Source organism: Achromobacter colocynthidis (assembly GCF_057334535.1).
On the sequence record NZ_JBHFIZ010000037.1, the window covers coordinates 534836 to 584237 of the forward strand.

Consider the following 49402-nt stretch of genomic DNA (forward strand, 5'->3'; position numbering starts at 1 on the left):
CCCCGCGGCGTGGCCTTGGCCTCCCGCCGCGCACGCGACACCGAATCGCGAAGGTTGCGCAGCAATTCCCGCATGGTGGCTTCCAGCAGGCCGTCCTTGTCGCCGAAGTAATGGCTAATGATGCCGGTGGACAACTTCGCGGCGCGGGCAATGTGGGCGATGGAGCTTTCCGCCAGGCCGACCTGGTCGATGGATTCAAGCGTGGCTTGTATGAGTTGATTGCAGCGGATGGGCTGCATTCCGACTTTTGGCATGGTGCGCGCGGTTCCTGGGCTGGCGAGGGCGGGGAGCGAAAGGGGCGAAAGAACCGCCCCTGGGGTTGCCCCCGCCGAGTGCGGTCGAGTCTAATTTATATTGATTGATCATTCAATATAAAAACAGTAAGGTGCCGCAGACACCAGCAGGCAAGCAGCGGAAGGCAAATACAGAAGCACCACGGCAGTATCACCACACGGGGAGACAGCGGTGCAGCAAGATCGGAAAACCACGGCGCTGGCATCGGGGGCCGCGCCGCCCTGGCGCGCCTGGCTGGCGCACACCAACCCCATCGTTTTCCTCTGTGCGTCCGGCGCCGTGCTGCTTATCGGCGCCCTGCTCATCGTGCGGCCCGGCGCGTCGCAAGCCTGGCTTGAAGCCGCCCAGTTATTGGTGGCGGCGCATTTCGGCTGGTATTACATGCTGGCCATGGCGGTCAGCGTGGGCTTTGCGCTGTGGTTGGCACTATCGCGCCATGGCGCGCTGCGCCTGGGCGATGACGACGAGTCGCCGGAATTCACTTACCTGTCCTGGGTATCGATGCTGTTCTCATCCGGCATCGGCATTGCGCTGGTGTACTACGGCGTCTACGAGCCGCTGGACCACTTCCTGATGCCGCCCACCGGCGCGGGCGGCACCCAGGAAGCCGCGCGCAATGCCTTGACCCTGACCTTTCTGCACTGGGGCATCCACGGCTGGACGCTATACGCCCTGACCGCCACCGCACTCGCCTACTTCGCGTATCGCCACAAGCAGCCCCTGGCGCTGCGCTCGCCCTTGCAGGGGCTATCCGGCAAGCCGCTGCCCAAAGGCGTGGGCCACGCGGTCGACGGTTTTGGCGTGCTGGCCACCATCGTGTCCATGGTGACCAACCTGGGGCTGGGCGCGTTGCTGCTGCATGCGGGGCTGACGTATCTGTGGGGCGGGCCGAACACGGCCGCTGTCCAGGTGCCCCTCGTGATCATCATGATGGTGGTGGCCACGGGCGCGGCGGCGCTGGGCATCAAGCGCGGCATCGCCATCCTGTCCAACGTCAATACCGGCCTGATGTGCCTGTTGCTGCTGTTCGTTTTCCTGGCCGGCCCCACCCGCCTGCTGCTGGACGGCCTAGTGCAGAACCTGGGCGATTACCTGAACGCATTCCTGGGAAAAAGCTTCGACCTGTACCTGTACGACCGCAAAGCCGTGCGCTGGACCAGTTCGTGGACCATCTTCTATTGGGCGTGGTGGATAGGCTGGGCGCCCTTCGTCGGCATGTTCATCGCCCGCATTTCGCGTGGCCGCCGGATCCGCGAACTGATCTTCGGCGTGATGCTGGTGCCCTTGGGCTTCACGCTGGCCTGGCTGTCCATCTTTGGCAATACCGCCATCAACCTGGTGCTGAACGACGGCGCGGCCGGCCTGGGCCGGATGGCCATGGCGGACCCGCCAATGGCGTTCTACACGTTGATGGAATACCTGCCGATGACCCAGCTTGTGGCCGGCGTGGGCGTGGTGATGTCATTCATGCTGTTCCTGACCCCGGTCGATTCCGGCACGCTGATGATCGCCAACCTGTCGGCCCGCAACGCGGACGCGGGCCACGACGCGCCCATCTGGTTGCGAGTCTTCTGGGCGGCGCTGACAACGATGTTGGGGGTCGGGCTGTTGCTGGCAGGCAATTTCAATGCAATGCAGACCGCGGTGGTGCTGTGCGGCCTGCCTTTTTCCGTGATCTTGCTGTGCTACATGGTCAGCTTGTACAAGGCGCTGGTTCGAGACAACCCCGAACCCAGCCGCCTGCCCGCCACGCGTTGATGTTCAGGGTTGGTTGACCACCAGACGCACCATGATGCGGCGGCCCGGCTCTTGGCGCTGAAGCACAAGCATCTGCGGGCCCAGGGTGTCATAGCGCGACAGGTTTGCCCGCCAGCCGCCTTGCTCGAACGTCGTGGGCCGGCCAAGCTCATCGCGGGCGACGTCCGATGCTTCCGGTTCAGCCGGCAGCCTGCCGCGCAGCCAGTCACGCAAGCCAGACACGGGCATGCTGCTGCCCAACGCTTCTTCGGCCAGGGCGTCGGGGTTGTCCGCCTGCAGGCGGGTGCCGTCGGCCTTGGTCAAGCTGGCCGCGCCGGGGCGCCCTTCCACGCGCGCTTCGGTTGAGCCCAGCGGGTTGGTCAGGTCCAGCACATAGCGCTGGCCGTCGTCCGACCAGGAAAAGCCGCCCTGCACGGCATTCTGCTTGCCGCCTTCCTCGTTGACCGTAATGGCAAAACGGCCGATGCGTGAAAATGCGTCGGCGCTGGCGCCTTCAATGGGTTTGGGCGTGGTGGTGCAGGCGGCAAGCGCCGCCGCCAGCATTGTCACCAACGCCAGGCGCAGCCAGCCGGAGGAACCGGCCAAGCTTCGCATCGCAAACATCGTCACAGGTTGACTCCCAAGCGCTTGACCACGTCCTGCACGGTCTTGTTCTTGGGGTCTTTCATCAGCGCGGCGCGCAGCAGTTCCGTTGCCTGATCGCGCTTGCCCTGGCTCCACAGCACTTCGGCCAGGTGAGCGGCGATGTCGGCTTCCGGACGCACGCTGTAGGCGCGGCGCAGGTATTCCGCCGCGGACTCGGATTCGCCCATGCGGTACTTGACCCAACCCATGCTGTCCAGAATGAACGGATCGTTGGGCGACAGTTCAAGCGCCTGGGTGATCAGGTCCAGCGCTTCGGGCAGGCGCTTGTTGTGGTCAGCCAGCGTATAGCCCAACGCGTTGTAGGCGTGGGCATGGTCAGGGTCCAGCGCGATGACCTGGCGCAGCTTGCGTTCCAGCTCGTCCAGCCGGTTCTGGCGCTCGTACAGCATCGCCAGTTCGTACTTGATTTCAACGGTGTCGGGCAGGGCTTCGTCGGCGGCTTCCAGCGTGCTGATCGCCTGGGGCACGCGGTTGGCGTCGCGCAGGATCTGCGCCTTCGTCAACACGCCCAGCGTGCGTTCCTCTTCGTCTTGCGGGCCGGCCGCGTCAATCATGGCCAGCGCGTCGTCGACGCGGCCACTCTTGGCGCGCAGCGCCGCCTGGCGCATGCGCACGGAATAGCGCAGCGTCGGGTCGTCGATGCGACCCAGTTCGTTGATGGCTTCGTCGTAATTGCCCTGGTCTTCGGCAATGCGCGACAGCAGCACATGCGCATCGGCGGCGGCCGCGCCGGCGTCGGTCGCGCCCGGCACCGTGGCGCGCTGGCGCTGGTGCTGCACGTCCAGATATTGCTGAAGCAGGTTTTTGGCCTGCGGCAGTTGGCCGGCCTTGTAGGCCAGTTGCGCCTGCATGAAGAGCAGATCGAAGTCTTCCGGCGACCGGCGCGACATGGCTTGCAGTTCGGCCAACGCCCCGTTGTAGTCGCCGCTGTCGGCCAACTGGCCGGCCAGCATCAGACGAACCTTGCGGGCGCCGGGATTGCGGTTGATATAGGCACGGGCGTCGGCCTGGGCGCGCTGCGGGTCCACCCTGAACCCGTATTCCAGCACGCGCTGGGCGGCCGGTTCGGATTTGGGATCGGCGGCGAGCGCCGCGCGGGATTCTTGCGCGGCGCGTTCGTAATCGCCCGCGGCGGACGCCACGTCGGCCAAGGCCAGATGAGCGGCGGGCAGCTTGCGCACGCTGTCGCTCAAGGATTCGTCAAGAATGCGCAGCGCCAGGCGGCGGTCGTTCAGGCGGCTGAGCACGGCCAGCGCCTGGCCGATGGCGGCCGGCTTGTCGCGCGAAGCGTCGATGCGGTTGCGCAGCGCCTGGGCCAGGCCCTTGGTCTGCCCATTGGCGGCGGCAAGCGCCAGCTCGGTGGAACTGGCTTCGACATCGTTGGGAGACAGGCGCGCCCAGACTCGGGCCGCTTCCAGCGCGCCGGGCAGGTTGCCGCCCGCCAACTGGAATTCCAATCCGCGCCGCGCCAGGCGCGGGTCGCCGGTGTCGCGGGCCAAGCCCACCATGGTGGTCGCCGCTGTGCCGTACATGCCACGCTGGGCGGCGATCTCTGACGCGAGGACGCGATAGAAGATGTCGCCGGTCAGCGAAACGTAGGGCAGTTGGCCCGGCCGCAGACGGATCACTTCGGTTTCAGGCTGACGGTTCTGCGGGGCCATGCGTGGCCCGGTTGCATCTCGCGTCCGGCTGTCGGCCGCCTGGGCCGGCAGCGAAAAACCTGTTGCCAGCGCAAGCGCCAACACGGCGATCCCGATATTCATTTGTTTAAAAGACGACTTCACGCGGCCCGTCCGGTTGATGGCACAATCTTCGTACACGCAATTGATGATCTTACACTGGCTCATGCCGGAACTGCCTGAAGTCGAAACTACGCGCCGAGGAATCGACGCCGTCATCACCGGCCGGACGCTCAAGCGCCTGGTCATCCACGAACCCCGCATGCGCTGGCCGATTCCCTCGGACCTGCCGGCGCTGATCGGTGGCCGCGCCGTATTGGAATGCGCCCGCCGGGGCAAATATCTGCTGCTGCGGTTCGAGCACGGCACGCAGATTGTGCATCTAGGTATGTCGGGCTCATTGCGCAGCGTGGCGCCGGGGGAATTCCTGCGCAAGCACGATCATGTCGAATGGATTTTCGACGACGCCGTGCTGCGCCTGCATGACCCCAGGCGCTTCGGGGCGGTGCTGTGGCATGCCGATGCTGACGGCCCCATCGATGCTCACCCCTTGCTGGCCAAGCTGGGCATAGAACCCTTCGATCCGCGCTTTGACGGCGCCTGGCTGCATCGCCACTTCAAAAACCACGGCGCCGCCATCAAGCAGGTGCTGCTGGCGGGCATGGCGGTGGTGGGCGTGGGCAATATCTACGCATCCGAAAGCCTGTTCCGCGCGCGCATCAACCCCAAGACCCCCGCCAATAAACTGTCGCCGACGCGTTGCGAACGGCTGGCCGACATGGTGCGCGCCACCCTGGCCGACGCGCTGACTTCCGGCGGCAGCACGCTGCGGGACTATGTCGGCGCCACGGGCGAACCCGGGGCGTACTTCGAGATCCATGCCGCCGTCTATGAGCGCGAAGGCCTGCCGTGCCGGGTTTGCGAGACCCCCATCCGGCGCTTCGTCCAAGGGCAGCGTGCCACTTATTACTGCCCGAAATGCCAGCGGAACTAGGCGCAACATCCTGAAATTACTGGGGAAATCCCTGTAAAAGCGGCACCATTTGTTTATAGCGAACGTGTTGCACAAACACTAACGCCACGCTATATTCCTTCCACACACCTATTCCTATAACAGTGGAAGGAGCCTCCATGAGCAAGCAATTCGCCTCGCACGCCGATATGGACGACAAGGTCGTCTCGTTCGAAAAACTGTCCGACAACGCCTATGCCTACACGGCCGAAGGCGACCCCAACACGGGCGTGATCATCGGTGACGAGGCCGTCATGGTGATCGACACCCAAGCCACCCCGGTCATGGCGCAAGACGTCATCCGCCGCATCCGCGAAGTGACGGACAAGCCCATCAAGTACATCCTGCTGTCGCACTACCACGCCGTGCGCGTGTTTGGTGCTTCCGCCTACAACGCCCAGGAAATCCTGGCCAGCCGCGACACCTACGACCTGATCGTCGAGCGCGGCGAGCAGGACAAGGCCAGCGAAATCGGCCGCTTCCCCCGCCTGTTCCGCAACGCCGAATCGATTCCGCCGGGCCTGGTCTGGCCGACGATGACGTTCAAGGGCGAAATGACCGTCAACCTGGGCAACCTGGAAGTCAAGCTGCTGCAAGTGGGCCGTGGCCACACCAAGGGCGACACCATCGCCTGGCTACCCGAGCAGAAAATCCTGTTCGCGGGCGACCTGGTCGAATACCAGTCCACCCCGTACTGCGGCGACGCCTACTTCCGCGACTGGCCCAGCACGCTGGACGCGCTGTCGGGCTTTGAAGCCGAAAAGATGGTGCCCGGACGTGGCCCCGCCTTGAAAGACGCCACCGAAGTGCGCCAAGGCCTGGCCGGTACCCGCGCTTTCCTGACCGATCTGTACGGCGCCGTGAACCGCGGCGTGGCCGAAGGCAAGGACCTGAAGACGATCTACCGCGAGGTCTACGACTTCATGAAGCCGCGCTACAGCGACTGGGTCATCTTCGACCACTGCATGCCGTTTGACGTGTCGCGCGCCTTTGACGAGGCCTCGGGCCACACGCATCCGCGCATCTGGACCGACAAGCGCGATCTGGAAATGTGGGCGCAGCTGGAAGGCTGACCCCGCTGGGCCGCTGGGGCTACTGCCCTGCGGCCAAGTGACTGAATATGCAAGAACCGAACCGCGCGTCGCCAGACGGCGCGCGGCTTCGCACATAAAAACAAAATGACCCACACAGGAGACAGCCGTGGGAGACATCGACTTTCAGGCGATGGAGTTCGCCTATGAAAAACACGCCGACCAAAGCGCCCAGGGCGCGGCGCGGCATCAGGTCGTGGTGGTGGGCGCCGGCCCGGTCGGCCTGACCACCGCGCTGGACCTTGCCCGCCAAGGCGTGCGCGTGGTGGTGCTGGACGACGATTACCGCTTGTCCACCGGTTCACGCGCCATCTGCTTTTCCAAGCGCACACTGGAAATCTGGGACCGCCTGGGCGTCGGCCAACGCATGATCGACAAAGGCGTGTCGTGGAACGTGGGCAAGGTGTTCTTCCGTGAACAGGAAGTGTGGCGCTTTGACCTGCTGCCCGAACCCGGCCACCGCCGCCCCGCCTTCATCAACCTGCAGCAGTACTACGCCGAGGGCTATCTGTACGAGCAGGCGCGCCAGGAACCCAATATCGACCTGCGCTGGAAAAACAAGGTCGCGGGCGTGGCGCAGACCGATGCCGGCGTAGACCTCACCATCGAAACACCCGAAGGCCCCTACACGCTGCACGCCGACTGGCTCGTTGCCTGCGACGGCGCGCGCTCGCCGGTGCGCAAGCTGATCGGCCAGGAAAGCCATGGCCGCATATTCCGCGACCGCTTCCTGATTGCCGACGTGAAGATGAAGGCCGACTTCCCGACCGAGCGCTGGTTCTGGTTCGATCCGCCCTTTCATCCCAACCAGTCCGTGCTGCTGCATCGGCAGCCGGACAACGTCTGGCGCATCGACTTCCAGCTTGGCTGGAACGCCGACCCCGTCGAAGCCGTCAAGCCTGAAAATGTGCTGCCGCGCATCCGCGCGCTGCTGGGCCCCGACGCGCAGTTCGATCTGGAATGGGTCAGCGTCTACACCTTTGCGTGCGAGCGCATGGACAAGTTCCGCCACGGCCGCGTGGTGTTCGCGGGCGACTCCGCACACCGCGTATCGCCGTTTGGTGCGCGTGGCGCCAACAGCGGCGTGCAAGACGCCGAGAACCTGGCCTGGAAACTGAAGCTGGTGCTTGCGGGCCTGGCGCCCGAGACGCTGATCGACAGCTACAGCGCCGAGCGCGAGTACGCGGCCGACGAGAACATCCTGAATTCATCGCGGGCCACGGACTTCATCACGCCCAAGAGCGATATCAGCCGGAGCTTTCGCAACGCCGTATTGAACCTGGCCAAGACGCATGCGTTTGCACGGTCGCTGGTCAACAGCGGCCGCTTGTCGCTGCCGGCCACCTACATCGGGTCGCCGTTGAACACACCGGATGCCGACGCCTTTACCGGCCGCATGGCGCCCGGCGCGGTCGCGCTGGATGCGCCGGTGTCGGTGAATGGCGAAGACGACTGGTGGATGGCGCAACTGGACGGCAGCTTCGTGCTGGCCGTGTTCTGCGGCAACACCCTGCCCGACCGTGACACGCAGTCGGCCTTGCAGGCGCTGCGCATGGCCCCGGTGCCGGTCAAGGCGGTGCTGGTGGTCGATCCGCAATGCGATGTGGCGGGATTGTCGGCGGATCTGCCGGTGGTGGCCGACCGCGAAGGCTGCCTGGCCAAGCGCTACGACGCGCAGCCCGGCACCACCTACCTGATTCGCCCCGACCAGCACATCGCCGCGCGCTGGCGCGCCTTCAATGCCGACGCGGTTGCCGCCGCGGTCAAGCGGGCCACGGGCCACGCCTGATTCCAGAGGTCATCCCATCATGCTGATAACCGACACCAACCTGAGTTCGCCCGACGATTTCTACGAGGCGCTGATCGAAACCCATCGCGACCTGACGAACGAGCAAAGCCACGAGCTGAACGCCGCGCTGATCCTGCTGCTGGCCAACCATCTGGGCGACATGGCCCTGTTGCGCGAAGCATTGCAGCAAGCCCGAGAGTCAGTGGTGGGATGTAGGATGGGTGAAGCGCGATAAAAAATAAAGAAAAACGAAAACATCGAACGCGCGCAACCCATCAAGCAACGGTGAATTCCGGGAAGATTCAGCCATAACGCAAACGCTGCATGATGGGTTACGCGCGTTCCACATCGGGTTTCTTTTTACCGGTCCTTCGCGCTTCACCCATCCTACGACCACCAACATTTATCCCGCGACCATCAAGCATTCACCCCCCCACCCCAAACGTATTCACAATCAACCCGCGCAGCCATTGATTGCCGCTGTCCCGATCAACCCGGCGTTGCCAATACAGGTTCGTCTGTAGCGCGGGCACCCTCACCGGTGGCGTCATGAAACGCAAGCCGAACGGCGGGGCGGCGCTGGCGGCCAGCTTTTCCGGCACAGTGGCCAGCAGATCCGTTGCGCTCACGATATACGGCACGGCCGAAAAGTGCGGCACGCTGAAATGTTCCGCCAGCACCACCCCCGCGCGCTCCATTGACTGATTCACCTGCCCGTAGGGCGCGGCGCGCGACACGATCAAATGGCGCTCCGCGCGAAACGCCTTGATGCCCATGCCGGCATGCGCCGTGGGATGCGCCTGCCGGAACAAGGTTGCGTAGCCCTGGCGAAACAGCATGCGCTGCATCGTGCCCGCGCCCATCTCGTCGAACGCGCCGATCGCCAGGTCGACCCGGCCCGACTCCATCTCGCGCGGCAAGTCCGGCCCCTGCACCCGCACTGAATCAATCCGCACATGTGGCGCCACCTGCACGCACACTTCCATCAAGCGCGGCATGAAGTGGATTTCACCCACGTCCGTCATCGCCACGCGAAAGCGTCGGTTGCTGGTCGTGGCGTCGAACACGTCCTGGTCTTGCAACGCCTGCGTCAGCACGGTCAGCGCTTCGCTGACGGGGCCGGCCAGCCGCTGTGCCCGGGGCGTGGGCAGCATGCCCTGCCCCGTCCGCACGAATAGCTCATCGCCAAAGGCTTCGCGCAGACGACGCAGCGCGTTGCTGACGGCGGGTTGCGTCAGGTCCATGCGGCGCGCCACGGCCGACAGGTTGCGGTCTTCCAGCAAGTGCTGGAACAAGATCAGCAGATTCAAATCGACGTCGCGCAGTTCGGCCATTGCCGCCTCCTACTATTCACAAAATTTATAGTCTGTATTTTTGCATTCCCGTAGCCGTAGTAGTGTTTTTTTCCGACAATGACGCATCGCCGCTGTTTTTACAGACGGCCCCATACCGACCGCGCGGCCACGCACCGCGCCGCCACCCAGGAGGATTCCATGGAACTGCAATATCTGACCGGTTTCGGCAACGACTGTGCCACCGAGGCACTGCCCGGCGCCCTGCCCGTGGGCCGCAATTCGCCCCAGCAATGTCCGTATGGCCTGTATGCCGAACAGCTTTCCGGCACCGCCTTCACCGCCCCGCGTAACGAAAACCGCCGTTCGTGGCTGTACCGCATCCGCCCGGGCGCGCAGCACAAGCCGTTTGAAGCGTTTGACGGCGCTGCGGGCTGGGAAAGCACGTTCGGCCACGGCCCGGTCACGCCGAACCAACTGCGTTGGAACCCGCTGCCGATTCCCGCCGCCCCTACCGACTTCCTGGAAGGCGTGAAGACCTGGGGCGGCAATGGCGGCCCCGACGAACAGGGCGGCGTCGCCATCCACCTGTACGCCGCCAACCGCTCGATGCAGGGTCGCTACTTCTACAACGCTGACGGTGAACTGCTGCTGGTGCCGCAACAAGGCCGGCTGCGCCTGGCCACCGAACTGGGCTTGATTGATCTCGAGCCCTTGGAAATTGCCGTGATTCCGCGCGGCGTGCGCTTTCGCGTCGAACTGCTGGACGGCGAAGCGCGCGGCTACATGCTGGAGAACTTCGGCGCGGCGCTGCGCCTGCCCGAACTGGGTCCCATCGGATCAAACTGCCTGGCCAACGCCCGCGACTTCAAGACGCCGGTGGCCTGGTACGAAGACGTCGACGGCGACTTTGAATTGATCGCGAAGTTCACCGGCGGCTTCTGGCGCGCGTCCATCGACCATTCGCCGCTGGACGTCGTGGCCTGGCACGGCACGCACGCGCCCTACAAGTACGACCTGCGCCACTTCAACACCATCGGCTCGATCAGCTTCGACCATCCGGACCCGTCGATCTTCACCGTGCTGACCGCGCCTTCGGACACCCCGGGCACGGCCAACATGGACTTCGCGATTTTCCCGCCGCGCATCCTGGCCATGGAAGACACCTTCCGTCCGCCCTGGTTCCACCGCAACGTCGCCAGCGAATTCATGGGCCTGATCCAGGGCGTGTACGACGCCAAGGCCGATGGCTTCGCGCCCGGCGGCGCCAGCCTGCACAATTGCATGAGCGGCCACGGCCCCGACGCCGAGACGTTCGAAAAGGCCTCGCACGCCGACACGCACAGCGCCCACTACATCCGCGATACGATGGCGTTCATGTTTGAAACGCGCCGGGTGATCCGTCCGACCGCGCAGGCGCTGGCTTCCAAAGACCTGCAAGGCGATTACTACCGGTGCTGGCAGGGCATCGTGAAGCACTTCGATCCCAACAAGGCGTGACGGCGGTTCCTCGCTGACCCACGTTCACGGCGATGCGCGCAAACGCATCGCCGTTTGGCGTTCGACATTTGGCGTTCAATGTTTAGCGCACACAATTTGGCATTCCTGCGGCTAGCCGCCCCCAACACACACATTAACGAGACACGCAGCCATGACCACCTCGATAAACGAAACCCACGACCCGTCCTTGAAAAGCTGGATTGCCAGCGCCAACACCGGCACGTCGGACTTCCCGGTGCAAAACCTGCCCTACGGCGCTTTCCGCCGCAAAGGCTCGAACGAATCGTTTCGCCCCGGCGTGGCCATTGGTGACCAGATCCTGGACCTGGCCGCACTGGCGGCGGCTAAGCCGTTTGAAGGCCAGGCCGCCGAAGCCTTGGCCGCTTGCGCCAGCGACAGCCTGAATGCGTTGATGGCCTTGGGCCAGGCCCACTGGAGCGCCCTGCGCCTGGCCTTGTCGCGCGCGCTGCGCGAAGGCGCCGCGTTGCGCAACGTGGTCGAGCCGCTGCTGGTTGCGCAAGCCGACGCTGAGCACACCACGCCCGCGCGTATCGGCGACTACACCGACTTCTACATCTCGGTGCACCACGCCACCGCCATTGGCAAACAGTTCCGCCCGGACAACCCCCTGCTGCCGAACTACAAGTGGGTGCCCATCGGCTACCACGGCCGTGCGTCCAGCATCGGCGTGGACCAGAAGTTTCCGCGCCCCGTGGGCCAGACCCGTCCCGCCAACGAAGGCGACGCGCCGCAGTTCGGCCCGTGCGCCCGCTTGGATTACGAATTGGAACTGGGCATCTTCGTGGGCACCGGCAACGCCCAGGGCGATCGCATCAACCTGGCCGACGCCGACGGCCACGTGTTTGGCCTGTGCATCCTGAACGACTGGTCGGCACGCGACATCCAGGCCTGGGAATACCAGCCGCTGGGACCTTTCCTGTCGAAGAACTTTGCGTCGACGATCTCGCCGTGGATCGTGACCATGGAAGCGCTGGAGCCGTTCCGCACGCAGTACAACCGCGGCCCGTCCGAACCGCAGCCGATGCCGTACCTGGCGTCCGACGCGAACCGCGCCAAGGGCGCCTACGACGTGCAACTGGAAGTGCTGATGACCACCGCGCAGTCGCGCGATGCCAAGCAGCCGCCGGTGACCCTGTCGCGCAGCAACTTCCGCGACGCTTACTGGAACGTGGCGCAACTGATTGCGCACCACACGGTGAACGGCTGCAACCTGCAACCGGGCGACATGCTGGGCACGGGCACGCTGTCCGGCCCGCAGCCCTCGGAAGCGGGCTCCTTGCTGGAATTGAGCAATGGCGGCAAAACCCCGATTGATCTGCCCTGGGGCGAAAAGCGCACGTTCCTGCAAGATGGCGACCAGATCATCATGCGCGCCGCATGCGAGAAAGCGGGCTACCCGAAAATCGGTTTCGGCGAATCCTCCGGCGTAGTGCTACCCACCAAACTGTAGGATGGGTGAAGCGCGGCAAATCGTTGGAGGATGGGTGAAGCGCGCTAAATCGTAGGATGGGTGGAGCGCGGCAAGCCTGGGAGAAGAACCCCGGCATTCGCCGCGCGCAACCCATCATGACTGCGTAAAGGATAGATTTTTCGCTTGCCGGGGTGATGGGTTACGTGCGATCGGAAATGGAGTTCTTGGGTATAAGGTTCTCGCACTTCACCCATCCTACGTGACCACGACTTCATCACGGCGCTAGAAACCCATCACGGCAACCGATACTTTTCTTCCCGATACGCCCAGCTTGCCCACAGCGCATGCGCCAGCGCTTCTTCCGTCAACGCCGGGTCTGCCGGCTGCACGGGTGCATACGTTTCATTTTTCCCGACCGGCGCTGCTTCATATCGGAATTCGCGGGGTTCCTTCGCGGGTTCCAGCACCAGCAGCTTGTCGCCTTGCAAATACCCGAAGTTGTCCGCGTACTGCATCATCGCGCGGTTCGGGTCGCGTTGCGTCAGGTCGGCGCCCAGCATCGGGTTCACGTTATCCAGGCCGATCAGCGACAGCAGCGTCGGCGCCATGTCGATCTGGCTCACCAAGCGCTCGTCCTGTCGCGGGGTAATGCCAGCCCCCAGGAACAGCGCGGGGATCTGGAAGTGGCGCACCGGTACGGGTATGGACCCATACACACGCGAATCGTGATCCGCGATCACCAGGAACACGGTGTTGTTCCAGTAAGGCGCCTGCTTTGCCTTGTCGAAAAACTGCCCCAACGCCCAATCGGCGTAGCGCACCGTGTTGTCCACGGTGGCGGGGTCGCCCACCGGCTTGATGCGGCCTTCCGGGTATTCCCACGGCGAATGGTTCGACACGGAAAACGCCAGCGTGAAGACCGGCTTGTCGCCGTCGGCGCGCAGCAGGCGGTCAACCTGATTGAACATGTCTTCGTCGGACGCGCCCCATGAGCCTTCGAACACCGGGTTCACGAACTTGGGCCGGTCGATCACTTCGTCAAAGCCGTTGCCCAGGAAGAACGCGCGCATATTGTCGAAGTGCGACTCGCCGCCATACACGAAGCGCGAGTGGTAGCCATGCTTGCCCAGCACCTGCGCCAGGGTGAAAAAGCCGGTCTGCGAGCGCGGCAGCTTGACCACCGCGTCGGCCACGCTGGGCAGGAACCCCGCCGTCACCGCTTCAATACCGCGCACCGAGCGCGTGCCGGTGGCATAAGCGCGGTGGAACATCCAGCCGTCCTTCGACAAGCGGTCGATGTTCGGCGTGAGGTCGCGTCCACCCAAGCTGCCCACGTACTGCGCGCCCAGGCTTTCCTGCAGGATGATCACCACGTTCAACGGCTTGTCGCGCCGCACGGTGGCCTTCTGTTCGTGCAGGCTGGGGTAGCGCGCATCCAGCGGCGCGCCGGTCAGGCCCGCCTTTTCGCGGACGATGGCGTTCATGCGGTCCACCGGCATCTTCGGATACATCGCCGCTGACGAGCGCTCATCGCGCATGCGATAGGCCGCATCGAACACGCTGTACAGCGAGTTCAGCGCCAGCGCATTGACCATGGAGTCAGAACTGAAGGCCACCTTGGCCGGATTGATGGGGCGATGTTCCAGCGTGCCGCGCGCGCCCAGCACCACCAGCGCCAAGATCACGAAAGACGCAATCGGCCGTTTCCACCAGGCCATGAACTCATCACGCGACCGCGTCGGAAACAGTTTGAACGCCAGCCAGGCCGCCACCACCAGCACCACGAACGCGGCCAGCAGCACGCCCTTGTAGCCCTGCCACAGCATCGATCCCACTTCCTTGGGATTGAGCAGATAGATGAAGTACAGCCGGTTCGGCCGCGTGTCGTATTCGGCGATGAATTGCGGCGTGGACACTTCCAGCAGCACATACAGCATCCACCACATGCGGAACCACCACGCCGTGATGCGCGCGGCCAAGGGCCGATGCCCGAACCAGGGCGAGAACACCGCCGGCAGCGCGATCACCATGGACAAGAGGCAGACGTCGATGCGCAGCCCGCCCAGCAGCAGCGGCCACAAGCCGCCGGCCGCTTGCACGCGGTCCCACATCCAGAAAGCCAGCCCCAGCCGCGACAGCGTCAGCAGCACCAGGACGGCGAGGATGAATCGTAGTGTCAGGCGACGCATGCGGCGGCCCTCCGCAAGCGGTGAAGCGCGATTGCCGCTACTGATAAAAGAATGCCGCTGTCCATGCCAAGCAAAACCATGCCGCCTCGTCGTTCGAAAATGAAACCGGGCAAAGATTAACGCGGTTTCTCATTCGACGCGGCGCGATCGCAGTGACTCAAACGTTGTACGACATCGTATTTCAATAACACGCAAGCCAAGACGGCCGGTCGGGTTATTGCGCGCGGCGCAGCCGTTCGCGGCTGTTGCTCAGGTGCGTGCGCATGGCAGCGCGCGCGGCTTCGGCGTCCTGGCGCATGATCGCGTTGTAGATGTCTTCGTGTTCCAGATTCACGCGCGCCAGATAGGCCGCGCGATCTTCGTGCGCGAACTTGGCGGAATTGATGCGGGTACGCGGAATGATCGCCGACCCCAGGTGCGACATCAGGTCCGCGAAATAGCGGTTGTCGGTGGACTGCGCCACCAACAGATGAAACTGGAAGTCGGGCGTGATGGTGTCGCCGCCCACGTCCAATGCGCTTTTGAACAGGTCCAGCGCGCGTCGCATTTCCTGCAACTGCACCTCGCTGCGCCGAATGGCGGCCAAGCCCGCGGCCTCGCTTTCCAGGCAGATACGCAGCTCAAGCAGCACCAGCACGTCGCGCACCGTGGCGATGTCGGCGGGGTCCACGCGGAAGTCGACACTGCCGCTGGGTTCCAGCGCATAGGTGCCCACGCCGTGATGCGTTTCGACCAGGCCCGATGCCTGCAAGCGCGACAGCGCCTCGCGCACGACGGTTCGGCTGACGCCAAACTGACGCATGATCTCGGACTCGGTGGGTAGCTTGTCGCCAGGGCGGATTTCGCCGCTGCGGATGCGTTCGGAGATGCTCTCGACCAAGCCTTGAGCCAAGTTCCGGGGACGACGCTGCGGCAAGACGGGAGTAGCGACTGGAGCGTTCATCAGGGTTAATCCGAAAATGAGTACAAAAGCTTGACGCTGAAATTTGGGGCTAATTATACTTTGCGCACGTTGTACGACAACGTACCAGATACGTTCCCACTCCGCACCTTTCACCGAGCGTTGCGACATGAGCAGAACCGTCAACCCGCCGCCAGCGCCCCCCCGCTGCCAGCGTCTACTACTGACCGGCGCCGCCGGCGGCCTGGGACAAGTGCTGCGTCCCCGACTCAAAGCCCACGCCAACGTACTGCGTGTTTCCGACGTGGCGCCCTTGGCGCCCGCGGATGCAGGCGAAGAAGCCGTGCCATGCGATCTGGCCGACGCCGCCGCCGTGTCATCGCTGGTGCAGGGCGTGGACGCCATCGTGCACCTGGGCGGCGTGTCGGTCGAACGCCCATTCGAAGACATCCTGCCCGCCAACATACAGGGCGTCTACAACCTCTACGAGGCCGCCCGTGTGCATGGTGTGCGGCGCGTGGTGTTCGCCAGCTCCAACCACGTCATCGGCTTTTACGAACAGGGCCAGCAATTGGATGCCGACGTGCCATTGCGCCCCGACGGCTACTACGGCCTGTCCAAAGCCTACGGCGAACACCTGTCGCGCTTTTACTTCGACCGCTATGGCATCGAAACCGTGTGCCTGCGCATCGGCTCGTCGTTTCCGGAAGCGAAGGATCGCCGCATGCTGGTCACCTGGCTCAGCTATGACGATCTGACCGACCTGGTCACGCGCGCGCTGTTCACCCCCGACGTCGGGCACCTGATCGTCTATGGCGCGTCCGCCAACCGCGATAGCTGGTGGCGCGACGACGCCGCGAAGGTGCTGGGCTTTGTGCCCAAGGATTCTTCAGAGCGCTTTCGCGCGCAAGTGGAAGCGCAGCCGCCGCTGCCCGCCGATGACCCCGCCGCTCGTTACCAGGGTGGCGCGTTCGTCAAGGCAGGGCCCTTTCCCTTTCCCGCCAACACCTCCAAGTAGGCGCCGCCATGCCCACAACCGTCGAACGCGTTGGAGACATGTTGTGCGGCGTCGGAGAAAGCCCGGTATGGCGCGCCAGCGACCAGACGTTCACCTGGACCGACATCCCGAATAAAACGCTGTGGCGCTGGTCGCCCGCCAGTGGCGAATTCGCGCTCTGGTCACTGCCCCAAATGGCCGGCTGCATCGCCATGCGCGGCGCGGGCTGGTTGCTGGCGATGGAGGACGGCGTGTACGCATGCGACGCGCTGCTGCCTGACACGCCGTGCCAGCCTCGCCTGCTGGCCGGCGTCACGCACGCGGCTGCCGACATGCGCTTCAACGACGGCCGCTGCGACCGCCAAGGCCGCTTCCTGGCGGGCACCATGGTGAAGGACATGGGCCGGGCACAGGCGGCCGGCCGCCTGTATCGCTTTGATGCCGACGGCCTGGCGGTGCTGCTGGACGATCTGATCGTGCCCAACGGCCTGGCCTTCAGCCCGGATGGCAAGACGATGTACCTGTCCGATTCCCACCCGTCGCGCGCCATGGTCTGGGCGTTTGATTACGACGTGGACAGCGGCACACCGCACAATCGCCGCCCCTTCATCCCTGCCCTGCCCGCCGGCCGCCCCGATGGCGCTGCCGTTGACGCCGACGGCGGCTACTGGATCTGCGGCAACGACGCGGGCCGCGTCTATCGCTACACCCCCGATGGGCGGCTGGACCAGACCTACGTCGTTCCCGCCCGCAAGGTCGCCATGTGCGCCTTCGGCGGCGCGGGCATGGACACGCTTTTCATCACGTCGATACGCCCCGCCGACGCCGCCCCCGGCGCCTTGGACGGCGCGTTGTTTGTCCTGCGTCCCGGCGCGCGGGGCCTGGAGGAAACCGCCAGCGCCGGTTAGCACCCGACCGGGGTGGCATTGCCGCGCCCCACGCAACGTAGGTCTGTACACGAAGAGCTTCGAGGCCGTCCTGGCCCATAACGAAACGCCGTACTCCAACCGGAGGTAGACATGCTGCGCCCCACCCTGACCCGCGCCATTTTGGCGGCGGTTGCCTTGCTGACGCTGGTCCCCCTTGCCAACGCGGCCGAGCTGCGATCCGCCGACATCCATCCCGACGACTATCCCACCGTGCAAGCCGTGCGCCAGTTCGGCGAACTGGTCAAGCAACGCACCAACGGCCGCATCACCGTCAAGGTCTACGCCGGTGGCTCGCTGGGCAACGAAGACGATTCGATCGAACAGGTAAAACTGGGCGCCCTGGCCATGGCGCGCGTGTCCAGCGCCGCCATGCACAACATCTGCCAGACCACGCGGGTGCCGTCGCTGCCGTTCCTGTTCCGCTCGAAAGAACATCTGCACAAGGTGCTGGATAGCGAGATCGGCGACCAGATCCTGCGCTCTTGCGAGGCTGCCGGCTTTGTTGGCCTGGCCTGGTACGACAGCGGTTCCCGGTCCATGTACACGCGCAACAAGCCCGTCAAAGCGCTGGCCGACGCCAAGGGCATGAAGATTCGCGTGCAGCAGTCGGACCTGTCCGTCGCCATGGGCGAGGCCATGGGCGGCAACGCCACGCCCATGCCCATGGGCGAGGTCTATACGTCGTTGAAGACCGGGCTGGTGGACGCGGCCGAAAACAACTTCCCCAGCTACGAAAGCGCGCATCACTACGAAGTTGCCAAGTTCTACTCCATGACCGAGCACACCATGACGCCGGAGATCCTGATTTTCTCCAAGCGCCAATGGGACAAGCTTGCCCCCGAGGATCAAAAGATCCTGCGCGAGGCCGCACGCGAATCAGTGCCGTTCATGCGCAAGCTGTGGGACGAGCGTGAACAGAAGTCGCGCGCCGTGGTCGAGAAGGCGGGCTCGGAGATCGTGGCGGTGGACAAGGCGTCGTTCCAGGGCGCGATGAAGCCGGTGTACGACCGCTTCGTGACCACGCCCGAAATGAAAGACCTGGTCGCGAAGATCCAGGCTGTTCAGTGAGGGCGCCATGTTGGCCACATCCACGAATGACACCCACGTAAAGGGAGAAGGCCGGGCGCAAGCCCTGGCCGGCCCGCTGGACGCCTACACGCGCGGCTGCGCCATGCTGGCGCGGGCCTGCATGTGGACCAGCGTGTTCGGGCTGGTCTGCCTGATCATCGCGGTCAGCTTGCAGATCTTCGGCCGCCACGTGCTCAACAGCACGCCAACCTGGGCCGAAAGCCTGTCGTTGCTGCTGGTGCTGTACGTCACCATGCTGGGCGCGGCCGTGGGCGTGCGCGACGCGGGGCATATCGGCTTCGAGTCCCTGCTGGACGCGCTGCCGGCGCGCGGACAACGGCACCTGCGCATCGTCATCCACCTGCTGGTGCTGCTGTTCGGCGTGTTGATGGCCTGGAACTGCGGCGTGCTGGCGGAATCGGTGCACGCCTACAAGATTCCCAACCTGGGTATCTCGAACGCCTGGAAGTACATCCCCGCAACCCTGTCGGGCACCTTGATCGCGCTCTTTTCGCTGGAGCACATCATCGCCATCCTGCGCAACCATAGGGTGGTACCAGCATGGCGCTGACACTGCTTTCGTTTACGTTCATGGGCTTCCTGGTGATCGGCGTGCCGGTGGCCTTTGCCATCGGCTTGTCGTCCCTCACCGCGATCATGGTCGAGGACCTGCCGCTGGCGGTGGCGTTCCAGCAGATGACCTCGGGCATGAATGCGTTTTCGTTCCTGGCCATTCCCTTCTTCATCTTCACGGGCGAACTGATGCTGTATGGCGGCATCGCCGAGCGCATCGTGAATTTCGCGAAGTCGCTGGTGGGCCACGTGCGCGGCGGGTTGGGCATGTCCAACGTGGTGGCCTGCACGCTGTTCGGCGGTGTGTCCGGTTCGCCGGTGGCGGACGTGTCGGCCATGGGCTCGGTGATGATTCCGATGATGAAGCGCGAGGGCTATCACGCGGACTACGCCGTGAACGTCACCACGCACGCAGCGCTGGTGGGCGCGCTGATGCCGACCAGCCACAACATCATCATCTACACCTTGGCGGCGGGCGGCAAAGTGTCCATTGCCGCGTTGATCGCGGCCGGCGTGGTGCCGGCGCTGATCCTGACGCTGTGCAACCTGGCCGCCGCGTATTTCGTGGCGCGCAGCCGAGGCTATCCGGCGGGCACCTTCCCCGGTTGGCGCATCGTGGCGCGTTCGCTGGCGGCGGCCGCGCCGGGCCTGTTCGTGGTGGTGCTGATCATCACCGGGATTCTCAGCGGCGTGTTCACGGCAACGGAATCGGCGGCGGTGGCCGTGCTGTATGCACTGGCGCTGACGATATTCGTCTACCGCTCGCTGACCTGGGACCAGTTCGTGCGCGCCGCCAGCAAGGCGGTCAAGACGACGGGCGTGGTGTTGCTGCTGATCGGCATTTCGGCCACCTTCGGCTATCTGATCAGCTTCTACGGCGTGGCCGAGAAAACGGGCCAACTGATGGCCTCGATCTCGACCAGCCCGTGGGCCATCTTCCTGATGGTGAACATCATCCTGTTCGTGCTGGGCACCTTTCTGGACATGGCCGCCACCATCCTCATCTGCACGCCGATCTTCCTGCCGATCTGCATGCAGTATGGAATGGGCCCGGTGCAGTTCGGCATCGTGATTCTGCTGAACTGCGCGCTGGGATTGAACACGCCACCCGTGGGCACCACCCAGTTCGTGGGGTGCGCCATCGGCGGGGTATCGGTGGGGACGGTGATGCGCACGATATGGCCGTTCTACGGGGCGCTGCTGGCCGCGCTGGCGCTGGTGACTTACGTGCCGGCGTTTTCTCTGTGGCTGCCTGGCGTGCTGCTTAACTGAGCGGACGTCGACGGGGATGGGCCGTTCGCACCGGCCCGCCCCACGATGACCGGAATAAAACACAGTGCTGCAAGAAACCACAGCAACGTGGCAGACCACAGCGTCTGGCTCAGGAAATGCGCGCCTTGCAGGATGCGCACCACCGAAAACAGGACCCCAGCCGACATACCCACCGCCAGACCCCACCAGCGCCACGACGGCCGGTTCAGCGCCCAGCCGGCAAAGTAAAGCGTCAGCATCGAATAGCCCGCGCCCGCGTGCCCGCTCGGCAAGGCTCCCCCGGCTTGTGCGCGCACCCAGGTCCACCAGTGCTTCGGGTAGGGTGTATAGCCCCCCAGCGTGGCCAGGTCGTAAGGGCGCGGCAAGGTCGTGTAGTGCTTGATCTGATTCACCAACAACTGCCCGACAAGGCAGGTCGCTGCCAACGCCAATGCCGGCCCACGCCACCTGCGCCATGACGGCACACGGAAACTGGCCGCCACCACGCCCGCCGCGCCCAAGGCCACGCCGATGGGCAGCACCAGCACGAGGCGATGGCCCAGCAATTCCAGCAAGCGGTTCGCGCGCAAGGGAAAGTCGTCCAGCGCCGGGTTGAACAGCGCCTGCGCGATGCGCAGGTCCAGACCCGACGCATTGGCCCACCATGAGACGGCAGCCAACGCCACGGTCACGCCAATGAGTTGGCTGCATGAATACCAGGCAAGCGTGGGCGCGCGCGCCGCGGGCAACAAAGGGGATGGCATGGGAAACGTCGACGACGAGCGGTTCGGGAGCAAGCGCAGAGATTAGCCGGCCGAAGGTCGAAAATTCGTCAAATCCGCGTCGCCGCGTTTGGCTCCGCCGCGACGGAATAGGCGTCAAAGCGCAACAGGAACCGCGTCCCCCGCGACGCGGGTTCTTGAGAAGACTCCACCGTCAGCAGCCAGCCCTGCATGTCGCAAACGCGCTTGGCGATCGCCAGGCCCAGGCCGCGCGCCGCCTCGTGCTGTTCGGCAGCGCCCGAATCGCGCATGCGGCCGCTGTAGTAACGGCGGAACAGAAACGGCAGGTCGTCCGCCGCAATGCCCTTGCCGTCGTCGCGCAACTCAAGCACGCCGGGCGCGTGAAACTTCACGGTAAGCGTGGCCGGGGCGGCGTGCTCGACCGCATTGCGCACCAGGTTGCGCAGCACGGTCAAGAGCGCGTAGCGGTCCAGGGTCAGTACATGGCCCGGGCCGATCTGATTGTCGAAGCGCAGATCCGCCTGCCCGGCCTGGGCTTCATAGCCACGCCAGGCATCATCCATGCAGACGCCGATATCCACCGGCGCGGGGGGCAACAACTGGTCGCGCGCCATCGCGCGCGCGCTCTCCAGGCAAACGATCACATCGTCCACGTTGTCCACCACGCGCGTCAGGCGCTGGTGCTGGTCGGGCGTCAAGGATTGAGTCAGCAGCATCAATTCGCTGTCGGAACGGATGGCGGCCAGCGGTGTGCGGATTTCGTGGCTGAGGTTGCCCGCAAACTCGCGTTCACGCGCGATGGACCGATCCACCTGGTTCTGCACACGGTTGAAGGCTTCGATCAGGCGGCCGGCCTCGTCGTCGCGGATGACGGCCAGGTCAGGCGCCCCCGGAGCCCAGGTTGCCAGCCGGTCGGTCAAGTCCAGCAAGGGCCCCACCGCCACCGCCGCCACGCGCCGCGACAAGGCGTAGGCGCCCAACACGCAGATGGCGCCCACGCCCAGCACGATCAGGCCAAAGTCGTGGACCCGCTCTTCGTTATCGGTGGCGTCGTACAGCAAATACACCTTGCCGCGGCCCGTATCGGCCACCATGACGTGCCAGGTGTACGCGCCCGGCTCGATCAGGTGCAGGCCGTTGTCCAGCCCCAGGACCTCGTCGGGAATGCCGGCGGGACGTTGCCCGTCCACACTCATCCACGCGCGCATCGAGCCGCCCAGTTCGCGCACGCCCTGACGCGGCATGAACTCGTCGCTGGCGCGCGCGTGTTGCACCAGCCGATCCATTTCGGTGTTGAGGATGTCGTTGACCAGGTCATCTTCCATCTGGTCAAACGTCAGGTAAGCCAGCAGGGCCAGCGCGGTCACGAACAGCGCCACCGTTCCGGTCAGCGCCCACACGACCCGCTGGGTCAGGGTGCCACCCGCCGCGCGCGTCATGCGGCGGCCCCGTTAAGCGTCAGGCGCCAGCCGGTGCCGTGCAGGGTTTCAATGCCATCGAAACCGGCGTCGGCCAAGGCGCGGCGCAGCAGATGCACCTGGCTGCGCAGTGCGTCGGACGACGGCGGCTCGTTGCCCCACAGCAGCGATTCCAGTTCTTCGCGGGCCACGACTCGGCCCGGATCGCGCATCAGCGCGTCCATGATCAGGCTTGCCTTGCGCGTCAAGTGCACGGGCTGGCCGTTGACCAACACGCCACGGCTGCGCGTGTCGTATTGCAGCGGTCCGAACACACGCACCGCATCCACCGTTGCCCCCTTCGCGCGCTGAATCAGCGCCAGCAGCCGGGCCTCGACTTCGAGCAGGGCAAAGGGCTTGGTCAGGTAGTCGTCGGCACCATGCGAGAAGCCCGTGAGCTTGTCCTCCAGGCTGTCGCGCGCGGTCAGCATCAGCACCGGCACATCCGCACGCATGTCGTTGCGCAGCGCATGCAGCACGGCATTGCCATCCATGCCCGGCAAGCCGATGTCCAGGATCAAGGCATCGAAGCGCTGCGCCTTGACGCTCTCCAGCGCGGCGTGGCCGGTGTAAGCGACGTCGGGCAGGAACCCGCGAACTTCCAGGAAGGAATACAGGTTGCCGGCAATGATGTGATCGTCTTCGACAATCAGCACCCGGTAATTCGCACCCGCCGCGGGGCTGACTGCCATGGTTGACGCTCCGTGTGGATTGAACGCAAGTGCGACGCCAGCGCGCGCTACGCTTGCAGCACCTTGCCTGGGTTCATCAGCCCTTGAGGGTCCAGCGCGCGCTTGATCCGGCGCATCAGCGCCAATTCAACCGGGCTTTTGTAGCGCGGCAACTCGTCTCGCTTGAGCTGCCCCACCCCGTGCTCGGCACTGATGGAACCCTGGTGAGCATGCACGCTGTCATGCACCACGCCGTAGATCTCGCCTTGCAGCGCCAGCAGTTCGGCTTCGGTCTGGCCGGGCGCGTTGGCCACGTTGTAATGCAGGTTGCCATCGCCCAGGTGGCCGAAGATGACATGGCGCACGCCCGGAAAGCGCGCCTGCAACAAGGCATTGGTCTTGTGCACGAAGCCGGCGATGGACGAAATGGGAATGGACACGTCGTGCTTGACCGACTTGCCCAGCTCGGCTTCGGCCAGCGGAATGCTCTCGCGCAGATGCCACAGCGCCTTGCTCTGCGACACATTGGCGGCAATGGCGGCGTCATGGATCAGGCCAGCGTCGATGGCCTCGCCCAGCACGGCTTCGAAGCGGTCACGCGCGTGCGCCTCGCTTTCGCTATCGGACAGTTCCAGCAGCGCGAACCAGGGGGATTCGGCGGAGTCGCCCTCGAAAGGCAGGCGCTGTTGCGGGAACAGGCGCACCACCCCTTGCAGGCAGGCGTTGCTCATGAGTTCGAAGCCCGTCAGCGCCGCGCCGAAGCCGGCCCGTGCGCGCGACAGCACTTCCACGGCCTGGTCGATGGTGTCCAGCGTCAGCAACGCGGTGCAGGAAGCGACCGGACGGGGAAACAGTTTCAGGGTGGCGGCGGTGATGATGCCCAGCGTGCCTTCGCTGCCGATGTACAGGTCGCGCAGGTCGTAGCCGGTGTTGTCCTTGCGCAGGCCGCGCAGCCCGTCCCAGATCTCGCCTTCGGCCGTCACCACTTCCAGGCCCAGCGTCAGGTCGCGCGTGTTGCCGTAGCGCAGCACCTGCGTGCCGCCGGCATTGGTAGCCAGGTTGCCGCCAATGGTGCAACTGCCTTCGGCGGCCAGGCTCAAGGGGAACAGGCGGTTGGCGCCCGCGGCGGCTTCTTGCACCGCTTGCAGGATGCAGCCCGCTTCCACGGTGATGGTGTCGTTGTCGGTGTCCAGGTTGCGCACCGCGGTCAGGCGGGCCGTGGACAGCACCACGGCGCGGCCGGTGTCGTCGGGCGTGGCGCCACCGCACAGACCCGTGTTGCCGCCTTGCGGCACCACCGGCACGCCATGGTGCAGGCAGAGCTTCACGGCGTCGGCCACTTCCTGCGTGGAACCCGGCCGTATCACCGCCAGCGCCGCCCCACGGTAACGGCGGCGCCAGTCCAGCACATAAGACGCGGCGTCCTCGCCGGTCAGCACATGGGAAAAGCCCAGGAGGGACTGTAGATCGCTCAGCAATGTCATAGCCGCCGCACAGAAATGGCCTGGGACGCGCCCAGGCTGGGGATAGGGATGTGCGGGCTATTGTAGGGGCGGAATCGCGCGGGCTGAAAGCGCCGCGCTAGCCGACGGCCTGGTCGAGCCGGGTGCCGGTCAGGCCCGAGCAATACGCCCGGGAGGCGATGCGGTTCATCAGGAAAGCGCGGTCGATTCCAGCCGGGCCGGGCATTTCGGACAGCGCGCGGTAGGCACGGCGCAGAGCCTCGCCGCGCGTGGCGCCGTACACCAGCAACCGGGTGCAAGGCAGGCGGCGATCGACGCAGCCGTCGATACGCATTTCCAGGGCGTGCGCGCCCAGGGCGTCGGGGCTGGCCGCGATGGCGCCGGCATGCGGCTGCACGTCGGCGCTGATCACGCGGAATACGCCGCTGCGGTCGTCCAGGGAGAAGGCCACGGCCCCGGTACCTTGCCAGCCACGGTCGCGGGCGACCTCGGTGGCGACGCCACGCAAGGCGGCCTCGATGGAAGCCGGCAGATGCGGAGCGGGACATTCGGCGATCAGCACACGGGCCTCGCGCCAGACGCAGCGTTCCCACGCGCGGCCCGCGACCATTTCGCCCGTCTCGGATACGAACACATGGATATCAAGCCGGCGTTCCTGGCCAGCGCCCGGCCCGGCGTAGTCCGTGGGAGGACCGCGCCGGCTGGTGGCGCGCCCCGATGACATCACAGTGGAAACTTTGGCACCCATGGCCCCTCCTGTCATTCTGCTTGCAGCGCAAGCGTATCACCTTCGGATGACGAGCAAATTGTGTGCCATGCGCGCGCCCCCCGGAGCGGCCCCGTCCCCCCTTTCGATGCGCACCGGATCAAGGCGACATGCCACGTGCTACGCACCAATCCAGGGCGGGCGCCACCCCTAAGACGTCCTACTGCTCCCGTCGGATGAGGGCCATGCGCTAATGGGGGATAATTCACTTTTGATGCTTAACCCGGGCGGGTTTTGATATGCGGGTTTACCATTAGCCCCATCAAAACTGGCGCTGCAACTCCCTACTCAAGGAATCGTCGTGGGTAACAACAACACGCAATTTCCCGCTTCTGTCTTCAAGGCTTATGACATTCGCGGCACGGTGCCGGACCTGATCGACGCGACATTTGCGCGCGCCTTGGGCGTGGCACTGGCCGCCCGCGCGCGTGACGAAGGCGTGCAGACCCTGGTGGTGGGCCGTGACGGCCGCCTAAGCAGCGAAATGCTGTCCGACGCCTTGCAGGAAGGCATGCAGGAAGGCGGGGTAGACACGCTGGATGTGGGCATGGTGCCGACGCCGCTGGTGTACTTTGCCGCGAACATCATGCAGACCGGGTCCGGCGTGGCCATCACCGGCAGCCACAACCCGCCCAAGTACAACGGCTTCAAGATGATGATGGGCGGCCGCGCCCTGTATGGCGAAGACGTGCTGGCCTTGGGCGCCGCCATGAACGGCACGAGCCCGGCCCCGGCCGAACGCCCCGGCGTGCGCCGCCAACTGGACCTGGTCGCCGCCTATATCGCGCGCGTGGCTTCCGGCGTGAAGCTGGCCCGCCCCATGAAAATCGCGATCGACTGCGGCAACGGCGTGGCCGGCGCGGTGGCCCCGCAACTGTTCCGCGCGCTGGGCTGCGAAGTCACCGAACTGTTTTGCGAAGTGGACGGCACCTTCCCCAACCATCACCCCGACCCCGCCGAACCCAAGAACCTGCAAGACCTCATCAAGTGCGTGGCCGAGACCGACTGCGAACTGGGCCTGGCGTTCGACGGCGACGGCGACCGACTGGGCGTGGTCACGAAATCGGGCCAGATCATCTGGCCGGACCGCCAACTGGTGCTGTTCGCGCGCGATGTGCTGGACCGCAACCCCGGCGCCACCATCATCTACGACGTCAAGTGCAGCCGCCACGTGGGCCTGTCCGTGCAAGCCGCGGGCGGTGTGCCGCTGATGTGGAAAACCGGCCATTCGCTGGTCAAGGCCAAGCTGGCCGAAACCGGCGCGCCCCTGGCCGGCGAAATGAGCGGCCACATTTTCTTCAAGGAACGCTGGTACGGCTTTGACGATGGCCTGTACACCGGCGCGCGTTTGCTGGAAATCGTGTCGCGCGAAGCCGATGCCTGCGCGCCCCTGGAAGCCTTGCCGCAAGACGTTTCCACGCCCGAACTGAAACTGGAAATGGAAGAAGGCCAGCCGTTCACGCTGGTGAAGGCCTTGCAGGAACAGGGACAATTCGCCGACGCCAAGCGTGTCATCACCATCGACGGTGTGCGCGCCGAATACGCCGACGGCTTTGGCTTGGCCCGCCCGTCGAACACCACGCCCGTCGTGGTGCTGCGCTTTGAAGCCGAGAACGCCGAAGCCCTGCAACGCATCCAGGCCGACTTCCGCCGCGAATTGGGCAAGCTTGCGCCAGAAGCCAAACTGCCGTTCTGACCCGCTCATGTCGCTACCGAACAGCCCAGCCTGGCAAGCATTCACCACAGCGGCCAAAGCCGCGCCCCTGCGCGGCGAACAACTCAGGGTGATCACCGCCCCGGGCCTGCGCCTGGATCTAAGCACCCAGGCGCACTCGCCCGCCCTGCACGCGGCGTCTGAAGCGCTGCTGGCCCAGCAGCAGTTCGACGCCGCCCGCGCCACGCTGTTCGACGGCGGCCACGCCAACTGGACGGAAGGACGCGCCGCCTGGCACACCGCCTTGCGCGCGGCCGAGCCGCCCGCCGCGGTAGCCAACGCCGTGCAGGCCGAACGAGACCGCTTGCGCGAATTCGTGCGCGAGGCCGACCGCGCCGACCGCTACGGTTACGTCCTGCACCTGGGCATTGGCGGCAGCGATTGGGGGCCGCGCCTGGTGAACCGAGCGCTGCGCCATGGCGGCGCGCGGCGCGAGGTGCGCTTTGCGTCGAACGTGGATTCGCATTCCGTTGCCGACGCCATGAGCCGGCTGGATCCGCACGACACGCTGGTCATCGTCGCGTCCAAATCGTTCACCACGACCGAGCCGCTGGCCAATGCGGAAGTGGCCATGAACTGGCTGCGCGACGCCGGCGTGGCCGACCCCATCAAGCAGGTGGTGGCGATCACCGCCAACGTGGAAGCCGCGCTTAACCTGGGCATCTTGCCCGACCACATCTTCCAGATCTGGGACTGGGTTGGCGGCCGTTATTCGCTATGGTCCGCCATTGGCCTGCCCATCGCGCTGGCCTTGGGCAACGATGCATTCGATCAGTTGCTGGCGGGCGCCGCGGCCATGGACGAACATTTCCGCACCGCCCCAAACGCAGAGAACGCGCCGCTGCAACTGGCGCTGGCCGGCGTGGTCAACCGCAGCGTGCTGGGCTATGACTCGCTGGTGATTGCGCCTTACGACTCGCGGCTGGTTCACCTGGTGCCCTGGGCGCAGCAGTTGGAAATGGAATCACTGGGCAAAGTCGCCACTGAAGACGGCAGCCCCGTCGGCGTGCCGACCGGCCCCTCCGTCTGGGGCATGGCCGGCACCGACTGTCAGCACACGTTCTTTCAGTGGATGCACCAGGACGCCATGGGCGCGCCGGTGGACTTCATTCTTTGCGAGCAGCCCGACCACGCCTATGCGCGCCACCATGAGCTGCTGATTGCCAACTGCCTGGCGCAGCGTTCGGCGCTGCTGCGGGGCAAGTCCTTCGACGAGGCGCTGGCCGAAACCTCGGCCACGGAAAGCGATCCAGCGCGCGCGCGGCTGCTTGCGCAGCATCGGGTGCATCCGGGTGGCCGTCCGTCGTCGCTGATCGTGCTGCCGCGCCTGGAGGCCTATACCTTGGGCGCGCTGCTGGCCTTGTACGAACACAAAGTGTTCGCGCAAGGCGTTATCTGGGGCATCAACCCGTTTGACCAATGGGGCGTGGAATTCGGCAAGGCGCTGGCCAAGAACATCATGCGTGAGCTGGATGCGCCGCAGACCAGCCAGCAAGACCCGTCCACCCGTTTCTGGATCGACGCGATCGCGCGCGGGCGCTAGGCGGGCTCAATCAATCCTGAATCCAAACCCGCCGACCCCGCCGAATTCGCCGTATCAGCCGTATCAGCCGTATCTGCCGATCAAGCACCTAGGGCGTCGTAGAGTTCCACATGGACGCGGGCAACGCGCTTGATGTCGAATTCACTCTCGGCCAGCGCACGCCCCGCCGCGCCCATGCGTTGACGCAAGGCGGCGTCCTCGGCCAGGCGCGCAATGGCGTCCGCCAGCGACTGCGCGTCGCGCACTGGCACCAGCAGCCCGGTCTGGCCGGGTTCGATGGCGTCGCGGCAGCCCGGCACGTCGGTCGTTACCACGGCGCGCCCGCATGCCGCGGCCTCGATCAAGGATTTCGGCAAACCCTCGCGATACGAAGGCAGCACGGCGATATGGCTGGCCGCGTATAGCTCGGCAATGTCTGACCGTTCGCCCAAGGCCTGCACGGCGCCGTCGCGCTGCCAGGCGTCCACCTCTTGCTGCGTGGCCGACGCGGGGTTGCCCGCATCCAGCCCACCCACCAGTTGCATGGTCACCGGCACGCCGCGCGCGCGCAGCATGGCCGCCGCCTCAACGAATTCGCGCACGCCCTTGTCGCGCAACAGGCGCGCCACCATGGTCACCACGACGGGCGGCGCAGGCGGTTCGGGCGACGCGCGATAAGCATCCAGGTCCACCCCCGCGCCGCGAATCATGACGACCTGTTCATCGCGCACCGCACCCAGTGACTTGAGCAGGTCGCGGTCATTGGCGTTCTGGAAAATCACGCGGCTGTTCGGATGACCCAGCGCCACGCGGTACAGGCGCGCCACCACGGCGCGCACCAGCCGCATCTTCAGGGAATTGGACAGGAACACGAAGCCCAGGCCGGAAATCGCCGCCACCATGCCATGCACGCGGGCAATGCGCGCGGCAATGCCGCCGTACAGCACGGGCTTGATGGTGACCAGGTGCACCACGTCCGGACGCACGCGGCGAAACAGGCGTACCAGCGCCAGCAGCGTGCCCAATTCCTGCAAAGGATGCTTGCCGCTGCGCGTCATCGGAATGGCGTGATGGGTCATGCCCAGCGCCTGGATGTCGGCCACGGCGGGGCCATCCATCGTGGCCACATGCACGTCATAGCCCGCTTGCTGCGCGGCCAGCGCCACCGGCACGCGATGCGACATGAAGAACGTGGGGTTGTTGACGACGAACATCAGGCGACGGCTCATGCCTGGTCTCCGGCAATGCGGCGCCATACGGTGAGGTAATGCTGCACCATGCGCGCCAGATCAAAGTTTTCCAACACGCGCGCGCGGCCCGCCTCGCCCGCGCGTCCGTGGCCGCGCGCAGCCACGTCGCACAAGGCGGTCTCGATGCCGCGCGCCAGCGCCTCGGCTTGCTCGGGGGGCACGACGACGCCGGTGTCGGCAACGATGTAGGCGGCGTCGCCCACGTTCGTCACCACGCAGTAAACACCGCAGGCCATGGCCTCGGCCACCACGTTGGGAAAGCCCTCGGCGCAGCTGGACAGCACGTGCACGTCCAGGCCGTTCATCACGGCGGGCACGTCGTCGCTGGGGCCGGCAAGGATGAGGCGGTCGCGCAGGTTCAGCTTGTCGATCAGGGCGCCAAGCTCGGCGTTGTCGGCCGTCATGCCGCGCCCGACCAGCACGCAGCGCAAGCCGCCGTCGCGGCCATCGCGCACCAGCGCGGCCACGGCGCGCAGCAGGTTGGCGTGGTCTTTCAGCGGATCCCAACGCGCCACGCTGCCGATCACGGGCGCGTCTTCCGACAGCCCCCACTGCGCGCGCATGCGCGTGCGGGCTTGTGCGTCGGGCGCATAGCGCGACAGGTCGTAGCCGTTTGGAATCACCACCATGCGGTCGCGCCGGTAGCCGCGTTCGGCGTGCCGTTCGGCCGCATTCTGGGCGGCGCAGACAATGGCGCGCGGCACGCTGCCCGACAGCCATGCGCAAGCGCGCAAGACCAGGCGCGCCGACCGGCTGCTGCGTTCAAGATGCGCGCCCGAATTGCGGATGCCCCAGGCGACCGCGCGCACGCCGGCCATCCGCGCGGCCAGGCCGCCGATCAGGTCCGCGTGATACATCCAGGTCTGCACGACGTCTGGGCGCTGGGTGGCAATCAGCCGGCGTAACGCCAAAAAGCCGCTTGCGCTTACACGCCCGCGTTTCATGCCCAAGGCATGCACGGGTACGCCGGCGGCGCGCAGGCGCTCGCCATAGATACCTTCGTCAGTCAGCGACACAACCGTGTGCGACACGCCCGTTTCCGGGTACGTCGCCAAGCGCATCAACACGGATTCCGCGCCGCCCTGCCCCAGGCCGGTGATGACATGCAGCACGCGCAAGGCGGGGGTGCTCATCGCCCCTCCCGCACTGCGTCGAACAGTTCATCCCATTCGGACAGCACCGTATCCAGGGCGTAGCGCTGGCGCACGGCCGTAGCGGCGCGCGCGCCCAGTTGCCGACGCAGCATCAGGTCGCTCATGACGCGCTGCAGGGCGTCTTGCAAGGCACTGGCGTCGCCGGCGGGCACCAGCAAGGCGTCCTGGCCGTCGCGCGTCATTTCGCGAGGGCCGCTGGGGCAGTCGAAAGCCACGCAAGGCAGGCCCAGCGACATGGCTTCCAGCAAGACATTCGGAAAGCCTTCCACCAGCGAGCTCAGCACAAAAGCCTGGCCGCGCGCGAGTTCTTCCCACGGCGCTTCGGTGCGGCCCGGCAGGCTCACGCGCGATTGCAGGCCCAGCTTTTCAATCTGTGCCTCCAGCGGCGCGCGCTCGGGGCCTTCGCCCCAGATACGCAGGTTCCAGTCGGGGTGCGACGGCGCCAATTGCGCGAACACATTGATCAACAGATCGAACTGCTTGTCGGGCACCAGACGGCCCATCGCCAACAATTCACGCGGGCCATCGTCTTCCCGTTGAACCACGCGCGGCGCGTCGAGCAAGGGCGCGGGCAAGGGGTTGGGAATGACGGCCAGGCGCTTGATGCCCGGCACCTGACGCGAGAACGGGCCGGCGGTGTCTTCGGCTTGCACCGTCACCATGTCGGCGCGCGGATACAGCAAGCGGCGCAGCTTGCGCCACACCGTGCCGGTGGTGGTTTCGGCCACGGGGTTGGTGCGTTCGCAAACGATGAGCGGCACGCCCAGGCCCCGCGTGGCAAGGATGGCGGCCACGTTGACGTTGGTCAGGAAAGACACGACCACATCGGGCTTGGTGTCGCGGATGTGCTTGCGCAAAGCCATCAGGCGCTTGAACGCGGCCATGCCGCCCGATGCTCTGGTGCCGGCGATATCGGCCAGCCAGGCGAGGGTGACCTTGTCCGACACGGGATAAAAGCAGGTGCCCTTCGACGAATAGGTAGGCGTCAGCGTGACGGTGTCGCCGCGTTCGGCCCAGGCATTCACCAGCGTTGCGGCGACGCGTTCGGCGCCGCCCGCGTGCATGGAACTGACCAACATCAATATTTTCATGCGTTAACGACTCCCAATCGTTCCCCCTTGATCCGGTGCGGCACGATAGCGGTCCAGCCAGGCCTGCATCATCAGCACGCCCCACAGGTGACTGTCCCAGTTGCGATGGCCCGAGGTGTGTTCGCGCCATTTGCGCAGGATGGGCTCGGGTTCGAACCAGCCTTCCTGGCGCAGCCGGGCGGGGTCGAGCAGCGCATCGGCCCATTCGCGCAACGGCCCGCGCAGCCAGGCGGCCAGCGGTACGGCGAAGCCGCGCTTGGGGCGGTCCACCAGCGCCTGCGGCACATGGCGATGCAGCACCTGGCGCAGCAGCCATTTACCGGTGTTGCCGCGCACCTTGTACTGATGCGGCAGGCTCCAGGCGAATTCATAAACGCGATGGTCGATCAGCGGCACGCGCGTCTCCAGGCTCACCGCCATGGCGGCACGATCCACCTTGACCAGGATGTCATCGGGCAGATAGGTAATCGTGTCCAGCTTCATCATGGCTTCGAAGGTCGAGCCCTGCATGTCGCGCGCAAATTCCGACACGGGTTCCACGCCGCCCTTGACCACCTGCGTGGGGTCGGCCCAGTACGACACGAAGTGGCGATAGAAGTCGCCGCGTGTATCGGCGCGCAGCAGCTCGCCCAGCTTGCCGACCTTGCCGCGCCAGGCGCCGCGCCCGGGCAGGTGGGTGGTTGCGGAAAGCATCGCGCCAGCGGGCATGCGCAGCATCGCGGGCACGCGCTCGCACTGCTGCCACCAGTTATTCACGCGGAAGTAGCGCGAATAGCCGCCAAAGAGTTCATCGCCGCCGTCGCCCGACAGGGCTACGGTGACGTGCTGACGCGCCATCTTGGTGACGAGCGACGTGGGAATCTGCGACGAATCGGCGAACGGTTCGTCGTACATGTCGGCCAGCGACGGCACCACCGCCAGCGCGTCGTCCGCGGTGACGTAGAGCTCGGTGTGGTCGGTGCCCAGATGCGTGGCGACGGCCTTGGCGTGCTGCGCCTCGTCGTAGCCTTTCTCGTGGAAACCGATGGCGAAGGTGCGTACCGGCTTGGCGCTTTGCGCCTGCATCAACGCCACGATGGTGGACGAGTCAATCCCGCCCGACAGGAAGGCGCCCAGGCTGACGTCCGACAGCATCTGGCCGCCCACTGCCTTGGACAGCACGCTTTCCAGCGCCTGGGCAGCCTCGGCGTCGGACCCGAACGACAGCGGCGACCGGGCCGCGCTGTCGGCCGCTTCGCGCGCGGACCAATACACGCGCGGTTCCGGCATGCGGCGGCTGCGGGTGTCGTCGGCGGTGAACTCCACCCAGGTGCCCGGAGGCAGCTTGGCAATGCCCTGGTAGATGGATTGCGGCGCCGGAATATAGTTGTGGCGCATGAACGAGGCCAGCGCGTTGCGGTTCAGGTCGCGGCCGAATCCGGGGATGGGCATGAGGCCCTTCAACTCGGATGCAAACACCAGCTCGGCGCCCGAATAGCCGTAGTACAGCGGCTTTTCGCCCATGCGGTCGCGCGCCAGCATCAGCTTGCGCGACGCGCGATCCCACAGGGCAATGGCGAACATGCCGACCGCGGCCTGCAAGGTGGCCTCGATGCCCAGCGCGGTGAAGCCGGCCAGCAGCGTTTCGGTATCGGAATGGCCGCGCCAGGACGGCGCCAGGCCTGATTTCTCAAGCTGCTGGCGGATGTCCAGGTGGTTGTAGATCTCGCCGTTGAACACCATCACATAACGGCCGCAAGCGGACGTCATGGGTTGATGGCCAGCTTCGGTCAGGTCCAGGATGGCCAGGCGCACGTGCCCCAGCGCCACTTCGGCTTCCGGGTCTTCCCAGAAGCCGTTGCTGTCCGGCCCGCGATGGCGGATGCGACGGCAGCTTTCGGCCAGCACGCGCTCCTTGTTCCCGATGGGGCCCCAAATTCCGACTATTCCACACATGATGAGGTTCTCGTGGTCACCGTAGCAACGGCGCGCGCCGCGCGGACCCTAGTGGCCCGGCTTGCGCACGCCGTCAAAAAGTTCTTGCCATTGCTGCAACACGCGCGCGGCGGAAAAGCGGTCGCGCACATCGGTTGCCGCTTGCGCCATCCGCTGGCGCCTTGCGTCGTTTTCCATCACATCGGACAGCGCCTTGCACAAGGCCGGTACATCGCCATTGGGCCGCACCAGCACGCCGTCGATGCCGTCGCGCACGATCTCGCGCGGTCCGGTATCGCAATCGAACGAGACGGCGGCCAAGCCGCTGGCCATGGATTCAAGCAAGGTATTGGACAGCCCCTCAAAGCGCGAGGTCAGCACATACAAGTCGGCGCTGTCGTACCAGTCGCCCACATTGCCGGCGCGGCCGGGCATCAAGATACGCGAGGCCAGGCCGGCCTGGTCGACTTGTGCGTGCAGCGCGCCGCGTTCATGGCCTTCGCCCAGAATAACCAGATCCCAATCCGGATGCGATGGGGCCAGCGCGGCAAACGCCTGGATCAGCAGGTCAAACCCCTTGTCCGCGTGCAACCGGCCAACCGCCAGCAGGCGCTTGCGGCCATCGGACGTGGGCGGCGCCAACAAGGGCTCGGCGCGCGGCAAGGGCCAATGCACCGGGTTGGGGATGACAGCCAGGCGCGAGCCCGGCACGTGCTGTTCGATCCAGTCGGCCGTACCACGGGTCAGCGCGACGACTCGCGCGGCGCGCGGGTAGGTGATGCGGCGCAAGCGCTGCCACAGACCGGACAGCGTCTGCGACGGCGGATGCGTGTGCTCCGTGGCGATGACCCGGCACGGTATGCCCGCGCACGCCAGCACCGACAGCACCGACGCCGTGGTCATCATGCCCAGCACGATGTCGGGGCGGAATTCCTTGACCACGCGGCGCAGCGCCCGCACGCGCTGCACGTTGCTCCAGATGCCGCGCAAGCCGCCACCCTCGCCCGCCGTATGCAGGACTTCGCGGCGCACCTTGGGATGCAGCGCGTAGACGTCGCCGTCCGCGCTGGCCTGGGTCACCACCATGACCTCGCGGCCCATGCCGGCCCAGTGCGCGCTCAGGTCCGCGGCAACGCGCTCAGCGCCGCCGCCATGCAGCGAATGAATAAACAGCAGCACGCGCAATGCGCGGCCGGAGTCGGCGTCGGACATTCAATCGGCCTCTTTGGGTTCGGCCTTGCGCAGGGCCACCACCAGGTAGCACGCGAAGGACAGCACATACATGAGGCTGGTTGCCAGCATGATGCCGGCCGCGCCCATCTTGGGCGCCAGCACGGTGTTCAACACCGCTTTCAGCGCAAAGTTGGCCACGGCGATGGCGGCCATGATGCGGTAGCGGTTCTGGCTGGCCAGCAATTGCACCAGGATCAGCACGCCAAAATAGAAAGGCAGTTGCAACAGGCCCCAGCGCAGCACATGCGCGACGACTTCGGTGTTTTCAGCCGTGAAGGCGCCGCGCTCGAACAGCACGGCCACGCCCCACGGGGCCAGCACCCAGCCGATGGCGACGACCACGGCGCCCGCGCCCACCATCAGCACGGACCACTTCAGCGCCATGCTGCGCGCGCGGGCCGTATCGCCGCGCGCTTGCACATCGGCCAGCACGGGCAGCGCTGCGCGCCCGACCGACACCGCGCCGATGCCCAGCAGCAACGACAACAAACGGCTGGCATAACCCAGCGTGGCGTTGGCGTTGGCGCCCAGGTTGGCAGCGGCGTACTGGTCCAGCGGGCCGACAAAGCTCATCGCCACCTGGCCGATCAGCATGACGCCGGCCGCGCCCATCAGTTCGGGCCAGTGCGGCGACCGCAGCGTCAACCGTGGCGAGCCCCAGAACCCGCCATCGGCACGCGCGGCCAGCCAGGCAAGCCACACGGTCTGGATGGCATAGCCCACCAGCGTGCCCCACAGCAGCGGGCCCACGCCGTCGGCGCTGACGGCCAGCATGACCCAGGCCAATGTCGCCACGGCGGGCACGCTGTCCAGCAAGGTATTGACGTGGCGTTCATGCGCGCGCAGTCGCGCGGCGCTGATGCCGGCGATGAGCAGCAACGCCGACACCGGGGCGAAGGCGATGAGCAGGTCGCCCGTCATGCCGCGCACGCGCTCGGGCAAGCCCTTGCCCAAGGCGTCCACAACATACGGCCAGGCGAACCAGGTTGCGATGGCCAGCGCGATACCGGCCGCGGCCACCCAGCCTTGCAGTTCTTTGATGAATTGGTCGCGTTCGGCGTCGTCCGCGCGGCGCAGGCGCACCAGCACGGGAATCAAGACCACCGACAGCACGCCCACGATGGTGACCGGCAGCCAGGTGGCCATGGTCATCGTGAACTGGTAGGCATCCACGGCGTCGCTGACGCCGTAGCGGTACGCCACCGCCATCTCTTTGATGGCGCCGGCCGCCTTGCCCAGCAGCAGAAACACCGCCACCCGGAACGCGCCCTTGAAGATGCGCTGGTGGTCCGGGTGGATGTTGCCGAGTTTGCGGACGAGTGCTTTCAAATCAACGCAGGAATTGCGTGTACCAGGGCATGGCCACTTCCAGGCCTTGCAGCACGGTGTGCGAAGGCGCGTAGCCCAGCAGTCGACCCGCCTTGCTGACGTCAGCCTGGGAATGGCGCACGTCGCCGGCGCGGAAATCCGCGTAGACGGCTTGCTTGCCATAGTTCACGTTTTGGTTGCCCAGGGCCTTGACCAAAAAGCCGAACAGGTCGTTCAAGGTGCTGCGGCCGCTGACGGCCACGTTGTAGACCTGGTTGCGGGCTTCGGGCGGCGCCATGGCGGCCAGCAGGTTGGCCTGAACCGCGTTGTCCACAAAGCAGAAGGCGCGGCTCGTTTCGCCGTCGCCGTTGATGGTGACGTCTTCGCCCTTGATCATGGCGGCGGTCCACTTCGGGATCACGGCGGCGTAGGCGCCGTCCGGGTCCTGGCGCTTGCCGAACACGTTGAAGTAACGCAGGCCCACGGTTTCAAAGCCGTAGGAACGCGCGAACACGTCGGCGTACAGCTCGTTCACGTACTTGGTGACGGCGTAGGGCGACAGCGGCTTGCCGATGTTTTCTTCAACCTTGGGCAAGGCCGGGTGGTCGCCGTAGGTCGAGCTGGACGCGGCGTAGACAAAGGACTTCACGCCGGCGTCGCGCGCGGCGACCAGCATGTTCAGAAAGCCGCCGATGTTCACCTCGTTGGTGGTGATCGGGTCTTTCAGCGAACGCGGCACGGAACCCAGGGCGGCCTGGTGCAGGACGAAGTCCACGCCCTCGGCCGCGCGTTGGCAAGCGGCCAAGTCACGGATATCGCCTTCCACGAAGGTGAAGCGCGCCCATTGCTCGGCCGTGACCGAGTTGCGCACTTCATCCAGATTGCGTTGGTGGCCGGTGGCGAAGTTGTCCAGGCCGATGACGGTCTGGTCCAACTTCAACAAGGTTTCCAGCAGGTTCGAGCCGATAAAGCCGGCGCAGCCCGTTACCAGCCATTTACGCGGCGCGGCGGCCAGTTCCTGCTTGATGGTTTCATAGCGAGTCGTCATGGCGAAATCCTTACAGGCGCAGGTCGGATTCGGCGGGCGACAGCACGTACTTCAGGTCATACAGCACGTGTTGCGACTTGCCCAGCTTGCGGATGCCTTCGGCGCCCATGGCCTTGAATTGATTGTGCGCCACCGCCAGGATCACGGCGTCGTACTTGCCTTCTTCGAGCTTGGCCACCGGGGTCAGGCCGTATTCGTGCACGGCTTCGTCGGGATCGACCCACGGGTCGTAGACGTCCACATCGACGTTGTAGTCGCGCAGCTCGCTGACGATGTCAACGATGCGGGTGTTGCGCAGGTCGGGGCAGTTTTCCTTGAAGGCCAGGCCCATGACCAGCACGCGCGCGCCTTGCACATGGATACGCTGCTTGGTCATGCACTTGACCAATTGCGACACCACGTAGCCGCCCATCGAATCGTTCAGGCGACGACCGGCAAGGATGATCTCGGGGTGGTAGCCGATGGACTGCGCCTTGTGCGTCAGGTAGTACGGGTCCACACCGATGCAGTGGCCGCCGACCAGACCCGGGCGGAACGGCAGGAAGTTCCACTTGGTGCCCGCGGCTTGCAGCACGGCTTCGGTATCGATGCCCATCTTATTGAAGATCAGGGCCAGTTCGTTGATCAGCGCAATGTTCACATCGCGCTGCGTGTTCTCGATCACCTTGGCGGCTTCGGCCACGCGGATGCTGGACGCCTTGTGCGTGCCGGCAGTGATGATTTCCTTGTACAGCTGGTCGACCAGTTCGGCGACTTCGGGCGTGGAGCCAGAGGTGACCTTCTTGATCGTGCTGACGCGGTGTTCCTTGTCGCCCGGGTTGATACGCTCGGGGCTGTAGCCCGCGTAGAAATCCACGTTGAACTTCAGGCCCGACACGCGTTCCAGCACCGGCACGCAATCTTCTTCGGTGGCGCCGGGATACACGGTGGATTCATAGATGACGATGTCGCCGCGCTTGAGCACCGCGCCGATCGTTTCGCTGGCCTTGACCAGCGGGGTCAGGTCCGGCTGCTTGTATTCGTCGATGGGCGTGGGAACGGTCACGATGAACACGTTCGCCTGGCCAAGTTCGGCGCGGTCGGCGGTGTAGCTCAGCTGAGCGGCTTCGGCCAGCTCTTCATCGCTGACTTCCAGCGTGTGGTCGTGGCCCGCTTTCAAGGCGTCAATACGGCGCGTATTGATATCAAACCCGATGACCGAACGCTTCTTGCCGAACTCCACCGCCAAGGGCAGACCGACGTAGCCCAGGCCCACGACAGCGAGTTTCACATCCTGAATTCGCAACATAACTCTCCCTTCACCGTAAGACGTTTACGGCATTCTAAATATGGTCGGGTGATTGATGATTCACGAGCCCCCGGCGGCAGTCGCCGGGGCACTCAACACTTAATCCGAGGTCTTCAACACGGACGGCAACAGCAGCCACCCCGGGCGACGCCAGGACACCAGGCGGGCGTACAGCCAGACGTAGACGCTGGCGAACACCACCAGGCTGGCGCCCAAGGCCCACGCGTTGTCCCACCAGATGGTGGCCGGCACCAGGCCGATCAGCGCCAGCACCCACATGTAGGGCGACGCCATCGCGTTGCACAGCGCCGGCACCGCATGGCGGCGGCCACGGCTGAAGGTCACGCGGACCAGCCGACGGAACACCAGTTGGTGCAGGTGCAGCGCGTCCGGCTGGTCAACCGGCACGCCACGCTTGAAGCGGCGGCGCCAGATTGAAAAGCCGGTTTCAAAAACGGGGTAGAACAGCACGGCCAGCGCATAGAAAGGCGACACCGACGGATTGCGCACCACCAGCAACACGGCCAGCTCGGCCAGCATGAAGCCCAGGAAGTACGCCCCGCCGTCGCCCAGGAAGACGCGGCCGAACGGGAAGTTCCAGACCAGAAAGCCCAGGGTGGCGGACGCCAGGGCGGCCGCGATCATGAAGATGGGCACGTCGCCCACTTGCAGCGCCACCAGGCTGATCGACACCGCCATCAGCGTGGCGACCATGCCGGCCAGGCCGTTCATGCCGTCCACGATATTCAGCGCATGGGTACAGCCGCCAACGGCAAACATGGTGAACAGCAGCGATACGGGCCAGTACGACAGCACGTAATCCACCGGGGCCATGCCGACACGGCTGACGCCGCCCAACAGCCACCAGGCAATCGCCGCCGACAGGAAAGCCGCCCGCAAGCGCTTGCGGGCGCCGATGTCTTTGGTGATGTCTTCGAGCAGGCCGGCCACGAAGACCGGCAATGCGGCAACGAACAACGCCGGCCAAAGCCAGGTCAGCGTCATGTTGGCGGGGCCCAGCACCAGCAGGCCCAGCAGGGTGCCGGCCAGTACGGCCAGGCCGCCAACGCGGGGCGTGGCTCGGGAATGGTTCGCTTGCGGTTTGTTGAGGTCGCTGTCGCCGGTGAAGCGGCCATGCCAGCGCTCCGACCACACGATGAGTCCCCCCACCATGAACGCGACCACGCAGATATACAGCCAGGTCACTCGATCACCTTTCTTGGTCTATGGAGACAGGCCCGCCATTATCGGGGGCAGGTGTAACGCCCATATATGGGAGGGATAAGGAAGTGCAATTCACGGGCACGAAACGTAACTCCCGGGTCAGGGGCGTTCTTCCGCGCGGAAGTCCAGGATTCATGCAGGCGATTGTAGATCTTTCCGCCTGGGCGCATACGAAATATCCCAGGGAAAACGCGGAGGCCTCCATAGGGTGGAGGCGTTGTCCTTCCCAGGCGCCCGACGGGTCCATCACTTAAAAAAGGGACGGATTAAATGCACGCAAAAAAAAGCCCGAGATCGTGAGATCTCGGGCTAAATCCACCAAAGGAGGAGGGTGGAGGAGACAACCGTGGCATGTTGGGAGCTGACCTTCTGCTCGCTTTGCTGTCGGGGTTTTGCACCGCGCCGACTGCGTTTCAACATCCGATGTGTGAATATTAACGAGGTTTTTTGTGCGATGCAAGAATTTTTTTGATGTCTGTAAAAGGTCAATTTCTGCGTTGCGTTTTCGCTGCAAATCTAGCGCCCACCCCTTGGAAACCCGCGCTAACAAATGACTTGGCCGAAAAAAGGGTTTTTGCCGAACGGGTAAACCCCTTGGGGATTTACCCTCGTCGGTGTCGGGTAATCCCGCCTGGATTCATGCACCAGCTTGGTGCGTCTCGCACCACGATGCGGCCACATTGGTGCATCGCAACATTGCCGCAAAACGCGACCAAACCGTCCTGCTTCAGATCCAGTACGCCGTCGTCGTCATCACTTTGGACATCGCCCGCATGGCCGTCTTTACAGGGCCAGGCAGTGGTACGCCCCCTGCCCGCTCGGCGCTGGCCCGGTGTTCCGCTTCGTCGTCTTTCATCTTCCGGACGACCTCACGCGAGCGTTCGTCCTGCACCGGCAAGGTGCGTAAATGCTCTTCCAGATGGGCCTCGACCTGCTTTTCGGTTTCGGCCATGAAACCCAGGTTGCGCGGCACGCCGGCGGCGCTGGCCAGCACGCCCAGGGCGAACGAGCCGGCGTACCAGACGGGGTTCAGCAGGCTGGGTCGGCTGTTCAATTCCGTCAGGCGCTCGTTGCACCAGACCAGATGATCCACTTCCTCGGCCGCGGCATTCAGCAGCAGCGCGCGCGGGGCGGGCTCACGGCACACCGAGGCTTGGCCGCGATACAGCGCCTGGGCGCAGATTTCGCCCACGTGGTTAACGCGCATCAACCCGGCGGCGTGGCGCTTTTCCTCTGCCGACAGCGTGTCGGGCGCTTCCGGCGTCTTGGCGGGATACGGCCGTCCGGCCGTGGCGCTGTTGGACAAGACACGCAAGGCGCGGTCCGCTTCGGCCAGCAGGGCATCCAGGGGGCCGACGCGACGGCGCAAGGAAACAGTTCCAGATTGGGACATGGCGATGGGCATGGGCGACTCCTCTGCAAGACTGAGCACACACCCCTGATGCGGGGCGGGGCTCTCATGCCTGGAATTGTACGCAACGGGTATCATCGGCCATTGACTGCGCGCAATGTGGAAGGACACTCAAAATGGAATGCACGATAGACTGGGGCGGCCCCAACGGCATGCTCTTTACCGCCAGCACTGGCAGCGGCCATGTGGCCGTGATGGATGGCGCCGTTGACGGCGGCGGACACAACCTGGCGCCCCGCCCGATGGAAATGCTGCTGGCCGGCACCGGCGGCTGCACGGCCTACGACGTGGTACTGATCTTGAAGCGTGGACGCCACGCCGTCACCGGTTGCAGCGTCAAGCTGCAAGCGGATCGCGCCGAAACCGACCCCAAGGTCTTCACCCGCATCCATTTCGCCTTCACCGTCACGGGCCGCAACCTGCCCCAGGCGGCGGTGGAACGCGCCGTGCAGTTGTCGCACGAAAAGTACTGCTCGGCCTCGGCCATGCTTGAGAAAACCGCGGCGATGACCTTTTCGGTCGAAATCGTCGACACCCAGGACGCGCCGGCCGCAGCCTGAGGACCGCCATGAAACAATATCTAGACCTCGTCCAATCCATCCTGGACACCGGCTCGTGGCAGGAAAACCGGACGGGCATCCGCACAATCAGCATGCCGGGCGCCTCGTTGCGATTCGACCTGCAAAAAGGCTTTCCCGCCGTCACCACCAAGAAACTGGCCTTCAAATCCGCCATCGGCGAAATGGTCGGATTCCTGCGTGCCTCGCGCAGCGCGGCCGAATTCCGTGAACTGGGCTGCAAGGTCTGGGACCAGAACGCCAATGAAAACAGCCAGTGGCTGGCCAACCCGTACCGGGAAGGCCCGGACGACCTGGGCCCCGTGTACGGCGTGCAATGGCGCCAATGGCCTGCGTACAAGCTGCTGGACGCCAGCCGACCGGCCCAGGTTGAAGATGCCTTGGCGCGCGGTTACGCCAAGGTCGCGGACCTGGAAGAAGGCGGCGTGCCGAAGGTACTGCTATATAAAGCGGTGGACCAGTTGCGCCAGTGCCTGGACACCATCCACGAGCGCCCGGGCGACCGCCGCATCCTGTTCCATGGCTGGAACTGGGCCCAGATCGAAGAAATGGCGCTGCCGCCCTGCCACCTGCTGTACCAGTTCCTGCCCAACGCGACGACGCGCGAGATTTCGCTGTGCCTGTATATCCGCTCAAACGACGTGGGCCTGGGCACGCCGTTCAATCTGACGGAAGGCGCCGCGCTGCTGCATCTGGTGGGTCGCCTGACCGGCTACACGCCGCGCTGGTTCACCTACTTCATCGGCGACGCGCACATCTACGAAAATCACCTGCCGATGCTGCGCGAACAGCTTACCCGCGAGCCCTACGAATCGCCCAAGCTGGTGCTGTCCGACCGCATCCCTGATTTCGCCGTCACCGGGCGCTATGAACCGGAGTGGCTGGAAAAGGTGGAACCGACCGACTTCTCCCTGTCCGGCTACACCCATCACGCGCCGCTCACCGCCCCCATGGCCGTGTAAGATCGCGCTCGGCTTGCCGGTCCTTCGGCGGCCCGGCCATACCGGGCTCGCGAGCCATAAGTGAAGATTGGTGAGCTTCTGGAAGCGCGATTTCGGTATAACCCATCCCTTAGCCCAGGACGCGCGTCCAGACCCCCGCGCGCGCCCAGGCTTCCGACCGGCTCATGCCGCGCCGCGCCTGCCACTTGCCGCGCTACCGCGTGGCGCGCCCGGCGGCATCGACCGCAGGCAATGCTTGCCACATCCCCCTTCCCGACAAGAGAGTACGTAGATCGCCAGCGTCGACAGCAGCAATCGTCTTGCGACCCAATTGCAACTGTTGACTACTAATTGATTTGATTTGAGGCCGGCGCGTCGGCAGTAAGCGCTTAGGACAGGACCGCACAAATGCTCGTTGGAACTTATAACCCTTCGCTCGTCCTCGTATCTCTAGGGGTCGCCATCCTGGCGTCATATACGGCGTTGGGCATGGCCAACCGTGTGCGGGCCTCGAACGGGCTGCCGGCGGCGCGCTATTGGCTGGCGGGCGGCGCGTTCGCCATGGGCGTCGGGATCTGGTCGATGCACTTTGTGGGCATGCTGGCCTTCAATCTGCCCATCCCGATGGGCTACGACCTGCCGCTGACGATACTGTCGCTGGCCATCGCCATCGGCTGCTCGGCCTTTGCGCTATGGATCGTGTGCAAGGACGAACTGCCTTGGCGCCGCTTGCTCAGCGGCGCGCTGCTGATGGGAGCCGGGATCGCCGCGATGCACTATCTGGGCATGGCCGCCATGCGGATGGCGCCCGGTATCGTCTACGACGCGAAGTGGTTCGCGCTGTCCATCGTGATTGCGGTCGTGGCCTCGGGCGCCGCGCTATGGATTACCTACCGGCTGCGCCACGACGGACCGCGCGTGGCCTTGTCGCGGCCGCTGGCGTCGGTGGTCATGGGTATCGCCATCGTCGGCATGCATTATTCGGGCATGGAAGCCGCCGGCTTCCCCGCCGGCAGCATCTGCATGGCGGCCGATGGCGGGATCTCGGCGGGCTGGCTGGCCATCGCCGTGACGGCCGTGACCCTGAGCGTGCTGGCGATTGCGCTGGTGGTGGCGGTGCTGGACAACCGGCTGGAGGCGCGCACGTCGGCGCTGGCTTCATCCCTAGCCGAAGCCAATGAAGAACTGGTGCAGTTGGCCCTGCACGACACGCTGACCAAGCTGCCCAACCGTATCCTGCTGGAAGACCGCATGGAGCAGGCCATCGAGAGCGCGAGCCGGCGCAAGGGCTATTTCGCCGTGCTGTTCTTTGACCTGGACGGTTTCAAGGCGGTGAACGACGCCTACGGCCACCACACGGGCGATGCCTTGCTGATCGACCTGGCCCAGCGCATCCGCCAAGCCCTGCGCACGCAGGACACGGTCGCGCGCCTGGGCGGTGACGAATTCATCGTGCTAAGCGAAGTCATCGAGCCCACCGACGCCGCCAACGTGGCCGACCGGCTGATCGAAGCCATCGCGCGCCCGGTCATGGTCTATGGCCACGAAGTGCTGGTGACCTCCAGCGTGGGCATCGCCATCTACCCGAACGACGGCGAAGACACCCACACGCTGTTGACCAACGCCGACGCCGCCATGTACCACGCCAAGCGCCTGGGCGGCACCGGCTACAGCTTCTTCGAGCCGTCCATGAACGCGGACGCGCATGAGCAGATCGAGCTGCTGCACGACCTGCGCCAGGCGCAGGAGCGCGACCAGTTCGTGCTGCACTATCAGCCCAAATATGAAGCCCCCGCCGGGCCGATCATCGGCGCCGAGGCGCTGCTGCGCTGGAACCATCCCACGCGCGGTCTGGTCGGGCCGGACCAGTTCATTCCCACTGCTGAAAAGACGGGCTTGATCCTGTCGATCGGCGAATGGGTGATCAACGAGGCGTGCCGGCAGATGCGGGAATGGATCAACGCCGGCCAGTCGCACTGGACCATCGCCGTCAATATCTCAGCCTTGCAGTTTGCCCACGCCAGCCTGGTGGAAACGGTGCGCGGCGCGCTGGCGCGGCACGATGTGCCCCCTTCCTGCCTGACGCTGGAAGTCACCGAGTCCACCGCCATGCGCGACGCCGAGGCCAGCCTGGCCGTGCTCAAGCGCCTGTCGGGCCTGGGCGTCACGATTTCGATCGACGATTTCGGCACCGGCTATTCCAGCCTGCTGTATCTGAAGCGCCTGCCGGCGACGGAATTGAAGATCGACCGCGGCTTTGTGAATCAACTGGAAAACGACAACGAGGATGCGGCGATCGTGGCGGCCATCGTCGCGTTGGCGCAGCAGTTGAACCTGCGCATCGTCGCCGAGGGCGTGGAAACCGCCGCGCAGCAGAAGTTCCTGACGGGGCTGGGCTGTGATTCGCTGCAAGGATTTTTGCTGGGCCGGCCGATGCCCGCGACCGAATTCCTGGAACACGCGGCAAACTGAGGCGGCGTCGGTGGTGCCGGCGGGGCCGGTGCCTGATGGTGAGTGCGGCGCCGGCGGGGCCGGTGCCTAGCGGTGAGGGTGGTGCCGGCGGAGCCGGTGCTGGGTGGACGCCTCCTTGCGGACGCCCCGACGGACAACCGAATTTGCTACGCTTACGCCGTCGCGCGGGCCGACTTCCGGCCCCGCCCCAACCGTAGCCAACCCGCATGCCCGCCAGCCTTACCCTGATCGTCGCCTACTCCACCAATCGCGTCATCGGACGCGATAACACCCTGCCCTGGAAACTGCCGGGCGACCTGGCGCATTTCAAGCGCAGCACGCTGGGCCACCCCATCATCATGGGCCGCAAGACCTGGGATTCCCTGGGCCGCCCGCTGCCGGGCCGCAGCAATATCGTGATCAGCCGTAACCCGGATTTCAGTGCAGCCGGCGCCACCGTGGTGCCGACGCTGGAAGCCGCTATCGCCGCGTGCGGCGATGTGCAGGAAGCCTTCGTGATCGGCGGCGCGCAGATCTACGCGCAAGCGCTGCCGATGGCGCAACGGGTGCTGGCGACGGAAGTGCACGCCGATGTGGAAGGCGACGCGTTCTTTCCGTTGTTGCCGTCGTTTCAGTGGAAGGAAACGGCGCGTGACGCGCAGCCGGCGGAGAACGGCTATGAATACGATTTTGTGGTTTATGAGCGGTGAGGGGTGCGGGGGGCCGGGCTGATGGGTTGCGCGCGGGCAGCGATGGGATTTTTCTGACCGCTGTGCCGCGCTTCACCCATCCTACCGATTTAGGCCGCGCCCGCATTCCGCATGAACCGCCACAACGCCGGCGCCTCGGAATACGCCACGTTGAAACGTACCCAGGGCGTGTCCGCCTCGTCCACGTCGAAATACGACCCCGGCGCCAGCCAGATGCCGTCCTTCAACGCCAGCTCGGCCAAGCCATTGGCGCCACGCTCGCGCCACGTTCCGGCCACCTTCGCCCATAGAAACAAACCACCTTGCGGCCGGCCATGGATCTCGAAACCGTGTTGCCGCATCTGCTCGGCCACCACCCCATGCGCCTCGGCCAGCCGTTCGCGGGTGCGGGCGATGTGCGCGCGATAGCGGCCTTCGCGGATCACCTGGTGCACGATGCGCTCCATGATCTCCGGCGACGTCAGTCCCACCGCCATCTTGGTGCGCGCAATATCCCGGACCAGGTCGCGGTGCGCCACCACATACCCCACGCGCACCGACGGGCTGATCACCTTGGAATACCCGCCCAGGTAAACCACCCGCTGCGCACCATCCAGCGCTGCCAGCATCGGCGTCACGCCCGGCGCCAGTTCGCGCGAGATATCGTCTTCAATCACCCACAAGCCATGCCGCTCGGCCGCTTGCAAGATACGGAACGCATTGGCCATGCCGATGCTGGCGCCCGACGGGTTCTGCAACACGGTATTGATGAACAGCGCGCGCGGCCGATGCAGCGCCGCCACGCGCTCCAGCGCTTCGCAGTCCAGCCCGTCCACCGTGCGCGGTACCGACACCACCCGCAGCCCCGCCAGCCGCAGCAGCTGCAACAGGTTGGCGTAGGCGGGCTGCTCGACCACCACCGTGTCGCCCGGCCGCAGCAAGGTGCGGATGACCATGTCCAGGCCATGCGTGACCCCTTGGGTCAGCAGCACCTGTGACGCCTCCACCTCCATCCCTTGTGCACTCAAACTGGCCGCGATGGTTTCGCGCAGCGGCGCATAACCGTAGGGGTGCCCGTAATTGGCGATGCGCATCGCCGGCACCCGGCCCATGTGGCGCAGAGCCACATGCAACCCCTCTTCATTCAGCCATTCCCCTGGCAACCAGCCGCAGCCCGATTTGATGGGGATGGAGTGGTCGGCAAAGATGTCGGACAGCAGCCAGCCCGCATTCAGGCGCGGCGGTTCCCATGACAGCGGTTCGCCACGGCGCGCAGGTGCGTCCGGCGAGGCCACCCGATAGCCCGCACCCGGCCTCGCGGCCAGCCAACCCAGCGACACCAGCCGGCTATAGGCGCTGGCCACGGTGAAGGTGCTGACGCCGTACTGGCGCGCGAACTCGCGCACCGAGGGTAGGGACATACCCGGACGCAGGGTTTGTTCTTCAATGGCGCGCAGGATGGCCGCCACCAGTTGTTCCACCAGAGTGGGCGCCAGTCCGCGAGCGCGGTTGGGCTGGAAATCAATCACGACGATAACTGTACAGTTGAGCCACTCGTGACTATACAGTTAGCGGCCTTTGCGCAGATCGTATATTTTCATTCCCCCTGGGACGGACCAGAATCAACTGAATCCCGGCGGCAGCGCCTTTTCCCTTGCTGCGCAGCCGTTTCGTTCTCCCTGGAGCCGCCATGAACGCCCCCGCCAATTTGCCCGACTTGTCCCATCTCTGGATGCCCTTCACTGCCAACAAGCAGTTCAAGGCCCACCCGCGCATGCTGGCAACGGCCAAAGGCATGTACTACACCTCGGCCGATGGCCGTCAGATCCTGGACGGCACCGCCGGCCTGTGGTGCGTCAACGCCGGCCACGGCCGCGAGGAAATCGTCGAGGCCATCTCCCGCCAGGCCGGCATCATGGACTACGCGCCGGGCTTCCAACTGGGCCACCCGCTGGCCTTCGAAGCCGCCACCGCAGTCGCCAGCCTGATGCCCCAAGGGCTGGACCGCGTCTTCTTCACGAACTCGGGTTCCGAATCCGTCGACACGTCCCTGAAAATTGCACTGGCTTATCACCGCGCGCGCGGCGACGGCCAGCGCACCCGCCTGATCGGCCGTGAACGCGGCTATCACGGCGTGGGCTTTGGCGGCATTTCGGTCGGTGGCATCTCGACCAACCGCAAGACCTTCTCGGGCGCGCTGCTGCCCTCGGTTGACCATCTGCCGCACACCCACAACCTGGAGCAGAACGCCTACTCCAAGGGCCAACCCGCGTGGGGCGCCAACCTGGCCGAAGAGCTGGAACGCATCGTGGCGCTGCACGACGCCTCCACCATCGCCGCCGTGATCGTCGAGCCCATGGCCGGCTCCACCGGCGTGCTGATTCCGCCCAAGGGCTACCTGGAAAAGCTGCGCGAAATTACCTCCAAGCACGGCATCCTGCTGATTTTTGACGAAGTCATCACCGCCTACGGCCGCCTGGGCGCCGCCACCGCGTCCGAATTCTTCGGCGTCACGCCGGACATCATCGCCATGGCCAAGGGCGTCAGCAACGCCGCCGTGCCGGCCGGCGCGGTTGCGGTCAAGCGCGAAGTCCACGACGCCATCGTCAACGGCCCGGCGGGCGGCATTGAATTCTTCCACGGCTACACCTATTCGGCGCACCCGCTGGCCGCCGCCGCCATCCTGGCCACGCTGGACATCTACCGCCGCGAAGACCTGTTCGGCCGCGCCCGCAAGTTGTCGGGCGCGTTCCAGGAAGCCGCGCACAGCCTGAAGGGCGCGCCGCACGTCATCGACGTGCGCAACCTGGGCCTGGTTGCCGGCATTGAACTGTCGCCGCGCGCGGGCGCACCGGGCGCACGCGCCGGCGAGGTCTTCCAGAAGTGCTTCGACAGCGGCCTGATGGTGCGCTATACCGGCGATATCATCGCCGTGTCGCCCCCGCTGATCATCGACGAAGCCCAGATCGGCCAGATCTTCGAACAGATCGGGAAGATCCTGAAGGAAGTCGCGTAAATCCGATGATGACGCTGCCCTTGCGGCCGCGCCGCAACCCATGACACCTCTTGCGGGGGGGGCTGTGCCG

41 protein-coding genes are annotated in these 49402 nt (G+C 65.3%); 19 read left to right on the plus strand and 22 right to left on the minus strand.

Annotation, left to right across the window (positions count from 1 at the left end; genetic code table 11):
* On the minus strand, positions 1 to 254 hold a 254-nt coding region (locus ACE04A_RS22190), incomplete at its 3' end, for a TetR family transcriptional regulator (protein WP_485820529.1).
* Between the two features lie 211 nt (positions 255 to 465).
* Between ACE04A_RS22190 and ACE04A_RS22195 the strand changes: the two genes are divergently transcribed.
* Positions 466 to 2052 carry a BCCT family transporter gene (locus tag ACE04A_RS22195; protein WP_485820530.1) on the plus strand — a complete coding sequence of 529 codons (1587 nt, stop codon included), beginning with the start codon at positions 466 to 468 and terminating at the stop codon, positions 2050 to 2052.
* A gap of 3 nt (positions 2053 to 2055) precedes the next feature.
* On the opposite strand, the gene lolB is transcribed toward ACE04A_RS22195, so the two are convergent.
* Positions 2056 to 2646, minus strand: a complete 591-nt coding sequence (gene lolB / locus ACE04A_RS22200; protein WP_259250262.1) for a lipoprotein insertase outer membrane protein LolB — start codon at positions 2644 to 2646, stop codon at positions 2056 to 2058.
* A gap of 11 nt (positions 2647 to 2657) precedes the next feature.
* On the minus strand, positions 2658 to 4544 hold the full coding sequence (locus ACE04A_RS22205; RefSeq protein WP_259250264.1) for a tetratricopeptide repeat protein: 1887 nt from the start codon (positions 4542 to 4544) through the stop codon (positions 2658 to 2660).
* Between ACE04A_RS22205 and mutM the strand changes: the two genes are divergently transcribed.
* From mutM to ACE04A_RS22225, 4 genes are all read left to right on the plus strand, one after another.
* Positions 4543 to 5370, plus strand: coding sequence for a bifunctional DNA-formamidopyrimidine glycosylase/DNA-(apurinic or apyrimidinic site) lyase (gene mutM / locus ACE04A_RS22210; RefSeq protein ID WP_448716440.1), 828 nt, complete (start codon positions 4543 to 4545; stop codon positions 5368 to 5370). The two genes, ACE04A_RS22205 and mutM, sit on opposite strands and share 2 nt — an antisense overlap.
* 137 nt (positions 5371 to 5507) lie before the next feature.
* The gene (locus ACE04A_RS22215) at positions 5508 to 6461 is read left to right on the plus strand and encodes an MBL fold metallo-hydrolase (RefSeq protein WP_100854456.1); all 954 of its coding nucleotides are present in this window, start codon (positions 5508 to 5510) and stop codon (positions 6459 to 6461) included.
* A 127-nt stretch (positions 6462 to 6588) separates the two neighbouring features.
* On the plus strand, positions 6589 to 8268 hold the full coding sequence (locus tag ACE04A_RS22220; RefSeq protein WP_279995774.1) for an FAD-dependent oxidoreductase: 1680 nt from the start codon (positions 6589 to 6591) through the stop codon (positions 8266 to 8268).
* A gap of 19 nt (positions 8269 to 8287) precedes the next feature.
* Positions 8288 to 8503 (plus strand): DUF2783 domain-containing protein, encoded by a 216-nt coding sequence (locus ACE04A_RS22225; RefSeq protein WP_167400973.1) that lies wholly within the window; start codon positions 8288 to 8290, stop codon positions 8501 to 8503.
* Positions 8504 to 8693: 190 nt separating this feature from the next.
* On the opposite strand, the gene ACE04A_RS22230 is transcribed toward ACE04A_RS22225, so the two are convergent.
* The gene (locus ACE04A_RS22230; protein ID WP_279995773.1) at positions 8694 to 9602 is read right to left on the minus strand and encodes a LysR family transcriptional regulator; all 909 of its coding nucleotides are present in this window, start codon (positions 9600 to 9602) and stop codon (positions 8694 to 8696) included.
* Positions 9603 to 9761: 159 nt separating this feature from the next.
* On the opposite strand from ACE04A_RS22230, the gene hmgA reads away from it, so the two are divergent.
* Entirely contained in the window at positions 9762 to 11060 is a 1299-nt protein-coding gene (hmgA, locus tag ACE04A_RS22235; protein ID WP_448716443.1) for a homogentisate 1,2-dioxygenase, read from the plus strand.
* 151 nt (positions 11061 to 11211) lie between these two features.
* Entirely contained in the window at positions 11212 to 12531 is a 1320-nt protein-coding gene (gene fahA, locus ACE04A_RS22240) for a fumarylacetoacetase (protein ID WP_485820531.1), read from the plus strand.
* Between the two features lie 254 nt (positions 12532 to 12785).
* On the opposite strand, the gene ACE04A_RS22245 is transcribed toward fahA, so the two are convergent.
* Together ACE04A_RS22245 and ACE04A_RS22250 are read right to left on the minus strand one after the other, a co-directional pair.
* Complete coding sequence (locus ACE04A_RS22245; protein ID WP_448716445.1) at positions 12786 to 14681, minus strand: LTA synthase family protein; 1896 nt, start codon at positions 14679 to 14681, stop codon at positions 12786 to 12788.
* Between the two features lie 214 nt (positions 14682 to 14895).
* Complete coding sequence (locus ACE04A_RS22250; RefSeq protein ID WP_448716446.1) at positions 14896 to 15624, minus strand: FadR/GntR family transcriptional regulator; 729 nt, start codon at positions 15622 to 15624, stop codon at positions 14896 to 14898.
* A 127-nt stretch (positions 15625 to 15751) separates the two neighbouring features.
* Between ACE04A_RS22250 and ACE04A_RS22255 the strand changes: the two genes are divergently transcribed.
* The 5 genes from ACE04A_RS22255 to ACE04A_RS22275 all read left to right on the plus strand — a co-directional run bounded on the left by ACE04A_RS22255 (position 15752) and on the right by ACE04A_RS22275 (position 20421).
* Positions 15752 to 16600: an NAD-dependent epimerase/dehydratase family protein gene (locus tag ACE04A_RS22255; protein ID WP_448716447.1), complete on the plus strand. Its 849-nt coding sequence runs from the start codon at positions 15752 to 15754 to the stop codon at positions 16598 to 16600.
* An 8-nt stretch (positions 16601 to 16608) separates the two neighbouring features.
* A complete protein-coding gene (locus ACE04A_RS22260; RefSeq protein ID WP_485820532.1) occupies positions 16609 to 17487 on the plus strand; it encodes an SMP-30/gluconolactonase/LRE family protein in 879 nt (292 codons plus the stop codon).
* Positions 17488 to 17598: 111 nt separating this feature from the next.
* Positions 17599 to 18576 carry a TRAP transporter substrate-binding protein gene (locus ACE04A_RS22265; protein ID WP_448716450.1) on the plus strand — a complete coding sequence of 326 codons (978 nt, stop codon included), beginning with the start codon at positions 17599 to 17601 and terminating at the stop codon, positions 18574 to 18576.
* Between the two features lie 7 nt (positions 18577 to 18583).
* Entirely contained in the window at positions 18584 to 19147 is a 564-nt protein-coding gene (locus tag ACE04A_RS22270) for a TRAP transporter small permease (protein ID WP_448716451.1), read from the plus strand.
* Complete coding sequence (locus tag ACE04A_RS22275) at positions 19138 to 20421, plus strand: TRAP transporter large permease (protein ID WP_259250286.1); 1284 nt, start codon at positions 19138 to 19140, stop codon at positions 20419 to 20421. Before ACE04A_RS22270 ends, ACE04A_RS22275 begins: the two co-directional genes overlap by 10 nt.
* Here the strand turns inward: ACE04A_RS22275 and ACE04A_RS22280 are convergent.
* From ACE04A_RS22280 to ACE04A_RS22300, 5 genes are all read right to left on the minus strand, one after another.
* Positions 20373 to 21164 (minus strand): phosphatase PAP2 family protein, encoded by a 792-nt coding sequence (locus ACE04A_RS22280; protein WP_448716452.1) that lies wholly within the window; start codon positions 21162 to 21164, stop codon positions 20373 to 20375. The genes ACE04A_RS22275 and ACE04A_RS22280 overlap by 49 nt on opposite strands.
* 68 nt (positions 21165 to 21232) lie before the next feature.
* Positions 21233 to 22582 (minus strand): sensor histidine kinase, encoded by a 1350-nt coding sequence (locus tag ACE04A_RS22285; RefSeq protein WP_279995765.1) that lies wholly within the window; start codon positions 22580 to 22582, stop codon positions 21233 to 21235.
* Positions 22579 to 23292 carry a response regulator transcription factor gene (locus ACE04A_RS22290; protein ID WP_279995764.1) on the minus strand — a complete coding sequence of 238 codons (714 nt, stop codon included), beginning with the start codon at positions 23290 to 23292 and terminating at the stop codon, positions 22579 to 22581. The genes ACE04A_RS22285 and ACE04A_RS22290 overlap by 4 nt, the downstream gene beginning before the upstream one ends.
* A 47-nt stretch (positions 23293 to 23339) precedes the next feature.
* Positions 23340 to 24755 (minus strand): FAD-binding oxidoreductase, encoded by a 1416-nt coding sequence (locus ACE04A_RS22295; RefSeq protein WP_259250293.1) that lies wholly within the window; start codon positions 24753 to 24755, stop codon positions 23340 to 23342.
* Between the two features lie 97 nt (positions 24756 to 24852).
* Complete coding sequence (locus ACE04A_RS22300; protein WP_404976378.1) at positions 24853 to 25482, minus strand: BPTD_3102 family carboxylase-like protein; 630 nt, start codon at positions 25480 to 25482, stop codon at positions 24853 to 24855.
* A 319-nt stretch (positions 25483 to 25801) separates the two neighbouring features.
* Here ACE04A_RS22300 and ACE04A_RS22305 point away from each other — a divergent pair, with 319 nt between their 5' ends.
* Complete coding sequence (locus ACE04A_RS22305) at positions 25802 to 27196, plus strand: phosphomannomutase/phosphoglucomutase (RefSeq protein ID WP_438857532.1); 1395 nt, start codon at positions 25802 to 25804, stop codon at positions 27194 to 27196.
* Positions 27197 to 27203: 7 nt separating this feature from the next.
* Entirely contained in the window at positions 27204 to 28757 is a 1554-nt protein-coding gene (gene pgi, locus ACE04A_RS22310) for a glucose-6-phosphate isomerase (protein ID WP_485820533.1), read from the plus strand.
* A gap of 80 nt (positions 28758 to 28837) precedes the next feature.
* Here the strand turns inward: pgi and ACE04A_RS22315 are convergent, their stop codons facing one another.
* The 10 genes from ACE04A_RS22315 to coq7 form a co-directional block, all read right to left on the minus strand.
* The gene (locus ACE04A_RS22315) at positions 28838 to 29965 is read right to left on the minus strand and encodes a glycosyltransferase family 4 protein (protein WP_448716457.1); all 1128 of its coding nucleotides are present in this window, start codon (positions 29963 to 29965) and stop codon (positions 28838 to 28840) included.
* Entirely contained in the window at positions 29962 to 31119 is a 1158-nt protein-coding gene (locus ACE04A_RS22320; RefSeq protein WP_447991578.1) for a glycosyltransferase family 4 protein, read from the minus strand. The genes ACE04A_RS22315 and ACE04A_RS22320 overlap by 4 nt, the downstream gene beginning before the upstream one ends.
* Positions 31116 to 32231: a glycosyltransferase family 4 protein gene (locus tag ACE04A_RS22325; RefSeq protein ID WP_447991580.1), complete on the minus strand. Its 1116-nt coding sequence runs from the start codon at positions 32229 to 32231 to the stop codon at positions 31116 to 31118. Before ACE04A_RS22325 ends, ACE04A_RS22320 begins: the two co-directional genes overlap by 4 nt.
* Before the next feature lie 3 nt (positions 32232 to 32234).
* Positions 32235 to 34166 (minus strand): asparagine synthase (glutamine-hydrolyzing), encoded by a 1932-nt coding sequence (gene asnB / locus ACE04A_RS22330; protein WP_485820534.1) that lies wholly within the window; start codon positions 34164 to 34166, stop codon positions 32235 to 32237.
* Positions 34167 to 34214: 48 nt separating this feature from the next.
* Entirely contained in the window at positions 34215 to 35357 is a 1143-nt protein-coding gene (locus ACE04A_RS22335) for a glycosyltransferase family 4 protein (RefSeq protein WP_448716459.1), read from the minus strand.
* Positions 35358 to 36707 carry a murein biosynthesis integral membrane protein MurJ gene (murJ, locus tag ACE04A_RS22340; RefSeq protein WP_448716461.1) on the minus strand — a complete coding sequence of 450 codons (1350 nt, stop codon included), beginning with the start codon at positions 36705 to 36707 and terminating at the stop codon, positions 35358 to 35360. It abuts the gene before it with no gap.
* A gap of 1 nt (position 36708) precedes the next feature.
* Positions 36709 to 37734, minus strand: coding sequence for an SDR family oxidoreductase (locus tag ACE04A_RS22345; RefSeq protein ID WP_485820535.1), 1026 nt, complete (start codon positions 37732 to 37734; stop codon positions 36709 to 36711).
* A gap of 10 nt (positions 37735 to 37744) precedes the next feature.
* On the minus strand, positions 37745 to 39022 hold the full coding sequence (gene tviB / locus ACE04A_RS22350; RefSeq protein WP_259250310.1) for a Vi polysaccharide biosynthesis UDP-N-acetylglucosamine C-6 dehydrogenase TviB: 1278 nt from the start codon (positions 39020 to 39022) through the stop codon (positions 37745 to 37747).
* Positions 39023 to 39121: 99 nt separating this feature from the next.
* On the minus strand, positions 39122 to 40228 hold the full coding sequence (locus ACE04A_RS22355) for an MraY family glycosyltransferase (RefSeq protein WP_485820536.1): 1107 nt from the start codon (positions 40226 to 40228) through the stop codon (positions 39122 to 39124).
* A gap of 745 nt (positions 40229 to 40973) precedes the next feature.
* On the minus strand, positions 40974 to 41651 hold the full coding sequence (gene coq7 / locus ACE04A_RS22360; RefSeq protein WP_167400971.1) for a 2-polyprenyl-3-methyl-6-methoxy-1,4-benzoquinone monooxygenase: 678 nt from the start codon (positions 41649 to 41651) through the stop codon (positions 40974 to 40976).
* A gap of 122 nt (positions 41652 to 41773) precedes the next feature.
* Between coq7 and ACE04A_RS22365 the strand changes: the two genes are divergently transcribed.
* The 4 genes from ACE04A_RS22365 (at position 41774) to ACE04A_RS22380 (ending at position 46337) form a co-directional block, all read left to right on the plus strand.
* Positions 41774 to 42217: an OsmC family protein gene (locus ACE04A_RS22365; protein WP_100854429.1), complete on the plus strand. Its 444-nt coding sequence runs from the start codon at positions 41774 to 41776 to the stop codon at positions 42215 to 42217.
* A gap of 8 nt (positions 42218 to 42225) precedes the next feature.
* The gene (locus tag ACE04A_RS22370; protein ID WP_259250316.1) at positions 42226 to 43197 is read left to right on the plus strand and encodes a thymidylate synthase; all 972 of its coding nucleotides are present in this window, start codon (positions 42226 to 42228) and stop codon (positions 43195 to 43197) included.
* Positions 43198 to 43584: 387 nt separating this feature from the next.
* On the plus strand, positions 43585 to 45648 hold the full coding sequence (locus ACE04A_RS22375) for a putative bifunctional diguanylate cyclase/phosphodiesterase (protein ID WP_448716466.1): 2064 nt from the start codon (positions 43585 to 43587) through the stop codon (positions 45646 to 45648).
* 206 nt (positions 45649 to 45854) lie between these two features.
* Positions 45855 to 46337: a dihydrofolate reductase gene (locus tag ACE04A_RS22380; protein WP_259250319.1), complete on the plus strand. Its 483-nt coding sequence runs from the start codon at positions 45855 to 45857 to the stop codon at positions 46335 to 46337.
* An 89-nt stretch (positions 46338 to 46426) separates the two neighbouring features.
* Here the strand turns inward: ACE04A_RS22380 and ACE04A_RS22385 are convergent, their stop codons facing one another.
* Complete coding sequence (locus tag ACE04A_RS22385) at positions 46427 to 47845, minus strand: aminotransferase-like domain-containing protein (RefSeq protein ID WP_259250321.1); 1419 nt, start codon at positions 47843 to 47845, stop codon at positions 46427 to 46429.
* Between the two features lie 161 nt (positions 47846 to 48006).
* Here ACE04A_RS22385 and aptA point away from each other — a divergent pair, with 161 nt between their 5' ends.
* Positions 48007 to 49332, plus strand: a complete 1326-nt coding sequence (aptA, locus tag ACE04A_RS22390; RefSeq protein ID WP_259250322.1) for an omega-aminotransferase AptA — start codon at positions 48007 to 48009, stop codon at positions 49330 to 49332.
* Positions 49333 to 49402 lie beyond the last annotated feature (70 nt).

Excerpts from the sequence above, each read along its gene's own strand:
- lolB (WP_259250262.1), bottom strand. The coding sequence starts at position 2,646 with ATGCGAAGCTTGGCCGGTTCCTCCGGCTGGCTGCGCCTGGCGTTGGTG.
- mutM (WP_448716440.1), top strand. The coding sequence starts at position 4,543 with ATGCCGGAACTGCCTGAAGTCGAAACTACGCGCCGAGGAATCGACGCC.
- ACE04A_RS22205 (WP_259250264.1), bottom strand. The coding sequence starts at position 4,544 with ATGAGCCAGTGTAAGATCATCAATTGCGTGTACGAAGATTGTGCCATC.
- ACE04A_RS22215 (WP_100854456.1), top strand. The coding sequence starts at position 5,508 with ATGAGCAAGCAATTCGCCTCGCACGCCGATATGGACGACAAGGTCGTC.
- ACE04A_RS22225 (WP_167400973.1), top strand. The coding sequence starts at position 8,288 with ATGCTGATAACCGACACCAACCTGAGTTCGCCCGACGATTTCTACGAG.
- ACE04A_RS22230 (WP_279995773.1), bottom strand. The coding sequence starts at position 9,602 with ATGGCCGAACTGCGCGACGTCGATTTGAATCTGCTGATCTTGTTCCAG.
- hmgA (WP_448716443.1), top strand. The coding sequence starts at position 9,762 with ATGGAACTGCAATATCTGACCGGTTTCGGCAACGACTGTGCCACCGAG.
- fahA (WP_485820531.1), top strand. The coding sequence starts at position 11,212 with ATGACCACCTCGATAAACGAAACCCACGACCCGTCCTTGAAAAGCTGG.
- ACE04A_RS22245 (WP_448716445.1), bottom strand. The coding sequence starts at position 14,681 with ATGCGTCGCCTGACACTACGATTCATCCTCGCCGTCCTGGTGCTGCTG.
- ACE04A_RS22250 (WP_448716446.1), bottom strand. The coding sequence starts at position 15,624 with ATGAACGCTCCAGTCGCTACTCCCGTCTTGCCGCAGCGTCGTCCCCGG.
- ACE04A_RS22255 (WP_448716447.1), top strand. The coding sequence starts at position 15,752 with ATGAGCAGAACCGTCAACCCGCCGCCAGCGCCCCCCCGCTGCCAGCGT.
- ACE04A_RS22260 (WP_485820532.1), top strand. The coding sequence starts at position 16,609 with ATGCCCACAACCGTCGAACGCGTTGGAGACATGTTGTGCGGCGTCGGA.
- ACE04A_RS22265 (WP_448716450.1), top strand. The coding sequence starts at position 17,599 with ATGCTGCGCCCCACCCTGACCCGCGCCATTTTGGCGGCGGTTGCCTTG.
- ACE04A_RS22270 (WP_448716451.1), top strand. The coding sequence starts at position 18,584 with ATGTTGGCCACATCCACGAATGACACCCACGTAAAGGGAGAAGGCCGG.
- ACE04A_RS22275 (WP_259250286.1), top strand. The coding sequence starts at position 19,138 with ATGGCGCTGACACTGCTTTCGTTTACGTTCATGGGCTTCCTGGTGATC.
- ACE04A_RS22280 (WP_448716452.1), bottom strand. The coding sequence starts at position 21,164 with ATGCCATCCCCTTTGTTGCCCGCGGCGCGCGCGCCCACGCTTGCCTGG.
- ACE04A_RS22285 (WP_279995765.1), bottom strand. The coding sequence starts at position 22,582 with ATGACGCGCGCGGCGGGTGGCACCCTGACCCAGCGGGTCGTGTGGGCG.
- ACE04A_RS22290 (WP_279995764.1), bottom strand. The coding sequence starts at position 23,292 with ATGGCAGTCAGCCCCGCGGCGGGTGCGAATTACCGGGTGCTGATTGTC.
- ACE04A_RS22295 (WP_259250293.1), bottom strand. The coding sequence starts at position 24,755 with ATGACATTGCTGAGCGATCTACAGTCCCTCCTGGGCTTTTCCCATGTG.
- ACE04A_RS22300 (WP_404976378.1), bottom strand. The coding sequence starts at position 25,482 with ATGGGTGCCAAAGTTTCCACTGTGATGTCATCGGGGCGCGCCACCAGC.
- pgi (WP_485820533.1), top strand. The coding sequence starts at position 27,204 with ATGTCGCTACCGAACAGCCCAGCCTGGCAAGCATTCACCACAGCGGCC.
- ACE04A_RS22315 (WP_448716457.1), bottom strand. The coding sequence starts at position 29,965 with ATGAGCCGTCGCCTGATGTTCGTCGTCAACAACCCCACGTTCTTCATG.
- ACE04A_RS22320 (WP_447991578.1), bottom strand. The coding sequence starts at position 31,119 with ATGAGCACCCCCGCCTTGCGCGTGCTGCATGTCATCACCGGCCTGGGG.
- ACE04A_RS22325 (WP_447991580.1), bottom strand. The coding sequence starts at position 32,231 with ATGAAAATATTGATGTTGGTCAGTTCCATGCACGCGGGCGGCGCCGAA.
- asnB (WP_485820534.1), bottom strand. The coding sequence starts at position 34,166 with ATGTGTGGAATAGTCGGAATTTGGGGCCCCATCGGGAACAAGGAGCGC.
- ACE04A_RS22335 (WP_448716459.1), bottom strand. The coding sequence starts at position 35,357 with ATGTCCGACGCCGACTCCGGCCGCGCATTGCGCGTGCTGCTGTTTATT.
- ACE04A_RS22345 (WP_485820535.1), bottom strand. The coding sequence starts at position 37,734 with ATGACGACTCGCTATGAAACCATCAAGCAGGAACTGGCCGCCGCGCCG.
- tviB (WP_259250310.1), bottom strand. The coding sequence starts at position 39,022 with ATGTTGCGAATTCAGGATGTGAAACTCGCTGTCGTGGGCCTGGGCTAC.
- coq7 (WP_167400971.1), bottom strand. The coding sequence starts at position 41,651 with ATGCCCATCGCCATGTCCCAATCTGGAACTGTTTCCTTGCGCCGTCGC.
- ACE04A_RS22365 (WP_100854429.1), top strand. The coding sequence starts at position 41,774 with ATGGAATGCACGATAGACTGGGGCGGCCCCAACGGCATGCTCTTTACC.
- ACE04A_RS22370 (WP_259250316.1), top strand. The coding sequence starts at position 42,226 with ATGAAACAATATCTAGACCTCGTCCAATCCATCCTGGACACCGGCTCG.
- ACE04A_RS22375 (WP_448716466.1), top strand. The coding sequence starts at position 43,585 with ATGCTCGTTGGAACTTATAACCCTTCGCTCGTCCTCGTATCTCTAGGG.
- ACE04A_RS22380 (WP_259250319.1), top strand. The coding sequence starts at position 45,855 with ATGCCCGCCAGCCTTACCCTGATCGTCGCCTACTCCACCAATCGCGTC.
- aptA (WP_259250322.1), top strand. The coding sequence starts at position 48,007 with ATGAACGCCCCCGCCAATTTGCCCGACTTGTCCCATCTCTGGATGCCC.